Here is a 46,567-nt window from a genome sequence, read left to right on the forward strand (position 1 = left end):
AAAGGCTTCAGATGTAGCTTTGGCGTAACTATTACCTGCGCTCATAAATTGCTTTACGAGACGATTAAAAGTCGCTTCTTCGTTTTTTTGTACAGAGATGGTATTATAAAAATTTTCGATTTGTCCATCTTCACTGCCAAAACAAATTTCAGAAACGCGTAAGGCATTTAAGATGGAAATAGCACCATTTGCAAAAGTTTCAGCTTTTTGTGTTGCAAATGCGTATGGAAGCTCTACAATAAGGTCTACACCGCCTGCTAAGGCCATTTTAGTGCGATACCATTTGGAAATGAGTGCGGGCTCACCACGCTGCAAAAAAGGGCCACTCATAACGGCAATTATAATATCGGAGTGTGTTAACTTTTTTGTTTGTTGCACATGATAATCATGACCGTTATGAAAGGGGTTATATTCAACGACAATACCACTGGCTTTTATGATAATCTCTCCTTTCGATGTAGCATCTTTTTGGAAAACATGATACTCTATATATTATTTACTATGATGACTTCATTATAGTGTAAAGAAAAAACATTGACAAATATAAAATGGCTAGCTATAATTTTGTTTGTTGCCTTGAGGTGATATGATATGAAATGGTCCATCCATCAATTGAATAAATTGAGAAATAAAGGATTGACATTGGATGAGATGGTAGATGTAAGTGAGCTAAAAGAGGTCGAGAAAGATATTCGTGAAATTAATCCTGTTCATGTAACAGGAAGAGTTGATTTTGGCTCCGGGAAGTTTACGTTCCATCTACATATAACTGGAAGCATGGTTTTACCATGTTCTCGCTCTTTAGTAGATGTGACATTACCATTTGACATTAAAACAACTGAGGTGTTCCAAACTTCAGAAGAAGAGTTTGAAACAGAAGCTGAAATTCATTGTTTAGAAGGAGAAGTACTTGACTTACTGCCCGTAATCAAGGAAAATATACTTTTGGAGATTCCAATGCAAATTTTCAGTGATGATGTTTCTGGTGGAGCACCGATGCAAGGTCAAGACTGGCAAGTGATTTCGGAAGAAAACAAAGAAAAGGCTGTTGATCCAAGATTGGCAGGACTTGCAAAGTTTTTTGACAAATAATCGGAAGACTGGTTTAGGCCTTCATATGAAAATAATTATTTCTTTTAAGGAGGTGGGAAGAATGGCTGTACCTTTTAGAAGAACTTCTAAAACAGTAAAAAGAAAGCGTCGTACGCATTTCAAATTATCAGTACCTGGTATGGTAGAGTGCCCAAGCTGTGGTGAAGCGAAATTAGCTCACCGTGTATGTAAAGCATGCGGTACTTACAAAGGTAAAGAAGTAATCAGCAAGTAATTGCGGGAAAATAAACGTAGAAGATATCTTCTACGTTTATTTTTTTTGTCTTATTCTTTAGTTGTTGTATTCTATCTTTTCTAGTAACTGCATATGCTTAATAAAAAATGCATAGGGAGGACTAGAGAGATGGCGACAACAAGACAAGATGCTTGGACTGATGATGAAGATTTGCTTCTGGCAGAAGTAGTACTCCGGCATATTCAAGAAGGTGGAACGCAACTTTCTGCCTTTAAAGAAGTGGGAAGACATTTGTCTCGTACACCAGCAGCATGTGGATTTAGGTGGAATTCTTACGTGAGAAAGCAATATAAAGAACGTATTGAAGAAGCGAAACAACTTCGTAAAGTAGAAAATTATGAAGTGAAAGAGACGGAGGTATTAGAGCCTACGTCAATTACACTGAATGATGTTATTGATTTCTTGCAAAATTATAAAGATGCAAACTCTTTAATGGTGTTGCAAAAACAAGTTGAATCGCTACAAACAGAGAGAGAACGACTTCTAGAGCGATTATCAGTATATGAGGAAGAGTATAGAACATTACTTGATTATATCGATCAAAAAAGAAGTGTAATGGTAGCGGAAAGAAATAGTGTTCGTTCGAATGGAAAGTTAGAGAAGTTAAAGAAATAAAAACAGCTGTTACGCAGCTGTTTTTTTATTTCTTATGCAGATTCCTCGTTTGTAATCGCATTCATATTTGTTTCTGGATGCCAAATATAAAAATCACCATTAGTTACTGATACAGGTTGGAAATTTAATTTATCCCAAAAACCAGCTGAATGGATACGTGCTATCGTTTTAACTGGGAACTGTAGTTGTTTTGCATAATTCACAAGCATTTGTCCAAATCCTTGTTTTTGAAAAGTTGGTAACACTTCAAGTTTATAAAGTTCTAGGTAAGGGCCAGTAATTTCAAATGGTTCGCCACCATCCCTTTTCATATATAGACTCATACGTGCGATTAGTGATCCGCCATAATAAATACCATAAAATGGTGATTCGCTATTGTTTTCAATAATGTTTGCTTGTAACTCTTCCAACATAGATAGTTCTAGAGCTCCGCAACCTTTAAATTTTTTAAATTCATCTAATGTTTTATAATTGATGAGCAAGCGCTCAACTTTTGGGAATCCCATTACATCACATCCTTTTCTTATCTTGTTGAATCCAGAAAAGTAAAAATATTTATAATAATATTATAACTTATTTTTTTATTTTTATGAAGAAGATAGTATATTTCTTTTATTATTTTTTTGAGGATTTGCTAAACTAAGAATAGAAGCACGTTAATAAGTAGTATATACATAGTGAAAGAAGAGGTTGCGTTTATCTGTTAGGAGTCAGTGCAAGCGTAGGATGTATGCATGTGAATTAGAAAGATATAAAGGGAGGGAAGGCAAGGAAATTTAATATGAATTCCTTGGGTGAAAATGAAAATTGGAATTGTAGGATCAGGTGCTATTGGTCTATTATATACATTTTATTTACAAAAAAGTAATCAAGATGTCACGTTGTTTACAAGGACGGCTAAGCAGGCTGAAGAATTGAATAAAACAGGTGTAACTTGTATTAGAGATGGGAAACGTGAAACGGTATTTCCATCCATTTTACCGATAGAATATATGTTAGATCAGAAGTTAGATTATACATTTATTGCTGTGAAGCAATACCATATAAATGACATATTACCGTTTGTGCAAGGAGAATCATCATTAATCTTTTTGCAAAACGGAATGTCGCATCTTCATGCTATACAGAAAATAAGGAATGAGAATATAGCTGTTGGTATTGTAGAACACGGTGCGAAAAAAGAAGAAAGGTATACGGTCCATCATACTGGAATAGGTATAACGAAGTTTGGGGTAGTGCGCGGTCCATCTTTATATTTTAAAAAAGTATTCGATTATTTTCCTTTTGCTCATTTTCCAATTCAAATAGAGGCTGATTGGAAAGGTATTATGTACAAAAAATTAGTAGTAAATGTATGTATTAATCCATTGACAGCGTTATTGCGGGTTCAGAACGGTGAGTTAATTACGAATCCTTTTTTTTATCAAATGATGGAGCAAGTATTTAGGGAAGTTGCATTTCTTGTTAGTGAAGAACAAGAAATGGTATGGGAAATGGTACGAGGTATATGTGAAAGAACGTCTCATAATACATCATCTATGCTAGCAGATGTAAGAGCGAATAGACAAACGGAAATCGATGCGATTGTTGGATATGTGTTAGAGGAAGCTAAGAAACAGCAACGACCAGTTCCGACACTTCAATTTTTGTTCGATGCAATAAAAGGATTAGAAGTAAAAGAATAAGTGTTATTCTTTGCTTTTACGTGAAACATTGACTACAATGTGGATTGGTGAGAGAACTGGATACGAAAGGAAGAATTATATGGAGATAAACGAAATCTCTGTTCCGCAACAAGGTATTGTAGCGGACTATATGAACGGTAAAAAAGAGATACAGTCGTGTTTTGATTATATGTTAACAGAAGTTGCTTTTAAACAACGTTTACATGATTTGCGTGAAAGGAAGTTTTTCCGCCAAGAGTTAGTAGCGCATTTATTAGAATATAATACAAAATTGCAAGCGGGAGAATCTACAATTCAAAATGTAAAAGCGCTTGGAGATGAAAATACATATGTTGTTATAGCTGGACAACAAGCGGGGTTATTAACTGGACCGCTTTATACAATTCATAAAGTTATTTCAATTTTACAGCTTGCAAAGGAAAAGGAAGAAAGTTTAGGTGTTAAAGTCGTTCCTGTATTCTGGATTGCTGGTGAAGATCATGATATGGATGAGATTAATCATACTTTTGTAACGAAAAATAAAAAAATAAAAAAGACTATTTTTCATGACCGTAATCCGAAAAAGGCGAGTGCTTCTGAGTCTGAACTGTCTGTTGAAGATTGTAGAAAATGGATGGAAGAGATTTTTAAAACATACCCAGAAACGAATTTTACAAAGGATGTATTACGATTTGTAGATGATGCTTTGAATAAATCCAATACGTATGTAGATTTCTTTGCTTACCTTATTACAAAAATGTTTGCTAATTCTGGTTTAATTCTTGTTGATTCGCATCATCCTGAATTAAGGAAGTTAGAGGTTCCATTCTTCAAACGTATTATAAGCAAGTATAAAGAAGTGCAAGAGGGGCTTCACAATCAGCAGGAAGTAATTAAAGAATTAGGGTATAAACCAATTATTGAAACAAAGTCTAATGCAGTGCATATATTCATGGAAATCGATAATGAGCGAGTGCTGCTTGAAGACAATCAAGGAAAGTTTGTCGGAAAAGATGGGACACATTCTTTTTCATATGAAGAATTGATTGAAGAGTTGGAGAGAAGTCCAGAGCGTTTTAGTAATAATGTTGTAACACGTCCTCTTATGCAAGAGTATGTATTTCCTACGCTAGCGTTTATTGGAGGTCCAGGGGAGATAGCTTATTGGAGTGAACTGCAACAAGTATTCCATACTGCTGGTTTCCAAATGCCGCCTGTCGTTCCTCGTCTTACAATGACTTATATAGAGAGAGATATAGCGACAGATTTAAATGATTTACAGTTGCAAGAAAATGATCCGTTTTTACATGATGTAGATAAATTACGTGAAAACTGGTTGTCTGATCAAATAGAGGAACCAATCGACGATCGATTTGTAGAGGCGAAAAAAGAAATTATTGATATTCATACATCATTACAACAGTTTGTGAAAAAAATAGATCCAGGATTAAGTGAATTCGCAGGGAAGAATGAGTTGAAAATTAATGAACAAATTGAACTGTTAGAAAGAATGTTGAAAAGAAATGTTGAGAAAAAACATGAAGTTCAACTAAATAAATTCCGCCGTATACAATGTGCAATTCGTCCATTAGGAGCTCCGCAAGAGCGCGTGTGGAATGTATGTTATTATTTAAATCAGTTCGGTTTGGATTTCGTTGATCGAGTGATGGAGAATTCATTTTCTTGGGATGGAAAACATCATGTTATAAAACTATAGAATCTTGCTCTTTGGAGCAGGATTTTATTTTTATTCTGTTGAATTTACTGTGAAGTGAAATTTTTCTGAATTATCATTTTATAACTGGTAGAGATTGTATATATGTAGGATACTTAAATATATGACAAAATCACACAAAATGTAAACGTATTATTCTCTTTTTCGACAGTTTTTTATTTAAATTCCCGCAAAAAATGATAAAATTTAGTATATAATAAAAGAAAATAGCGATTTGTATAGTATGCTGCCTTTGTTGGTAAGTTAACTGAGTCGTTCTTTAGTAGTATTTCGTTCTCTGATCGTGAGAAATACGTTTAGAGGAAGAAATACATTTAACATAAATTAATTGGAAAAAGAGTAGGTGCAACAATGTTTAAACACGTAACAGTACTTTTGAAAGAAACAGTAGACGGCTTAGATATAAAGCCAGATGGTACATATGTAGATTGTACACTGGGGGGAGGAGGACATAGTTCTTATTTATTATCCCAATTGACTGATGGGGGAAAATTAATTGCTTTTGATCAAGATGAGATAGCGATTCAAAATGCAAAAGAAAAATTTTCTTCATACGGTGAGCAGTTTATAACGGTAAAGAGCAATTTCCGTTACTTATCTGAAAAACTACAGGAATTAGGCATCACAGAGGTAGACGGTATTTTATTCGATTTAGGTGTTTCATCCCCACAATTAGATACACCAGAGCGAGGCTTTAGTTATCATCATGATGCACCGTTAGATATGCGGATGGATCAAGATGCCCCATTAACAGCATATGATGTTATAAATAGCTGGTCATATGAACAACTCGTAAGAATTTTCTTCCAGTATGGTGAAGAGAAATTTTCAAAGCAAATAGCAAGAAAAATTGAAGCGTATCGTGAAAATAAAGCTATTGAAACGACAGGAGAATTAGTGGAACTAATAAAAGAAGGTATTCCGGCTCCTGCGCGTAGAACTGGTGGACATCCTGCGAAGCGAGTTTTCCAGGCAATCCGTATTGCTGTAAATGATGAATTGAAAGTATTTGAAGAAGCGTTGGAATCTGCTATTGAGATGGTCAAGCCTGGTGGAAGAGTTAGTGTTATAACATTCCATTCATTAGAAGACCGTATTTGTAAAACAACATTTAAGCGAAATAGTACAACGCCGCAATTGCCGCCAGGGTTACCAATTATCCCAGATGAATTTAAGCCGAAATTAAAGCTTATTACAAGAAAACCGATTTTACCTTCTGATATAGAGCTGGAAGAAAATAATCGAGCGCGTTCTGCGAAGTTGAGAATCGCTGAAAAACGATAAAAAGGAGAGAGAGGTATGACTAATTTAGCTGTAAAGTACAAACAACAAGCGCAAGAAGAGGTACAAATTCAAACGCCCCCACAGCAGATGGTTAAGCCGAAGGTTAAAGCAAAGATTACAAGGGTCGAAAAACTGATGTATGTAGCGTTTATTGGCTTTTTATTGTATGCCTGTGTAGCGTTTATTGGGAATAAAGCAGGGCTTTATCAAGTTAATGTAGAAGCAGCGACGATTGAAGAAAAAATTGTACAGCAGCAAAAAGAAAATCAAGAATTGCAGGCTGAAGTAGAGAAGCTAAGTCGCTATGAACGAATCGCTGAAGTTGCAAAAAAACATGGGCTAGAAATTAATGCGAATAATGTGAAAGGCCTCAAGTAAGGCAATAGGTGTGAAGGAAAGATGAAGAAAAATATGACTAAATTTCATACCAATAAAGGAGCAGGTTATTTTATGATATTTTTCCTCCTGCTCTTTTTGCTGTTATTAGCCCGATTTTTTTACATACAAGCGACAGGAACAGTGCATAATCAGGATTTGGATGAACTTGCTAGGCAAAAACATAGTAAAACAGGAGTTCTCGAAGCGAATCGAGGAACGATTTATGACCAAAATGGTCATGTGTTAGCGCAAGATGCAAACTCTTATAAACTTGTAGCTGAATTAAAAGGTGCGAAACCTGTTGAGAATAAAGAGGATACTGCAAAGAAAATTGCGGGAGTACTAGGAAAAGGCGAAGAGGATATTTTAGCTGCATTAAATAAGGAAGGCAGAAGTCAAGTCGAATTTGGAACACTAGGCAAGGATTTGACGAGAGAACAGAAGAAACAAATAGAGGCACTGAATTTGCCGGGAATATCTTTTATTACAGAAAATGCAAGAGTGTATCCAAACGGTGATTTTGCGTCTTACGTCATAGGTCATGCGAAACCAAATGAAAAGGGAACTTCGGTAGGACAATTTGGCTTAGAAAAAAGTTTGGATAAATATTTAAGCGCTTCTAACGGAAAGGTAGCATATACAGGCGATCGTAAAGGTGTATCTCTTGATGGTGGCAAAGTGAACGTAGAGGCACCAAAAAATGGAGATAACGTGTATTTAACAATGGATCAACGGGTTCAAAGTTATTTAGAAGATGCGATGAAAGCGGCGAGTAAACAATATGATCCAGAAAGTTTAATAGGGATTGTTGCGGATCCGAAAACTGGAAAAATATTAGCGATGTCTACTAAACCTAGTTATGATCCTAATGATCGTCAAATTAAATATTTCTTCAATGATGCGATTTCAAATGCATTTGAACCGGGGTCAACAATGAAAATTTTCACATTAGCGGCAGCTATTAATGAAGGTGTGTACAAAGGACAAGATTATTATCAGTCTGGTACATATCAAGTTGGAAACCGGAAAATAAAAGATCATAATGGCGGTGCTGGCTGGGGCTCTATTACCTTCGATGAAGGGGTAGAGAGATCTTCAAACGTAGCGTTTGCTATTTTAGGTGATCAAAAACTTGGTCCAGAACGTTTCCGTAAATATATTAATGCTTTTGGGCTAGATGAGAAAACAAATATTGATTTACCTGGTGAAGGTTCTAATACAATTTTATTTGATCAGCAAATACAGCAAGTAACAACGGCTTTTGGACAAGGTTCTACTGTAACGCCAATTCAGCTTGTACAAGCTGCAACGTCAATTGCAAATGATGGGAAAATGATGAAACCATATGCGATTGACAAAATTGTAGATCCGATAACAGGGGAAGTAAAATTAGAGCATAAACCAGAAGAAGTAGGAAAGCCTGTTACAAAAGAAACAGCAGCGCAAGTAAGACAGTTGTTAGAACGTGTTGTTACATCTCCGAAAGGAACAGGAACTGCTTATAAAGTCGATGGATATTCAGTTGGTGGTAAAACAGGGACAGCGCAAATTCCGGATGGAAAAGGTGGCTATATGACAGGGAGAGAGAATTATATATTCTCATTCTTAGGGATGGCGCCGATGGACGATCCGCAACTTGTTGTGTATGTAGCTGTTAAACAGCCGAAATTGAAAGATGATGAGAACGGTGCACAGCCGTTAGCTGATATTTTTAAATATGTAACAAAAAATAGTTTAGAGTATTTAAAGATAAAGCCAAATGAAGTGAAAGATCCGAAGAAACATTTAAAAGAGCAACAAACTGCTGTTCCGGATGTAACTGGTAAAACGATGGCTGAAGCGGGGAAAGCAATTGAAAAAGCAAAACTCCGTCCAATCATACTTGGTGAAGGAAAAGTGCAGCAACAAGTACCGAAAGCAACTGAACAAACATTAAAAGGCGATCGAGTCTTCTTAGTGGGAGATAAGCCAACAATGCCAAATATACAAGGGTGGGCACTGCGTGATGTTATGAATTTGGCGAAAACATTACAGCTTAACTTAAAACCTTCTGGTACCGGATACGTAACTGAACAAAGTGTAGCAGAAGGAACGTTACTGCAACCGGGTACAGAATTAGGTGTAACACTAGTGCCACCACTTGAACCGCAACAAGAAGCAGAAAAACCATAATGGTAAGAAGCAAGGAGTTCTAATTAAATAAGTACAAGCATATATTGGAACAAGCTAGGCGTAAGGGAGGCTTGTTCCAATATGCGTGTATCAAATGTAACGGTTAGAAAAAGACTTATTTTTATACTTATATCAGGTATACTTATTTTCACTATCATCGATATTCGTCTTGGATATGTACAGTTTTTTCTTGGGAATATGTTAACGGATCGCGCGAAAGATTCGTGGAGTCGTAATATTACTTTTGAGCCTGAAAGAGGGAAAATTTTAGACCGAAACGGTGTGGAACTTGCCACAAATAAAAGTGCCCCAACGGTATTTGTAGTACCGAGGCAAATTGAAAAACCAGCAGAGACTGCAGAGAAGTTAGCTGCAGTATTAGGTGTGGAAAAAGACGAGATTTATAAGAGGGTTACAAAAAAGGAATCAATTGTAAGATTAGATAAGGGTGGCAGGAAAATATCGCATGACAAAGCGAAAGAGGTACGAGGATTAAGTTTAAAGGGAGTTTATATTGCAGAGGATTCTATCCGGTACTATCCATTTGGGAATTTTTTATCACATGTATTAGGGTTTGCAGGTAGTGATAATCAAGGTCTTATGGGGTTAGAAAAATATTATGATAAAGAGCTGAATGGTGATAAAGGTCATGTCCGTTTTTTTGCAGATGCGAAAGGACAAAGAATGCCTAATATTGGTGATGATTTCAAAAAACCAGAAGCTGGATTGAACTTAGGCTTAACAATTGATGCGCGTATTACGAGAATTATGGAAAGAGAAATGAATATCGCAGAGTCAACGTATAATCCCGACGGTATGATTGCAATTGCAATGAATCCAAAAAATGGTGAAATTTTAGGCATGTCGAGTCGACCGAGTTTTGATCCAGCAGATTTTCAAAGTGTTTCTCCAGAAGTGTATAATAGAAATTTACCTGTATGGAGTACGTATGAGCCTGGTTCAACATTTAAGATCATTACGTTAGCGGCCGCTTTGAATGAAAATTTAGTAGACTTAGAGAAAGATACGTTTTATGATGATGGAGCAGCTGAAGTTGGTGGGGCCAGATTAAAATGTTGGAAAGCTGGAGGTCATGGTAGCCAGACGTTTTTAGAAGTCGTTCAAAACTCGTGTAACCCAGGGTTTATTGAACTTGGTGATCGTCTTGGTAAAGACAGATTGTTTAAATACATTCGCAACTTCGGCTTTGGACAGAAGACTGGAATCGACTTGCAAGGTGAAGGTAGTGGGATTTTATTTAATTTAGATAAAGTTGGTCCAGTTGAGCAAGCAACAACCTCATTTGGGCAGGGTGTTTCAGTTACACCAATTCAACAAGTAGCAGCTGTAGCAGCGGCTGTAAATGGTGGAACGTTATACCAACCATATATAGCTAAGGAATTTATTGATCCGAAAAATAATCAAGTTGTTAGTAAAAAAACACCTGTTGATAAAAGGAAAGTTATTTCCGAGGAAACTTCAGAAAAAGTTCGTTATGCATTAGAGAATGTTGTAGCGAAGGGATCTGGTAAAGGTGCGTTTATTGACGGATATCGTGTAGGTGGAAAAACAGGTACTGCTCAAAAGGTGAAAGATGGTAAATATTTAGAGAATAACTATATAGTATCTTTTATTGGTTTTGCTCCAGCGGATGATCCGCAAATTGTTGTTTATGTAGCTGTCGATAATCCAAAAGGAGTCACTCAATTTGGTGGAGTAGTAGCGGCTCCAATTGTTGGGAATATTCTTCGGGATGCACTTCCTGTTATGGGAGTGAAACCTAGAAAAGAACAAGTTGAGAAAGAATATAAATGGGGCGACACACCAACTGTTGAAGTTCCAAATTTAATTGGCATGAAAAAGAAAGATTTACAAACTCAACTTGTTGATTTGAAGCTAGATATAAGCGGAGATGGAGAGAAAGTAATTAAACAATCACCAGAAGCTGGGGCCAAGGTAAAAGAAGGCTCAAAAATTAGAATTTACTTCGGGAATTAAAGGTAACATAATGTGTTTTATGGTACAATTGGTGGAAGTGAGTTCTTTATAGAAGAGTTACTTAATTTGAGACAGCAAGTGTCTCATTAATAAATAGGTCTATGTATTAGACGATAGCAGCACGTACCTCCTATTTAAATTAACTAGGAGGTAATGTGTTGCTTACTAAAAAAGAGATAAATAAACAATGTAGAGAGGGTTTAGTGAAATGAAGTTGCATACACTTGTATCATGTTTGCATGATTTTCCAGTTGTTCCAAAAGAAAATCCAGAAATCACATCTATTGAAGCTGATTCACGTAAAGTGAAAGAAGGAAGCTTATTTGTATGTATGAAAGGGTATACGGTTGATAGCCATAATTTTGCTAAGCAAGCAGCGGCACAAGGAGCGGCTGCTATTGTTGCGGAAAGACCAATTGATGTTGACGTTCCAGTTGTACTTGTGAAAAATACTTTTCGTTCGTTAGCGGTTTTAGCTGATTATTTTTATGGTCAACCAACACACAAGTTACATTTAATCGGTATTACAGGTACAAATGGAAAGACAACAACATCGCATATTATGGATGAAATTATGCGCGCACATGGTCACAAAACAGGGCTAATTGGAACGATTAATATGAAAATCGGTGATGAAACATTTGAGGTGAAAAATACAACACCAGATGCACTAACACTTCAACAGACGTTTTCAAAAATGGTTGAACAAGGTGTAGATAGCACAGTAATGGAAGTTTCGTCTCATGCTTTAGATCTTGGGCGTGTACACGGATGCGATTATGATGTTGCAGTATTTACGAATTTAACACAAGATCATTTAGACTATCATAAAACGATGGAAGAATATAAACATGCGAAGGGCTTGCTTTTTGCACAGCTTGGCAATAGTTATAATCATAATCGTAAAAAATACGCTGTATTGAACAGCGATGATCCAGTTACGGAAGAGTATATGAGAAGCACAGCGGCAACTGTTGTAACTTACGGTATAGATGTTTCAAGTGACATTATGGCTAAAGATATCGTTATGACGAGCGGTGGTACGACATTTACACTTGTAACACCGTATGAAAGTGTAGATGTTACGATGAAATTAATTGGTAAGTTTAATGTATACAATGTGTTGGCTGCTACAGCAGCAGGGCTTGTTTCGGGCGTGAGCTTACAAACAATTATTGATGTAATTAAAGAGCTTGCTGGTGTGCCTGGACGTTTTGAAGTTGTTGATGGTGGACAAAATTACACAGTTATTGTGGATTATGCACATACACCCGATAGCTTAGAGAACGTTCTAAAAACAGCGAAACAGTTTGCGAACGGTGACGTGTATTGTATCGTTGGTTGTGGTGGTGATAGAGATCGCACGAAAAGGCCAGTGATGGCAAGTGTCGCGATAGAATATGCAACTCAAGCGATTTATACATCAGACAATCCAAGAAGCGAAGATCCAGTGGCTATTCTAGATGATATGATAAAAGGTGCAAAAGGGAATAATTATGAAGTAATTGTTGATCGAAAAGAAGCGATACGCTATGCTATTTCGAAAGCCAAAGCAGAAGATATTATTATTATTGCTGGTAAAGGGCATGAAACGTATCAAATTATTGGTAAAGAAGTTCATCATTTTGACGATCGTGAAGTTGCTAAAGAAGCAATTACAGGGCGTCTAAACAACGAAGAGTAACAACGTGAGAGGAGGACTACATGTGCTTGAGCAAGGTTTATTAGTAACGGCAGGGGTAGCATTCTTAATTTCTGTTGCCCTTTCGCCACTGTTTATTCCATTTTTAAGAAAATTAAAGTTCGGACAGAGTATTCGTGATGAGGGACCGAAGTCACATCAAAAAAAATCAGGGACACCAACGATGGGCGGTATTGTCATATATGTATCTATGATGGTAACGACCTTAATTATGGCAATTAAGTTTAATCATTTAGGTGCAGAGGTTTCGTTACTATTATTGGTGACATTTGGTTATGGATTAATTGGTTTTTTAGATGACTACATAAAGGTAGTTAAGAAAAGAAATCTTGGTTTAACATCGAAACAAAAATTACTAGGACAGCTTATTATTGCAATTGCGTTCTTTTTAATTGGAAAAGGGCAAGCATTTCACACATACATTATGATTCCAGGGACGGATGTTAAGTTTGAACTAAGCTGGGCGTATTTTGTTCTTGTATTATTTATGCTTATTGGTGGGTCGAATGCAGTTAACTTAACTGACGGTTTAGATGGTTTATTATCGGGAACAGCCGCTATTGCATTTGGAGCGTTTAGTATTATTGCTGTGGCACAAGAGCAATTCGGAGTAGCAATATTCTGTATGGCAGTTGTAGGAGCTGTACTTGGATTTTTAGTATTCAATGCGAATCCAGCGAAAGTATTTATGGGAGATACGGGTTCCTTAGCTTTAGGTGGAGCGATCGCAGCTGTAGCAATTTTACTAAAACAAGAATTGTTACTTGTAATTATTGGTGGAGTATTCGTAATGGAAACTTTATCTGTTATTATTCAAGTCATTTCGTTTAAAACAACCGGAAAGCGTGTCTTTAAAATGAGTCCATTACACCATCATTATGAATTATGTGGTTGGTCAGAATGGCGCGTCGTTGTGACGTTTTGGTCTGTAGGATTTTTATTAGCTATGTTAGGAATTTATATCGGGGTGTGGATGTAATTGAAAACTGTAACTGAATTTCAAAATAAAAATATTCTTGTATTAGGCATTGCAAAAAGTGGTTATGCAGCAGCTACCTTGTTACAAAAATTAGGGGCAAATGTTATTGTAAATGACGGAAAGCCTTTAGCAGAAAATACGCTTGCTGCAGAATTACAAGCAAAAGGAATGGACGTTGTATGCGGGGGGCATCCTTTGGAATTATTAGAGAGAAATATTTCTCTTGTAGTAAAAAATCCAGGGATTCCGTATTCTAACCCAATATTAGTTGCTGCGAAAGAAAAGCAGATTCCAATCGTTACGGAAGTTGAATTAGCATACCGTATTTCAGAAGCGCCATTTGTTGGCATTACGGGGTCTAACGGTAAAACGACGACGACAATGCTTACGTTTGAAATGCTAAAAGAAGGACGAAAGCATCCTATTATTGCAGGGAACATAGGCACTGTAGCTTGTGAAGTAGCACAGGATGCAAAAGAGAATGAAGTTGTAGTTACAGAACTTTCATCGTTCCAACTGATGGGAGTAGAATCGTTCCAGCCTAAAATCGCTGTGTTTTTAAACTTATTTGAGGCCCACTTAGATTATCATGGGACGAAGAAAGAATATGGTTTAGCAAAAGCTAATATTTTTAAAAACCAAACAGAAAACGATTATAGTGTAATAAATGCAGATGATGCAGATGTGATGGCTTTATCTGCTTATAGTAAAGGTCAAAAAATACTATTCTCGACAGCGAAAGAAAATGAAGATGGTGCGTGTATAAAAGATAACGCTCTTTATTTCAAAGGTGAAAAAGTTGTTGAAGTAAGTGATATTGTTTTACCTGGTCAGCATAATTTAGAGAATATTTTAGCTGCGATGAGTATTGCGAAACTATTAGGTGTTTCTAATGAAGCTATTACGGTTGTGTTAAAACGTTTTACAGGTGTAAAACATCGTTTAGAATATGTAACAACTATTAACAACCGTAAGTTTTATAATGACTCAAAAGCGACGAATATGTTAGCGACTGAGAAAGCTTTATCTGCGTTTACACAACCAATTGTGTTATTAGCAGGTGGGCTTGATCGTGGAAATGAATTCGATGATTTAATTCCATATTTCAAAAATGTAAAAGCGCTTGTAACATTTGGACAAACAGCACCAAAATTAGTAAGAGCAGCAGAAAAAGTGGGATTAGATATAATTGAAAGTGTCGACACTTTAGATGAAGCAGTAGTGAAAGCTTACGCTCATTCTACGGAGGGCGATGTAATTCTTCTTTCCCCAGCATGTGCAAGCTGGGATCAATTTAAAACATTTGAAGAAAGAGGAGACATTTTTATACAAGCTGTGCATAAACTTATATAAAGTAAATCAAAACATCAGTAGGCTAACACCTACTGATGTTTTGTTACATAGGGCAAAAGATTCTGCCTAAAGAGGTGGTGTTCATGGCTAATGAAGAAGACGCCTGATTATATTCTTATTATCGTTACACTTGCGTTGTTAACAATCGGAATGATTATGGTTTATAGTGCGAGTGCGGTTTGGGCCTCTTATAAAATGGGGGATTCATTCTTTTTTGCAAAAAGACAATTGTTGTTTGCGAGTATTGGTGTAGTGGCTATGTTTTTTATCATGAAAATTGATTATTGGGTGTGGCGGACATATTCAAAAGTAATTTTGCTAGTTTGTTTCGTTCTTCTTATTCTCGTTCTAATTCCAGGAGTAGGTCTTGTCCGTGGGGGAGCACGAAGTTGGATTGGAATCGGTGCATTTTCCATTCAACCGTCAGAGTTTATGAAATTCGCGATGATTATTTTTTTAGCAAAATTTTTAGCGGAACGACAAAAGTTAATTACATCGTTTAAACGTGGATTACTACCTGCTCTTAGTTTTGTATTTCTTGCTTTTGGGATGATTATGTTACAGCCAGATCTTGGTACGGGAACGGTAATGGTTGGGACATGTATTATTATGATATTTATCTCGGGAGCAAGGGTCTTTCATTTTGCAATGTTTGGTTTGCTTGGTGTAGCAGGATTTGTAGGGTTAATTGCATCAGCACCATATCGAATGAAACGCATCACATCATATTTAGATCCGTGGTCGGATCCGCTCGGAAGTGGATTTCAAATTATTCAATCGTTACTCGCAATTGGACCTGGTGGTTTATTTGGGCTTGGACTTGGGCAAAGTAGACAAAAATTTCTTTATTTACCTGAACCACAAACAGACTTTATATTTGCAATTTTATCCGAGGAATTAGGTTTTATTGGCGGTTCATTTGTGTTATTATTATTTAGTCTATTACTATGGCGCGGGATTCGTATAGCATTAGGAGCGCCAGATTTATATGGTACGTTTTTAGCAGTAGGTATTGTGGCGATGATTGCGATTCAAGTAATGATTAATGTTGGTGTTGTAACGGGACTAATGCCTGTTACGGGTATTACTTTGCCATTTTTAAGTTATGGTGGATCAAGTTTGACCTTAATGTTAATGGCAGTAGGTGTATTATTGAATATAAGTCGCCATTCTCGCTATTAAACCCTGTTTAAAAGACAGGGTTTTTCGTATGTGTGGAAAATACAATATGTATATGGAAATAAATACGATTGAATAAGAACAGGGAAGTGGAGGAATTAGTAGTGCGAGTATTAGTAAGTGGTGGGGGTACTGGAGGCCATATTTATCCAGCTCTTGCTTTAATTAGAGAAATAAAAAAATTAAATCCGGAAGCAAGATTTTTATACATCGGTACAGAAAATGGATTAGAGAGTACCATCGTTCCAAAAGCTGGTATTCCGTTCCAATCTATTGTTATAAGTGGATTTAAACGAAAAATATCGTTAGATAATGTGAAAACGGTTATGCGTTTTCTAAAGGGTGTACAAGATAGTAAACGATATATTCGTCGTTTTAATCCGGATATAGTGATTGGAACGGGTGGATACGTATGTGGACCTGTTGTATATGCGGCAGCAAAACTGGGTATTCCAACTATTGTACATGAACAAAATAGTGTACCAGGTGTAACGAATAAATTTTTAAGTCGTTACGTTGATAAAGTTGCGGTTTGTTTTGAAGCAGCTACAGAACATTTTCCACAGTCAAAAGTGGTAATGACAGGTAATCCGCGAGCATCAGAGGTAATGGATCAAAACGGAATGAAAGGGAAACGTTCAGTTGGTCTATCTCTTCCTAAAAAGTCCGTACTTATTTTTGGGGGAAGTCGCGGAGCTAGACCGATTAACGATGCTTTCGTAGAAGCGATTGAACAGTTTGGAAATAAAAGTTACGAAGTATTGTACGTAACAGGTGAAGTGCATTATGACAAAGTGATGGATGCTGTGAAGGAAAAAGGCAATCCGAATAATGTTATTATTAAACCTTTCATTCATAATATGCCAGAGGTACTAACTGGCGTTGATCTTGTTGTTTCAAGAGCCGGAGCAACAACACTTGCAGAATTAACAGCATTAGGTAAGCCGAGTGTGTTAATTCCGAGTCCGTACGTAACAAATAACCATCAGGAGAAGAATGCACTTTCAGTTGTTGATAAAGGAGCGGCGAAAATGTTACTTGAAAAAGAATTAACAGCTGAAACGCTTATTCGTGATATTGATGAGATTTTATTAGATACACAAACATTACAAAATATGAAGCTAGCTGCTAAGCAACTAGGTATTCCTGATGCAGCAAATAAGTTGTATGGAGTAATGAATAAGCTTGTGAAAAAATAACGTTAGGTGAACGCCCTGCATATTACTGTAATAAGGAAACTTAATATTGGGGGAGAGCGTCTATGGAACAATTAGTAAATGAGCTTATAGAAGCAAATGTTGGTCGCGTGTTAGTTAACGAGCCGTTAGCACGTTATACAACTATGAAGATAGGTGGACCAGCTGATATTTTAATTGTGCCAAAGCATGTTGCCGGTATTGAGAAAATATTGCAGTTAGTAAAGAAATATAAAATAAAGTGGACTGTAATTGGTCGAGGTTCAAACCTTCTTGTATCTGATAAAGGAATAGAAGGCGTTGTTATTCGTTTAGGAGAAGGATTAGACCACTTAGAGGTCGAAAAACATAGGGTAAGAGTGGGTGGCGGATATCCCCTTATTAAATTGTCAACATTACTTAGTCGCCAAGGGTTGGCTGGATTGGAATTTGCAAGTGGTATTCCAGGGAGTGTCGGTGGTGCAGTGTATATGAATGCTGGAGCACATAAATCAGACATATCAAACATATTGTCAAAGGCTCTAATTCTATTTGAAAACGGAACAATTGAATGGTTAACGAATAGAGGAATGGAGTTTTCATATCGTACATCTGTATTGCAAACGAAACGTCCTGGTATTGTTTTGGAGGCGGAGTTTCAATTACAGGTAGGAGAGCGTGAGGAGATCGTAAGAAACATGCAAAAGAATAAAGATTACCGCCGTGAAACACAACCGTGGAATCATCCTTGTGCTGGAAGTGTGTTTCGGAATCCAATCCCGTATTTTGCAGGAGATTTAGTAGAGAAAGCTGGGCTTCGTGGCTATCAAATAGGTGGAGCTCAAATTTCTGAAATGCATGGGAATTTTATTATTAATACTGGGGGAGCCTCAGCGCAAGATGTATTAGATTTGATTTCATTAATAAAGCATACAATTAAGGATAAATTTGGTGTAGAAATGCACACAGAAGTAGAAATCATTGGAAGATAACGGTTATTCATTCCGCTCATTATCATTTATGTTATAATAAGAAGATAAGAACGGCATGAGGAACATGCCGTTCTTTATGTTACATAGGGGGATCGTACATGAAAAATAGTAAAGTGATTAAACTACAAGATCGTGTACCAAAATTAAAAAATCAAAAGAAAAAAAACAAAAAAAATGTTAATCATCGGTTGATTTTATACATATCAATTTTATTTTTATTAGTACTCTTTTTAATTTATTTTCGGTCTCCGCTTAGTAATATAAAAAAGATAAGTGTGTATGGAAATCATTATATGACAGATGACCAAGTAATGAAGGAATCAGGTGTGACATATGATACAAGTTATTTCCGAGTGACAGCACATAAAGCGGAAAAAAATTTAACGAAACGAAAAGAAATTAAAGCAGTAAATGTAAAAAAGCGTTTTCCAAACAAAATTGATGTTCATATTAAAGAATATGTAACGATTGGTTATATAAACCAAGATGGAAAATTACAACCGTTATTAGAAAATGGGAAAACACTTGATGTACTCCCGAATGGAAAACTTCCTGTTGCAGCACCAATTTTTGAACCTTTTAAAGAGGAGAAAATGAAGGGACTAATTGCTGAACTAGAAAAGTTAACTCCGACTATTTTAAGGTCTATTTCTGAAATTCGTTATTCACCGACGAATGCGAATGAAGACCATCTTACTTTATATATGAATGAAGGATATGAAGTGAGCACTACGATTCAAAATTTCGCAAAGCGTATGGAAACTTATCCACTTATTTTAAAAACAATTGAGCCAGGTAAGAAGGTGTTAATTGACTTAGAAGTAGGTGCATATACGAAAGAGTTAGGTGTAGAAGAAAAAAAAGAATAGAACGGTAGTATTCACTGCATTAATATAGAAAAAAGAGAAACGAATGTTCTATCATATGCATACGAATTTACTAGAATGGTTCATTTGATGAAAAATATGTAAAAATTCTTAGATTCATACTAGGATTGGTACAAGTTTCACTTTTCTATGAGTACATCTTAGTGTAGACTTATACTTGGCGGTAATTTTTACACTTGAAATAAAATTATTTCAAGATAAGCAGTTCTTCACAGGTTACTGCGATATTCTTAAATGAATGTTAAATAAAAATAAGAAAAATATAGGGTTAAAAAAGGGAAACGTATAAAGACGTTGAATATTTTTCTTATAAATAGTAAAGTTGCGATTGTTGTTCCATATATTGAGTTGTATGGTATAAATAAAGAAGGAGGTGCCAAAGAATGAACAGCAATGAAATATATGTTAGTCTTGACATCGGTACATCCAATGTTAAAGTCATCATTGGTGAAATGGTTAATGACAGCTTAAACATTATTGGTGTTGGAAATGTAAAATCGAATGGTTTAAAGAAGGGATCGATAGTCGATATAGATGAGACTGTTCGATCAATTAAAAAAGCAATTGAACAAGCTGAGCGCATGGTGGGAATCCACATTGAGCAAGTTGTAGTAGGTGTCAATGCAAACCAGGTACAGCTACTTCCTTGTCATGGAGTAGTCGCTGTTTCAAATGAAGATCGTGAAATCGGGAATGAAGATGTCTTACGCGTTCTAGATGCAGCACAAGTTGTGTCAATTGCTCCAGAACGTGAGTTTATTGATGTGGTACCTCGACAGTTCATCGTAGACGGTCTTGACGAGATTAACGATCCACGTGGAATGATCGGTGTAAGATTAGAAATGGAAGGTACACTTATTACAGGATCGAGAACCTTACTACATAACTTACTTCGTTGTGTGGAAAAAGCAGGTCTTGAAATTGTTGATATTTGTCTTCAACCTTTAGCGGCTGCAACAGTTGCTATATCTTCGGATGAAAAAAATAGAGGAGTAGCCCTTGTTGATATGGGGGGAGGATCTACGACTTTATCTATTTTTAAAGATGGAGAGTTACAAGCGACAAGCGTATTACCATTAGGTGGAGACCATATAACGAAGGATATTGCGATTGGGTTGAAAACTTCAACAGAAAATGCAGATCAAATTAAGTTGAAATATGGACATGCTTTTTATGATACAGCATCGGAAGAAGAAATGTTTACGGTTCCTATTATGGGAAGCGATCAAACAGAACAATATTCTCAGTTGGAGTTATCGGATATTATCGAGGCTCGTGTAGAGGAAATTTTAATGTTTGTTCAAGATGAAGTACGTAAGTTAGGAGTAAAGCAAGTAGCTTCTGGGTATGTACTAACTGGTGGAATAGCTTCTATGCCAGGTGTTCTTGATCTTGCATATGATATTTTACATGAAAATGTTCGTGTAGCAACTCCTGACTATATTGGTGTGCGTGAGCCCCAATATACTAGTGGAGTTGGATTAATTAAACATTCATATCAAAAAGCTAAATTGCGTGGGAAAAATGTGCAGGAAAAGCAAGAACATTTTGAACCAGTACCAGCACCAGCACCAATGCCGGTACAACAACAACCTGCGAAACAAAAAACCCGTAATCAAAACAATAATAATCAAAATGATGACCGTATGATGTCAAAAGTAAAACGTGTATTCCGTTATTTATGGGATTAAAATTGGACACGAAAAATGAGGTTCTAGGGGGATTTCGACATGTTAGAGTTTGATACTACTCAAGATCAATTAGCGAATATAAAAGTTATCGGTGTCGGCGGTGGCGGAAACAATGCTGTAAACCGTATGATTGAGCACGGTGTACAAGGTGTTGACTTTATCGCTGTGAATACTGATGCACAAGCGTTAAATCTATCAAAAGCTGAAACAAAAATGCAAATTGGTGGAAAATTAACGCGTGGACTTGGTGCAGGCGCAAACCCTGAAGTAGGGAAAAAAGCGGCAGAAGAAAGTAAAGAACAGATCCAAGAAGCACTTCGTGGTGCAGATATGGTATTCGTAACTGCTGGTATGGGCGGCGGAACTGGAACTGGTGCAGCTCCAGTTGTTGCTCAAGTTGCAAAAGAACTAGGTGCATTAACAGTTGGTGTTGTAACACGTCCATTTACGTTTGAAGGACGTAAGCGTGCAACACAAGCTGCATCTGGTATTGCGGCATTTAAAGAAAATGTAGATACACTTATTGTAATTCCAAACGATCGCTTATTAGAGATTGTTGATAAAAATACGCCAATGTTAGAAGCGTTCCGTGAAGCAGATAACGTATTACGTCAAGGTGTACAAGGTATTTCTGATTTAATTGCTACACCAGGTCTAATTAACTTAGACTTCGCAGACGTAAAAACAATTATGTCTAATAGAGGTTCTGCTTTAATGGGTATCGGTTCTGGTAATGGGGAAAATCGTGCTGCTGAAGCTGCGAAAAAAGCGATTTCTAGTCCATTACTAGAAACATCTATTGATGGAGCTCAAGGTGTTATTATGAATATTACGGGTGGAGCTAACTTAAGCTTATACGAAGTACAAGAAGCAGCAGACATTGTAGCTTCAGCTTCGGATCCAGAAGTAAATATGATCTTCGGTTCTGTTATTAATGAAGGATTAAAAGATGATATCATTGTAACTGTAATTGCAACTGGTTTTGATGATAGTATTGCAACTCAACCACCAAAACCAATGATTCGTCCGAATGCGAATCACACGCAACAACAGCAACAACCAGTAGCTCAGCCTTCAAAACAACGTGAAGTAAAACGTGAAATAAAGCGTGAAGAGCCGGTTGTACATGAGCGTCATTCAGATTCAGATGATATCGATATTCCAGCATTTTTACGTAACCGTCGTAGACGATAAAAAAAGGGGCATTCATGCTCCTTTTTTGTTTCTGAATGGAAAAGACCTGCTAAGCAGGTCTTTTTTTATTTTGTATATTTAAATTTATCTCGCATTAACGGCCCGTAAAAGCTCGGTTTATGTGGGTTAAAAGGAACCGATTCTACTGATTAAAATTGCGCGTTAAAGTTGTAGTACAGGATTTTTAATTTTCGTTACATATAGTTCAGCCCATCTGTCGGTAAAAAATAAAAACATATCATTCTATGAAACTATACTTTTATTTTTTACCGACAGATTATGTCTAGAAATCACAAAATAACAAAAAAACACCTCCGCAAATTGACACACTTTCCCATTGGATATGCATTATACTAGTCTCAACTTAAAAAAAGAGGTGAATTGTTTGGTTGTTTACGCCGACGTTGTTTGGTTGTTAAACGCCTGCATTGATTTTCTTTTACTTTTATTAACAGCTACCGTGTTAAAAAAGAAGATCAAAAGATGGAGGCTTGTGTTAGGGGCATTTATAGGTTCCACCATTGTTATTTTTGCCTTTACTCCTTTTGCTTCTATGATGACACATCCGATTATGAAACTACTGTACTCGTTACTTATTGTGTATACAGCCTTTGGGTTTACAACGTTTAGAAATTATACACAAACTGTTTTTACTTTTTACTTTGTCACTTTTATGGTTGGTGGAGGATTAATGGGAACTCATTTCTTTTTGCAAACGAATGAGATGGTAAATGGATTGGTTCAATCTCAATCGATTTCTTACGGTGATCCAATTAGTTGGTTGTTTGTTATTTTAGGTTTTCCAGTAATTTATTATTTTTCTAAAAAGCGTATTGAAAGCGTAGAAATCACGAAAATACACTATGACCAAATCGTGAAAGTGAAAATTCAATTAGCTGAAGAAGAATTGGAACTAGCAGGTTTAATTGACAGTGGGAATCAACTTTACGACCCGTTAACAAAAACACCCGTAATGATTATGCATATTTCATCGTTAGAACATTGTTTGCCATCTTGGTTAACAGAACAAATTTATTCCAAAACAGAAATTCCTCAAATACCAGAAAAAGATTCTGGATGGGCGACAAAATTACGCTTAATTCCTTTCCGAGCAGTAGGAGTAGAGAGTCAATTTTTGTGGGCAATTAAGCCTGATAGTGTGCAAGTTGATTATGAAGGTAGTTCAATCGTTGTAAACAAAGTATTGATTGGGTTAAATACACAACAACTGTCTACCAATGGAGAGTATCAATGCATTGTACATCCAAAAATGTTGATTTCGCAAAAAATGGTAATTGCTTAATTATGAGAGGCGGGATAATATGATGAAATTAAAATTTTATTTAGTATACCTTTGGTATAAAGTATTGCTGAAACTAGGAATTAAGACCGATGAAATTTATTATATTGGTGGAAGTGAAGCGTTGCCACCGCCGTTAACGAAAGAAGAAGAAGAAGTTCTTTTGAATAAATTGCCAAAAGGTGATCAAGCGGCAAGGTCATTACTTATTGAACGCAACTTACGGCTAGTTGTATATATAGCAAGGAAATTTGAAAATACAGGGATAAATATTGAAGATTTAATTAGTATAGGAACAATTGGCCTTATTAAAGCGGTAAATACATTTAATCCAGAAAAGAAAATAAAATTAGCAACATATGCATCTCGTTGTATAGAAAATGAGATTTTAATGCATTTGCGCCGAAATAATAAAAATCGTTCGGAAGTGTCTTTTGATGAACCGCTTAACATTGATTGGGATGGGAATGAACTGTTGTTATCAGATGTATTAGGTACAGATGATGATATTATTACAAAAGATTTAGAGGCTACTGTAGATCGTCATCTTCTAATGAAAGCATTGCACCAATTAAATGATCGGGAAAAACAAATTATGGAGCTTCGATTTGGGCTTGCTGGAGAAGAGGAAAAGACGCAAAAAGATGTGGCGGATATGCTTGGGATTTCACAGTCATACATTTCACGTTTAGAAAAAAGAATCATAAAAAGGTTACGAAAAGAATTTAATAAAATGGTGTAAAGAATAAGACCAGCCTTTATGTAGGCTGGTCTTATTCTGTTTAGTTGTAGAAGAAGGGGTAATTAAAATGAAAAATGAAGAGAAAACCACATGCATAAAATCCCCTTCAAAGGAAATACTTTACACTGTACAGCAACTCCCGATAGGAGGGAACACTTTGACGAGAAACAAAGTAGAAATTTGCGGTGTTGATACAGCAAAACTTCCAGTACTAAAAAATGAAGAAATGCGTAAATTATTTCGTGAAATGCAAAGTGGAGAGATAAGCGCAAGAGAGAAATTAGTGAATGGAAACTTACGTCTTGTATTGAGCGTCATCCAAAGATTTAATAACAGAGGAGAATATGTTGACGATTTATTTCAAGTTGGTTGCATCGGACTTATGAAATCCATTGATAACTTTGATTTAGGCCAAAATGTAAAATTTTCAACGTATGCTGTGCCGATGATTATTGGAGAAATACGCAGATATTTGCGTGACAACAATCCGATTCGCGTATCTCGCTCGTTACGAGATATTGCGTATAAAGCTTTGCAAGTAAGAGAAAAATTGATCGCAGAAAATTCAAAAGAACCAACAGCAATGGATATTGCAAAAGTGCTAGAAGTGACTCACGAAGAGATTGTATTTGCTTTAGATGCGATTCAAGATCCAGTGTCATTATTTGAGCCGATTTATAACGATGGGGGAGATCCTATCTTTGTTATGGATCAATTAAGTGATGAAAAACAAAAGGACGAGCAGTGGGTTGAAGAGTTAGCGCTGAAAGAAGGCATGAAGCGTTTAAATGATCGTGAAAAGATGATTATTCGAAAACGGTTCTTTCAAGGAAAAACACAAATGGAAGTTGCAGAAGAAATCGGGATTTCTCAAGCTCAAGTATCACGCTTAGAGAAATCGGCTATTAAACAAATGAATAAAACGATTCAAGGATAAGGTCTCACCATTTATGGTGAGGCCTTTTTATATGTACTATAGTTTGCGTTCATAGCAATGAGGTCGTGTTCATATAATGAAAATAATATGAACCTTAGTAGCGGTTACTTCCTGTTAATATGAAATACAGTAGTCTGTGTACTTCCAATTCGCCATATAAGGGAGAGGATGAGAGTGATACGGTTTTCAGAGTTACAGATGAAGGATGTTATAAATATTTCAGATGGGAAAAGGCTTGGAAATATTGGAGATATTGAGATTGATATCGATACAGGGAAGATTTGCTCTATTATTATTTCCAAACAGGCACGTATGCTTGGGATTTTTGGGAAAGACATAGAAATTATAGTTCCTTGGGAGGAAGTTATGAAAATCGGGGAAGATGTCATACTTGTAAGAGTAAATCCTGTTAATTCTGTAACAGAATCAATACAAACACCGACAATTTCATAAAGAATATTACAAATTCCTCTTTTTTTTCTGTTGGTATTATGAAAAAATAAAAGTATGGTAAAATAGACAGGAAGTACCATGCTTTTTTCTGTTATTTTAATTAAAAAGGAGCCGCTTTATGAGAGAACCATTTAAATATGTGGACGGTATACTGTATTTACAAGCGTGGAAAGAACTTGGAAACATTACTGCTGGATTTACGACAAAAGATGGTGGGATAAGTACGGGCTCCTTTCATGCGATGAATTTAGGATTACATGTGAATGATATCGTGGAGAACGTTCATGAAAACAGACGCATTTTAGCAAATAAGTTACAAAAACCATTGGAAAACTGGATTTGCTCTGAACAAGTTCATGATCACCATGTTGAAAAAGTAGGACAACAAGAAAAAGGAAGTGGCGTCTATTCATATGAGGATGGCATTTCAAAAACAGATGGCATTTATACGACTAATAACGATGTTCTTTTAACGTCTTGTTACGCGGATTGTGTCCCACTCTATTTTTATGCACCATCACATGGTATGATAGGACTTGCGCATGCCGGGTGGAAAGGGACTGTAAAAGAGATTGCAAATGAAATGATTCAAAAATGGAGTGCAGAAGGGATTTCAAGTGATGAAATTCATGTTGCAATTGGACCGGCAATCGGATCTTGTTGTTATGTTGTTGATGATAGAGTGTTAACAGCGGCACAGCAAGTAGTAAACGGTTCTGTCCCATATAAAAAAATTTCTGATGGACAGTACGCAATTAATTTAAAAGAAATTAATCGTATATTATGTGTACAAGCAGGCATAAAAGAAGAGCATATTGTAATGTCATCTCTTTGTACAAGCTGTGAAGAACAACTATTTTTCTCTCATCGCCGTGATCAAGGGAAGACAGGGAGAATGTTGAGTTTCATAGGTTTTAAGGAGGAAGAAAACAAGTGACAGTACAAGAAAATTTAATAATTGTAAACGAAGCTATTAAAGAATCTTGCACACGAGCTGGACGTTCGTTGCAAAATATTAAACTTGTTGCAGTTACAAAAACTGTAGGGATTGAAAAAACAAACGAAGTAATGGAAGCTGGAATTATCGATTTAGGTGAAAATAGAAATGAAGGTTTCTTACAGAAATACGAGCATTTTGGCTCAAAAGTTAATTGGCACTTTATTGGCTCATTACAAACGAGAAAAGTAAAAGAAATCATTAATGAAATTGATTATTTACATTCGTTAGATCGTCTTTCTCTGGCGAAAGAAATTCAGAAACGTGCTGATAAGAAAGTGAAATGCTTTATTCAAGTGAAAACCTCATCTGAAGAATCAAAGCAAGGATTGGCAATAGAAGAAACAGTTTCTTTTATTCAAAGTTTGCAAGAATTGGATAAGATTGAAGTGGTTGGACTAATGACGATGGCGCCATTTACAGAAGAAGAGGAAGAAGTTCGTCGCTGCTTTAAGGACTTGCGCAAGCTACAAATAGAGGTGCAGGAGCTAAATCTATTACATGCGCCATGTAAAGAATTATCAATGGGAATGTCCAATGATTACACGATTGCAATTGAAGAAGGTGCTACATATATTCGTTTGGGAACGATTTTAGTAGGAAAAGCGTAAAAGGAAGGAGAATCTTATTATGAGTTGGTCAAAAGTAAAATACTTCTTTTTTGATACACCAGAAGAAAAAGAAGCAGCTCAATATAGCTATGAAAAGGAGCAAACGGACATGAAGAAGCAGCAAGATCCGCCGGAACAACAAGATGTTACGTTTCCGAAAGCACAACCGAAACAAAATGTTGTGAGCATTGAAACGGCAAAGCAATCTTCAAAAGTTGTTTTATTAGAACCACGCACGTATTCGGAAGCGCAAGGTATTGCGGACCATTTGAAAGGTAGACGAGCTGTTGTAATTAATTTGCAAAGAATGTCTACTGATCAAGCAGTACGTATCGTTGACTTTTTAAGTGGTACTGTATACGCTATAGGCGGGGACATTCAAAAAATAGGACCGAAAACATTTATGTGTACACCTGAAAATGTAGATATTGTTGGTGCAATTTCAGAATTATTCGGCGAAGAAGAAGAAACAAATATAAAGAGGTGGTAATACGCCATGACAACCGTTTTAAATGTTTTACTTACTGCTATCGAGATTTACTCGTGGGCACTTATCATTTACATCCTCCTATCATGGTTTCCTGGTGCAAAGGAATCAACTTTTGGAGATTTTCTTGCACGTATTTGTGAACCGTATTTAGAACCATTTCGCAGATTTATTCCGCCGTTTGGTATGATTGATATCTCTCCACTCGTTGCGATTTTTGCGTTAAAACTTGCTAAAAGTGGTTTGTTCAGTTTGTTCAGCTATTTCTTGTAATAAGAGGCTAAATACATGAGCATTTACGAACATTTCAGACCTGATGAAGAGGTCTTTGTAGATAAAGTGCTAGAGTGGAAGCGAGCAGCAGAGTACCATCAAGTGAAACTAACAGATTTCCTTGATCCAAGACAGCAACAAATTGTTTCTATGGTAATTGGACAAGGAGATGTTGCTGTGCAATTTGATGGTGCAACGCCTTACGCAGAGCGTAGAAGAGCACTTATTTATCCAGACTATCTAGAATTAAATGAAGAAGAATTTCAAGTAGAAGTATTAGAAATTGACTATCCTTCCAAGTTTTATACGCTAGAACATAGGCAAATATTAGGTACATTTATGTCACTTGGTTTAACGAGAGAAAAATGTGGTGATATTTTGCTTCAAGAAAATCGTGCCCAAATTGTAGTTGCGAAAGAAATCGTATCTTACATTGAGATGAACTTACAAGCAATAGGGAAAGTAAAAGTCTCCTTATCAGCAGTACAAGGAGAACAAATTCTACAGACTCATGAAACGTGGGGAGAGAAATCTGGAACGGTTTCTTCACTTCGCTTAGATGTTATGTTGGCTGAAATGTTACATATATCCAGACAGAAAGTGCAACCTCTCATAAAAAATGGTTTAGTAAAAGTCAATTGGAAAACAGTAGAGCAAACTTCTTATGAATGTTATCCAGGAGATGTGTTTTCGGTGAGAGGATATGGGCGAAGTAAATTGTTTTCTGTAGAAGGTAGAACAAAACGCGACAAATGGAGAATTTTGTATGGTATACTAAAATGATTGGTTTTTTAGAAGGAAATCCTCCTATTTTGTCGAAGAAAAGATATAATTGAAAGAGGAAATTTAGATAACTACTTGGAGGTGGCGTTGTGCCGTTAACACCATTAGATATTCATAACAAAGAATTTGGTCGCGGATTCCGTGGCTATGATGAAGATCAAGTAAATGAGTTTCTTGATCAAATTATCAAAGATTATGAATTAGTCATTCGTGAGAAAAAAGCTTTAGAAGAAAAAGTTGCGCAATTAGAAGGAAAGTTAGATCATTTTTCTAACATTGAAGATACGTTAAACAAATCTATCGTTGTTGCACAAGAAGCAGCGGAAGAAGTAAAACGTAATGCGCAAAAAGAAGCGAAATTAATCGTACGTGAAGCTGAAAAAAATGCAGATCGTATCATTAACGAAGCTTTAGTAAAATCAAGAAAAGTTGCTTTTGATATTGAAGAGCTAAAGAAACAAGCGAAAGTATTCCGAACTCGTTTCCGTATGTTATTAGAGACACAGCTTGAAATGCTAAACAACGATGATTGGGATAAACTAATTGAGTTAGAAGACGAAGTAGATGAGCTGTTGAAAAAAGAAGAAACAGTGTAAGCTTGACGTTTTTCTCATTATTACATATAATTTTAAACAACATATTTATTAAGAAAAACGAAGATAGGGATAAGTACCTTTTCAAACCTTATATAGCGAACTGAGGACGGTGTAAGCTCAGGATAAGGAGATTAGTGGGAATATCACCCTGGAGTTCCGCGCTGAACAAATAGAGTAAGCGTAGGCGTGTATTCGCGTTAAGAATATAAAGAGGGTTTTATACATATGTATAGAATCTACTAGGGTGGTACCGCGGGAGACTTTCTCGTCCCTTTTTGGGATGAGAAGGTCTCTTTTTTATTCCGTTTTTTAAGTATTTCTTTTATACATGTAAGGAGGAATTGATCATGGAGTACAAAAATACATTACTGATGCCAAAAACAGAGTTCCCAATGCGTGGGAATTTACCAAAACGTGAGCCTGCAATGCAAGAAAAATGGGCTGAAATGAATATTTATGAAAAAGTACAAGAACATACAAAAGGCCGTCCTTTATTTGTGTTGCATGATGGACCTCCATATGCGAATGGTGACATTCATATGGGACATGCATTAAATAAAGTGTTAAAAGACTTTATTGTTCGCTATAAGTCAATGACTGGTTTCAGTGCACCATATGTTCCAGGTTGGGATACGCACGGTTTACCAATCGAACAAGCGTTAACGAATAAAGGTGTAAAACGTAAAGAAATGACAGTTGCTGAGTTCCGTAAGTTATGTGCAGAGTATGCATATGAACAAGTAGAACGTCAACGTGAACAATTTAAGCGACTAGGTGTACGTGCGGATTGGGATAATCCATATATTACTTTAGAGCCAGCTTATGAAGCACAACAAATTAAAGTGTTTGGTGATATGGCGAAAAAAGGTTACATCTATAAAGGGCAAAAACCAGTTTACTGGTCTCCAACAAGTGAGTCTGCTTTAGCAGAAGCTGAAATTGAATACCAAGATAAAAAATCAGCATCTATTTATGTAGCGTTCCCTGTAAAAGACGGAAAGAACGTATTAGAAGGTGATGAGAAATTTATCATTTGGACAACAACTCCTTGGACATTACCTGCAAACTTAGGTATTTCTGTTCATCCAGAGCTTGAATATAGCATTGTAAAAGTAAATGACGAGAAATATATTATCGCTTCTGAATTATTTGAGACGGTTGCAAAAACGTTAGAGTGGGAAAATGCTGAAGTTGTGAAAACGGTAAAAGGTAGCGAACTTGAGTATACAGTTGCAAAACACCCATTCTACGAGCGTGATTCATTAGTTATGCTAGGAGATCATGTAACAACAGATGCAGGTACAGGTTGTGTTCATACAGCACCAGGACATGGGGAAGATGACTTCGTTGTTGGTAAAAAGTATGGATTAGAAGTACTTTGCCCAGTTGATGATAAAGGTGTATTAACAAATGAAGCACCTGGATTTGAAGGCTTATTCTATGATAAAGCTAACAAGCCAATTACAGAAAAATTAGAAGAAGTAGGCGCGTTGCTGAAACTAACATTCATTACGCATTCATACCCACATGATTGGAGAACGAAAAAACCAATTATTTTCCGTGCGACAGCACAGTGGTTTGCATCTATTGAAGCATTCCGTAAAGAGTTATTAGAAGCTGTTGCGGAAACGAAATGGGTACCAGCATGGGGCGAAACTCGTCTTCATAACATGGTTCGTGACCGTGGTGACTGGTGTATTTCTCGTCAACGTGCATGGGGTGTGCCAATTCCTGTATTCTATGCTGAGAATGGTGATCCAATTATTACAGATGAAACAATTAACCATGTAGCAGATTTATTCCGTGAACACGGTTCTAACGTATGGTTTGAGCGTGAAGCGAAAGATTTATTACCAGAAGGATTTACACATCCAGGTAGCCCAAATGGTGAATTCCGTAAAGAAACAGATATCATGGATGTATGGTTCGACTCAGGTTCATCTCACCAAGCGGTATTAGAAGAGCGCGATGACTTACAACGTCCAGCTGATTTATATTTAGAAGGATCTGACCAATATCGTGGTTGGTTTAACTCTTCATTATCAACAGCAGTTGCTGTAACAGGTAAAGCTCCATATAAAGGCGTACTAAGCCATGGTTTCGTACTAGATGGTGAAGGACGTAAAATGAGTAAGTCGATTGGAAACATCGTCGTACCGAAGAAAATTATGGATCAATTAGGCGGAGATATTTTACGTTTATGGGTATCATCTGTTGACTATCAATCTGACGTACGTATTTCAGATGATATTTTAAAACAAGTAGCAGAAGTGTATCGTAAAATCCGTAACACATTCCGTTTCTTATTAGGCAACTTAGATGACTTTAAGCCAAGTGAAAACACAGTAGCGGTAGCTGAACTTCGTGAAGTAGATCGTTACATGTTAGTGAAGTTAAATGACTTAATTACAAAAGTAAAAGAAGCATATGAAACATATGACTTTGCTGCTGTATATCATGCTATTCACAACTTCTGTACAATTGATCTAAGTTCATTCTACTTAGACTTTGCAAAAGACATTTTATACATTGAAGGTGCAAATCACGCGGATCGTCGTGCAATTCAAACTGTATTATATGACGTTCTTGTTGCATTAACGAAACTTGTAACACCAATCTTACCTCATACAGCTGATGAAGTATGGCCATATGTTCCAGGTGTAACAGAAGAAAGCGTACAGTTAACTAACATGCCGGAAGCTACAGAAGTAGAGGGTTCGGAAGCGTTAAAAGCGAAATGGGATGCATTTATGACATTACGTGATGACGTATTAAAAGCGTTAGAAGTAGCTCGTAATGAGAAAGTAATTGGTAAGTCATTAAATGCGAGCATTACTCTTTATCCAACTGCAGAAATGAAAGTAATGTTAGAGTCTATTAGCGAAGACTTGAAGCAATTATTCATCGTTTCTGAATATAAACTTGGTGGTATGATGGAAGAAGCTCCAGCAGATGCGCCTAAGTATGAGCATACAGCGGTTGTCGTTTCTCAAGCAACTGGTGAAACATGCGAACGTTGTTGGGTAGTTTCACAAACAATTGGTAAAGATGCTGAACATGAAACATTATGTGAGCGTTGTACATCAGTTGTTAAAGAAAACTATGTAAAATAATAAAAAAACTGACTGCTATTGATGCAGTCAGTTTTTTTATTGATGGTATATCGAAATAACTTTCAGGCTCTTTCCTGTGAAGGAAAAATGTGTGTGAGGTAAGCAAATAAATTTCGGACACACTAACTGTACATTACAGCTAGGAGGAATGTACACGTGAATGAAATTTACATGGAAATAAAAGAAGAATTGCAATTGATGAGAAAAGAGTTGCAAGAGAGACTAGCTAAAGAAGTAATGCACAAATATGATGCTGAGTTCAGCCAAGAGCTTGGATATGAAATTAAGGAAGAGATAAAGAAAAAATTGCTATTACATGATATAAAAGAGGACTTAAAGGATGTAGAACGCGCATTATTTAAAATGGAAATAGATATGTACGGTATTTGTGAAGAGACGGGGAGAGTAATTTCGACAAAGCAAATGAAAACAATGCCGACTGCCCGTACGATTCATGAATTTTTCTATGAAAAGGTAAATGTATGAATACGCACAACGATATTATATTACCTTTTTTTAATTTATTTTATTCTTCTATAAAGGTTCATTGTGAAAAGGTAGCAGCTATGCTAAAATTTTGAGGTACACTGTCTTTGTGGGGGAAATGAAAATGATATATTATGTAATAGCGTTATTTGTCATTGCCATCGATCAAATATCGAAGTGGCTAATTGTAAAGAACATGGAATTGGGTATGAGCATTCCGATAATCGATAATGTATTATACATAACATCACATCGAAATAGAGGAGCTGCCTGGGGGATTTTAGAAAATAAAATGTGGTTTTTCTACATTATTACGGTTGTCTTTGTAGTATTTATCGTAATGTATATGAAAAAATATGCAAAAACAGACAAGCTTCTAGGAATTTCATTAGGTCTAATTTTAGGTGGAGCAATTGGTAACTTTATTGATCGTGTATTTAGACAAGAAGTAGTGGATTTCATTCACGTGTATATTTTCTCGTACAACTATCCAGTATTCAATGTAGCTGATTCAGCGTTATGTATTGGTGTTGTATTAATTATTATTCAAACATTATTAGAAGGCAAGAAAACGAAGGAGTAATTGAATGAGTGAAGTAGTACAGGTAACAGTTGCAGAAGAACAAAAAAGTGAGCGAATCGATAAATTCGTTGCAGAAATTAACAGTGAATGGTCACGTTCACAAGTACAGCAATGGATTAAAGATGATGTTGTAACAGTGAATGGGAAATCGGTAAAAGTAAATTATAAAGTTAAAGAAAATGATGAAATTACAGTAACGATTCCTGATCCGGAAGAGTTAGATATTCAAGCGGAAGATATGAACTTAGAAATTTATTATGAAGATGCAGATGTACTTGTTGTAAATAAGCCACGTGGTATGGTTGTACATCCAGCACCAGGTCATACAAGTGGCACACTTGTGAATGGTCTTATGCATCATTGTACAGATTTATCAGGCATTAACGGTGTAATGCGTCCTGGTATCGTGCATCGTATTGATAAAGATACATCTGGCCTATTAATGGTTGCTAAAAATGATATGGCACACGAATCACTTGTAAATCAACTTGTAGCAAAAACAGTAACAAGACGTTACAAAGCGATTGTACACGGTGTTATTCCGCATGATAAGGGAACGATTGATGCTCCGATTGCTCGTGATAAGAAAGAACGTCAAAGTATGACAGTTGATGAAAATGGTAAGCATGCTGTTACGCATTTCCAAGTGTTAGAGCGTTTCAAAGATTTCACACTTGTAGAATGTCGCTTAGAAACAGGACGTACACACCAAATTCGTGTTCATATGAAATATATTGGCTATCCACTTGCAGGAGATCCAAAGTATGGACCAAAGAAAACATTAGACATGAATGGACAGGCACTTCATGCAGGTATTTTAGGATTTGACCACCCTCGTACTGGTGAATATATTCAGTTTGAGGCACCGATTCCAGAAGTGTTTGAAGAGACTTTAAATATTTTACGGAAATAGTATTGACAAATCATGAGAAAACTGAGATACTGACAACAGTTAAATAATGATCCTTTAACACAGCCCCGTGAGGTTGAGAAGGTAACGGTTTGAAATACTTAGGGTATGTTGTACCCTTTTTTTCAAAAGTCCTCTCGCACACGCTGAGAGGACTTTTTTTATACCATTACTCTCACGCAAGAAAAATAGCTTGGAGGTGTAGAGCATGCAGGAAAAAGCTGTCGTTTTAGATGACCAAATGATTCGCCGCGCTTTAACACGAATTAGTCATGAAATCGTGGAACGAAATAAAGGTGTCGATAATTGTGTTCTTGTCGGAATTAAAACACGTGGAATTTTTATTGCACAACGTTTGGCAGAACGAATTGGTCAAATTGAAGGAAAAGAGATGGAAGTAGGAGAGTTAGATATAACTTTATATCGTGATGACTTAACACTTCAATCAAAGAATAAAGAACCACTAGTAAAAGGTTCAGATATTCCAGTAGATATTACGAAGAAAAAAGTAATCCTTGTAGATGATGTATTGTATACAGGAAGAACAGTTCGAGCTGCGATGGATGCTCTTATGGATTTAGGAAGACCATCACAAATTCAATTAGCTGTTCTTGTAGATAGAGGACATCGTGAATTACCAATTCGCGCTGATTATGTAGGAAAGAACATTCCAACATCAAGTGAAGAGCGTATCGAAGTTGATTTGCAAGAGACAGATCAACAAGATCGAGTAAGTATATACGATAAGTAAAGCCCTTTTAAATGTAGTCCTGTGAGGCTGCCAAAGGGTCTTGGCTTTCATATGTCGAATTTGGCATACGAAAGTATAGGACTCTTTGTGCACAGGCACAAAGAGTTTTTTTATTGCAAAGATTTAAACTGAAGGAGGATGTAACAATGGAACAAAAGCCAGTGTTAGACGTTAATGAAGTACCGAAACCGGGAAAATGGTTATTTTTAAGTATACAACATTTGTTCGCGATGTTTGGATCAACAGTGCTTGTTCCATTTTTAACAGGATTGAATCCGTCAGTAGCGTTAATATCAAGTGGATTAGGAACGCTAGCGTTTCTTCTTATAACGAAAGGTCAAGTACCTGCGTATTTAGGATCATCATTCGCCTTTATCGCACCGATTATTGCAGCAAAAACAGCAGGTGGCCCCGGAGCAGCGATGCTTGGTGGTTTACTTGCAGGACTGGTGTACATCTTAATTTCAATCGGAATTAAGAAATCTGGATCAGCGTGGATTATGAAATTACTTCCGCCAATCGTAGTTGGTCCGGTAGTAATGGTAATCGGTTTAGCTTTAGCACATACAGCAGTGAACATGGCGATGAACGGTACGGATGGTAAGTATAGCATTACACACTTTTCAGTAGCACTAGTAACATTAGCAATTACAATCATTTGCTCCATATTTGGAAGAGGATTTTTCAGCATCATACCGGTGTTACTTGGAATCATCGGCGGATATATCTTCGCTTACTTCCAAGGGCTAGTAGATTTAAAACCGGTAGCTGAGGCGAAATGGTTTGTCGTACCTGATTTCACAGTACCGTTTGTAACATACACACCAGAGTTTTCGTGGAAGATTGTACTCTTAATGGTGCCAGTAGCACTAGTAACAATTTCAGAACATATCGGACATCAAATTGTACTTGGAAATGTTATTAAAAGAGATTTAATTGAAAAACCAGGTTTACACCGTTCAATCTTTGGGGATGGGGTAGCAACATTAATCGCATCACTAATCGGTGGACCACCGAATACAACATACGGTGAAAACATCGGTGTGCTAGCAATTACGAGAGCGTACAGTGTATACTTATTCATCGGTTCAGCAGTATTCGCAATCATGTTTGGATTTATCGGGAAGATTTCAGCACTGATCCACTCGATTCCAACACCAGTTATGGGTGGTGTATCAATCTTACTATTCGGTGTAATCGCATCAAGTGGTTTACGCATGATGGTAGATGATAGAACAGATTTAAGTGACAAACGAAACTTAATGATTGCATCAGTTATACTAGTAATTGGTATTGGCGGAGCGGTACTTCACGTAGGAGAATCGTTCCAAGTAGAAGGAATGGCACTAGCAGCAATTGTAGGTGTACTGTTAAATCTACTACTACCAGAAACGAAACAAATAAAACAATCTAAGCAGATTGCTTCATAAAAACAACCTTTTAATTCAGTCCTGTGAGACAGAAAAGGGTGGCTTCTTCGTTGCACCCTAGTCTCACACGACTAGGGTATTTTTATACAAATGTTGTTATAAATATCCATAAATGCTATGATAAAAATCAGAAAGATGAGGGATGACGATGAGCCATTTGTTAACGATGAGTGAATTATCGGAACTAGAAATTTCAGAAATCCTAAAAGACGCAGAAGATTTCGCGAATGGGAAAGAGAGCAAAACAACAGAGCAAACTTTTGTTGCGAACTTGTTCTTTGAGAATAGTACGAGAACGAGATTTAGCTTCGAAGTTGCTGAGAAGAGATTGGGACTTGACGTATTAAACTTTTCAGCAGATTCATCTAGCGTACAAAAAGGAGAAACGTTATACGACACGATAAAAACACTGGAATCAATCGGAACAAAAGCGGTAGTCATCCGCCACGAGCAAGATCGTTACTTTGATGAGCTAAAAGATCAAGTAAACATTCCAATCTTAAATGCTGGAGATGGATGCGGAAATCATCCAACGCAATGTCTGCTCGACCTTCTAACAATTAAACAAGAGTTTGGAAGTTTTGAAGGTTTAAAGATTGCAATTGTTGGAGATATTCGCCATAGCCGAGTAGCACGATCCAATGCTGAAACATTAACGAAGCTTGGGGCAACGATTTATTTTGCAAGCCCAGAAGAGTGGAAAGATGAAAAAAACACATTTGGAACGTACAAAAACTTAGATGAGCTAGTTCCAGAAGTTGATGTAATGATGTTACTTCGTGTACAGCATGAGCGTCATGATCATTATGAAACAGACATTATGAAAGAGTATCATGAAAAACACGGATTAACGCTTGAAAGAGAAAAACGTATGAAAGAAGGAAGCATTATTATGCATCCAGCTCCTTTCAACCGGGATGTGGAAATTGCAAGTGAACTTGTTGAGTGTGAGCGTTCACGCATATTTAAACAAATGGAAAATGGAGTTTACGTAAGAATGGCTGTACTAAAACGCGCCTTACCAAATGTATTAGGAGGAATGAAACATGAATTATTTGTTTAAAAATGGTCGTTATATGAATGAAGAAGGAATAATTGTAGCAACAGATCTTCTCGTACAAGACGGTAAAATTGCGAAAGTAGCAGAAAATATTACGGCAGATAATGCTGAAGTAATCGATGTGAACGGAAAGTTAATTGCACCTGGATTAGTAGATGTACATGTACATCTTCGTGAGCCAGGTGGTGAACATAAAGAAACAATTGCAACAGGCACACTAGCAGCGGCAAAAGGTGGATTCACTACAATTTGCGCAATGCCAAATACACGTCCAGTACCAGATTGCAGGGAACATATGGAAGACTTACAAAAACGTATTAAAGAAAAAGCACACGTAAATGTATTACCATATGGAGCAATTACAGTACGTCAAGCAGGTTCTGAAATGACAGATTTCGAAACGTTAAAAGAGCTTGGAGCATTCGCTTTCACTGATGATGGAGTAGGCGTACAAGATGCTAGCATGATGCTAGCTGCTATGAAGCGTGCAGCGAAGTTGAATATGGCAGTAGTTGCACACTGTGAAGAAAATACACTTATTAATAAAGGTTGTGTACATGAAGGGAAGTTTTCTGAGAAACACGGATTAAACGGTATCCCATCAGTATGTGAATCTGTACATATTGCAAGGGATATACTGCTTGCTGAAGCGGCAGATTGTCACTATCACGTATGTCACGTAAGTACGAAAGGGTCTGTACGTGTAATCCGTGATGCAAAACGTGCTGGAATTAAAGTAACAGCAGAAGTAACACCGCATCACTTAGTGTTATGTGAAGATGATATCCCATCAGCTGATCCTAACTTTAAAATGAACCCACCGCTTCGTGGAAAAGAAGACCACGCAGCGTTAATTGAAGGGCTATTAGATGGAACGATCGATATGATCGCAACTGACCATGCACCGCATACAGCGGAAGAGAAAGCACAAGGAATTGAAAGAGCACCATTCGGAATTACTGGTTTTGAAACAGCATTCCCACTTCTATACACAAACCTTGTGAAAAAAGGAATTATTACATTAGAACAGTTAATTCAATTCTTAACAGAAAAACCAGCTGATACATTCGGGTTAGAAGCAGGTCGCCTGAAAGAAGGTAGAGTAGCTGATATTACAATCATTGATTTAGAACAAGAAGAAGAGATTGATCCAACAACATTCTTATCAAAAGGAAAAAATACACCATTCGCAGGTTGGAAATGCCAAGGATGGCCGGTAATGACAATCGTTGGCGGTAAGATCGCATGGCAAAAGGAGAGTGCATTAGTATGAAAAGACAACTTATCTTAGAAGATGGAACAGTATTAATTGGAAAAGGTTTCGGAGGCGAAATCGAAAAGTCAGGTGAGGTTGTATTTACAACAGGAATGACTGGATATCAAGAAACATTATCTGATCCATCATATTGCGGTCAAATCGTAACATTTACGTACCCATTAATCGGAAACTACGGCATTAACCGTGACGATTTTGAATCCATTCACCCATCTGTAAATGGTTTAATCGTAAATGAAATTTGTGATCATCCATCAAACTTCCGTAATGAAATTTCGTTAAATGATTACTTAAAAGAAAGAAACATTCCAGGATTAGCAGGAATTGATACGAGAAAATTAACGAGAAAAATTCGTCAATACGGTACATTACGCGGACGACTTTGTAACATGGATGCAGATGTCGAGTACATTGTGGGCCAATTAAAAGCGACAGTATTTACAGATCATGTAAAACGCGTATCAACGAAAGACCCATACCCAAGCCCAGGCCGTGGTCATCGAGTTGTACTTGTAGACTTCGGAATGAAACATGGTATTTTAAGAGAATTAAATAAGCGTGACTGTGATGTAATTGTAGTACCTTACAATACAACAGCAGAAGAGATTTTACGCCTTAGCCCAGATGGAATTATGTTAAGTAATGGACCTGGGGATCCAAAAGATGTACCAGAAGCAATTGAAATGTTAAAAGACATTATCGGTAAAGTTCCTTTATTCGGGATTTGCTTAGGACATCAGTTATTCGCATTAGCATCTGGTGCAAATACAAGTAAGTTGAAGTTCGGTCATCGTGGTTTAAATCATCCAGTAAAAAATCTTGCAACTGGAAAAGTAGCAATTACTTCTCAAAACCATGGATACGCAGTAGAAGAAGAGTCAGTTGAAAATACAAATCTTGAAATTACACATGTTGCTTTAAATGATGGAACAGTAGAAGGTCTTCGTCATACGAAGTTTCCAGCATTTACAGTACAATACCATCCAGAAGCTTCAGCGGGACCAGAAGATGCAAATGATTTATTCGAAGATTTCTTAGAAATGATTGAAAACTTCAAGAAAGAAGGGGAAGAGTTATGCCAAAACGCCTAGACATTAACACAATTTTAGTAATCGGATCAGGACCAATTGTAATTGGGCAAGCAGCAGAGTTTGATTACTCTGGTACACAAGCTTGTCAATCTCTTAGAGAAGAAGGTTACAAAGTAATCCTTGTTAACTCTAACCCAGCAACAATTATGACAGATACTGCAACAGCAGATAAAGTATATATAGAACCATTAACATTAGAATTCGTAAGCCGTATCATTCGTAAAGAACGTCCAGATGCAATCCTACCAACATTAGGTGGTCAAACAGGCCTAAATATGGCTGTTGAACTTGCGAAATCAGGCATACTTGAAGAATGCGGAGTTGAAATTTTAGGAACAAAATTATCAGCAATTGAGCAAGCGGAAGATCGTGATTTATTCCGTACATTAATGCAGGAATTAAATGAACCAATTCCATCTAGTACCATTATTCATACGCTAGAAGAAGCACATGAATTTGTAAAAGAAATTGGTTATCCAGTTATTGTTCGCCCAGCATTTACAATGGGGGGAACAGGTGGCGGAATCTGCAGTAATGAAGAAGAACTAATTGAAATCGTATCAGGTGGATTAAAACATAGTCCAGTAACACAATGTTTATTAGAAAAGAGCATTGCTGGTTGTAAGGAAATTGAATATGAAGTAATGCGTGATTCGAATGATAACGCGATTGTAGTATGTAACATGGAAAATATCGATCCAGTTGGGGTTCACACAGGTGATTCAATCGTTGTAGCGCCGAGTCAAACATTAAGTGACCGTGAGTATCAAATGTTACGAAACACTTCATTACGAATTATTCGTGCATTAGGAATCGAAGGTGGCTGTAACGTTCAGCTTGCACTAGATCCGCATAGCTTCCAATACTATGTAATCGAAGTAAATCCGCGTGTGAGTCGTTCATCTGCACTAGCATCTAAAGCAACTGGATATCCAATTGCGAAGTTAGCAGCGAAAATTGCAGTCGGTTTAACATTAGATGAAATTGTAAATCCAGTAACACAAAAAACATACGCTTGTTTCGAACCAGCATTAGACTATGTTGTTTCAAAAATTCCGCGCTGGCCATTTGATAAGTTTGAATCAGCAAACAGAACGCTTGGAACGCAGATGAAAGCAACTGGTGAAGTTATGTCAATCGGACGTAACTTAGAGCAATCATTATTAAAAGCGGTTCGTTCTTTAGAGCTAGGGATTTATCACTTAGAATTAGACCATTTAAAAGAACTTGATAAAGAAACAATGAAAAAACGTATTATAAAAGCTGACGATGAGCGTCTGTTCGTTGTAGCAGAAGCAATCCGTCAAGGTGTAACGAAAGAAGAAATTAATTCATGGTGTGAAATGGACTTCTTCTTCTTACAAAAAATTGAAAACATCGTAAACATGGAACACGAAGTAAAAGAAAATGCAGGAAATATGGAAGTGTTACAATCTGCAAAAGAAATGGGATTCAGTGATCATTACATCGCCAATGCTTGGAACAAAACAGAGCGTGAAATTTACGATATGCGTAAAGAAAGTAATATGACTCCTGTTTATAAAATGGTAGATACTTGTGCGGCAGAGTTTGAATCTGCAACACCTTACTACTACAGCACATACGGTGACGAGAATGAATCGGTTATAACAGATCGTAAGAGTGTGGTTGTACTAGGGTCTGGTCCAATCCGTATCGGTCAAGGTGTTGAGTTTGACTACGCAACAGTTCACTCTGTATGGGCAATTAAAGAAGCTGGATATGAGGCAATCATTGTAAATAACAACCCAGAAACAGTTTCAACAGACTTTAGTATTTCTGACAAATTATACTTTGAACCATTAACGATTGAAGATGTAATGCACATTATCGATTTAGAAAAGCCAGAAGGTGTTATCGTTCAGTTCGGTGGACAAACGGCAATTAACTTAGCGGCGAAATTAGAAGAACACGGTGTGAAAATTTTAGGAACATCACTTGAAGATTTAGACCGCGCAGAAGATCGAGATAAATTCGAAGCTGCATTAACAAAATTAGGCATCCCGCAACCAGTTGGTAAAACAGCAACAACTGTAGAACAAGCGGTAGCAATCGCTGAAGAAATTGGTTACCCAGTATTAGTAAGGCCATCTTACGTACTAGGTGGACGTGCGATGGAAATCGTATATCGTCAAGAAGAACTACTGCACTACATGAAAAATGCAGTTAAAGTTCATGCAGAGCATCCGGTATTAATCGACCGTTACATGGTTGGTAAAGAAATTGAAGTAGATGCAATTTCAGACGGTGAGAATGTGTTCATTCCAGGTATTATGGAACATATTGAACGCGCTGGAGTTCACTCTGGGGATTCAATTGGAGTATATCCACCACAAAGCTTATCTGACGAACTAAAAGAACAAATTATTGAACATACAATTGCACTTGGAAAAGGATTAAACATTGTTGGATTACTAAATATCCAGTTTGTAGTATTCAAAGATCAAGTGTATGTAATTGAAGTAAACCCACGTGCGAGCCGTACAGTACCATTCTTAAGTAAAATTACAGGCGTACCGATGGCGAATGTTGCAACGAAAGTTATTTTAGGTCAAAACCTAATAGAGCAAGGATACGGAACGGGCTATCACCCAGAAGAGAAAGAAGTGTATGTAAAAGCACCAGTATTCTCATTTGCGAAACTACGCTCAGTTGATACAACATTAGGACCTGAAATGAAATCAACAGGGGAAGTAATGGGGAAAGACTTAACGCTTGAAAAAGCATTATACAAAGGGCTAGTTGCCTCAGGAATTAACATCCCAACGCACGGATCCGTAATCATCACTGTAGCGGATAAAGATAAAGAAGAGGCGATGGAAATTGCAAAACGTTTCCATGAAATCGGCTATAACTTATTAGCAACAGCTGGAACGGCACAAACATTAGCAGAGCAAAATATCCCAGTACAAGTTGTAAACAAAATTGATTCTGAAGACTACAACTTACTAGATATTATCCGCCAAGGAAAAGCACAGTTTGTAATCAATACATTAACAAAAGGAAAACAACCAGCGCGTGATGGTTTCCGCATTCGCCGTGAATCAGTAGAAAACGGTGTGGCTTGCTTAACATCACTTGATACAACGAGAGCAATCTTACGAGTATTAGAATCTATGACATTCTCAGCTCATTCAATGAAAGAAATTACGCAAACAAAGCGTCACGAGGTGGTACATGCATGATGCAAAAGCAAAATATGATTGTCGTTAACCAAAAAGAAATCGCAAAAAACATTTACGAATTAGTGCTTCAAGGAACGTTAGTACAGCAAATGAACGAACCAGGGCAGTTTGTACACATTAAGGTAGCAGAGGGCATTGCGCCCCTTCTGCGCCGCCCGATTAGTATTTGTAATGTAGATCAAGAGAAGAACGAGTTTACAATGCTATATCGTGCGGAAGGACAAGGGACAAAAACATTAGCAACTAGAAAACAAGGTGAAATGGTAGATGTACTAGGACCACTAGGACACGGTTTTCCTGTAGAAGAAGCAGAAACAGGACAAACGGCTTTATTAGTAGGCGGGGGAATTGGGGTACCACCACTTTATGAATTATCACAGCGCCTCGTTGCAAAAGGTGTACGTGTGATTCACATCTTAGGTTTTCAAACTAAAGATGTTGTTTTCTATGAAGAAAAATTTGCAGAACTTGGTGATACGTACGTTGCAACAGTAGACGGCACATACGGTACAAAGGGATTTGTTACAGATGTAATTGATAATTACGGAATCGACTTTGACATTCTTTATTCATGTGGCCCGTTAGCGATGCTTCGTGCATTAGAAGGACGTTACAAAGAGAAAAAAGCCTATATTTCATTAGAAGAACGTATGGGTTGTGGTATTGGAGCTTGTTTCGCATGTGTATGCCACTTACAAGAAGATCCAAGTGGACATTCTTACAAGAAGGTGTGTAGCGACGGACCAGTATTTCCAATTGGGGAGGTTGTACTATGAACAGATTGCAAGTTGAATTACCAGGATTGTCATTAAAAAATCCAATTATACCGGCATCTGGATGCTTTGGATTTGGTCGTGAATATGCACAGTTTTACGATTTAAGTGTACTAGGATCAATCATGATTAAAGCGACGACAGAACAACCACGTTATGGAAATCCGACGCCGCGTGTTGCTGAAACACCAGGCGGCATGTTAAATGCAATCGGACTTCAAAACCCAGGTTTAGAAAAAGTAATGAATTCTGAATTACCATGGTTAGAACAATTTGATCTTCCAATCATTGCGAATGTTGCGGGCTCACAAGCTGAGGATTACGTAGCAGTTGCAAAGGAAATTTCTAAAGCGCCTAATGTCCATGCACTAGAATTAAATATTTCTTGTCCGAACGTAAAAACAGGTGGTATCGCTTTTGGTACAAATCCTGAAATTGCTGCTGATTTAACGAAGCGAGTAAAAGAGGTTTCTGAAGTACCTGTATACGTGAAATTGTCACCGAACGTGGCAAACATTGTGGAAATTGCAAAAGCGATTGAAAATGCAGGTGCAGATGGTTTAACGATGATTAATACATTGCTTGGTATGCGTCTAGATTTAAAAACAGCTCAACCAATTTTAGCAAACCGTACGGGCGGACTATCAGGTCCTGCGATTAAGCCAGTAGCAATTCGTATGGTACATGAAGTAAGCCAAGCGGTTAACATTCCAATTATCGGAATGGGTGGTATTGAGTCAGCAGAAGATGTAATTGAGTTCTTCTACGCTGGTGCAAGCGCAGTTGCAGTAGGTACAGCGAACTTCATAGATCCGTTCGTATGTCCGACAATTATTGAAGAGTTACCAGCATTACTAGATGAATTAGGATTTGATCACATTTCGGAATGTCAAGGAAGGAGCTGGAAGCAAACATGTCACAGTCGTTAATCGTTGCACTAGATTTTCCGGGGAAACAAGATGTAGAACAATTCTTGCGCCACTTTGAAGGGGAAGAGTTATTTGTCAAAGTTGGTATGGAGTTATTTTACAAAGAAGGCCCTGCGATTATTACGTACTTAAAAGAAAAAGGACATAAAATCTTTCTAGATTTAAAACTTCATGATATTCCGAATACAGTAAAAAGCGCTATGCGTAGCCTAGCTAGTCTAGATGTTGATATGGTAAATGTTCATGCTGCTGGGGGAAGCAGTATGATGAAAGCTGCGATTGAGGGATTAGAGGAAGGTAAGCAAGCAGGAAAAGAGAGACCGATTTGTATTGCAGTTACACAACTAACAAGCACTTCGGAAGCTATGATGAAAAAAGAGATCGGCATTGAGAAAACGTTAGAAGAAGCGGTTGCTCATTATGCAAAATTAACGAAAGAAAGTGGACTTGATGGAGTTGTTTGTTCAACACTTGAAGTTCCAAAATTACGTGAAGTATGCGGGAATGAATTTGTAACAGTAACACCGGGGATTCGTCTTGCAAGCGATGATGTGAATGATCAGGTGCGCGTAGCAACACCGAAACGTGCGAGGGAACTTGGCTCGAGCTATATCGTAGTTGGACGTAGTATTACAAAAGCAGAAAATCCGTTTGAAGCGTATAAAACAGTAAAACAACAGTGGGAAGGTGTAACAGTATGAAAAAAGAAATCGCATCGCATTTATTAGAAATTGGAGCAGTATTTTTACAACCGAATGATCCATTCACATGGTCTTCTGGTATGAAATCACCAATTTATTGTGATAACCGCTTAACTTTATCTTATCCAAAAGTACGTCAAGCGATTGCAGCTGGATTAGAAGAGTTAATTAAAGAGCACTTCCCAGCTGTAGAAGTTATTGCAGGAACAGCAACTGCTGGTATTGCGCACGCTGCATGGGTAAGCGATCGTATGGATTTACCAATGTGCTACGTACGTAGTAAAGCAAAAGGTCACGGTAAAGGGAATCAAATCGAAGGAAAAGCTGAAAAAGGTCAGAAAGTAGTAGTAGTAGAAGACTTAATTTCAACTGGCGGCAGTGCAATTACATGTGTAGAAGCACTTCGCGAAGCTGGTTGTGAAGTATTAGGAATCGTATCAATCTTCACATACGAGCTTGAGTCAGGAAAAGAGAAACTAGAAGCAGCAAACGTAGCATCATATTCTTTAAGTGATTACAGTGCATTAACTGAAGTTGCAGCAGAAAAAGGTATGATCGGACAAGCTGAAACGAAAAAATTACAAGAGTGGCGTAAAAATCCAGCTAATGAGGCTTGGATCACAGCGTAATATGAAAAAAGACGACTGCGGGGGAACGCGTGGTCTTATCCCTGTCAAGTAGACAGTATTAAAAAGACTAAGCAGCCATCGAGATTCGATATTCTATCGGAGCTCGA

General features: G+C 37.0%; 44 protein-coding genes and 1 other annotated feature (1 of these 45 only partly in view). Of the genes, 42 read left to right on the plus strand and 2 right to left on the minus strand.

The genetic code is table 11. The features are described from left to right. Window positions 1–438: the 5' portion of a nucleotidyltransferase gene (locus JDS81_RS04050; protein ID WP_179864516.1), read on the minus strand. 804 nt of this gene lie to the left of the window's left edge; only the first 438 of its 1,242 coding nucleotides appear in the window; its start codon is at window positions 436–438; the stop codon falls past the left edge of the window. 153 nt (window positions 439–591) lie between these two features. On the opposite strand from JDS81_RS04050, the gene JDS81_RS04055 reads away from it, so the two are divergent. The 3 genes from JDS81_RS04055 (at window position 592) to JDS81_RS04065 (ending at window position 1,963) form a co-directional block, all read left to right on the plus strand. After that, window positions 592–1,092, plus strand: coding sequence for a YceD family protein (locus JDS81_RS04055; RefSeq protein ID WP_000872142.1), 501 nt, complete (start codon window positions 592–594; stop codon window positions 1,090–1,092). Window positions 1,093–1,153: 61 nt separating this feature from the next. After that, window positions 1,154–1,327 (plus strand): 50S ribosomal protein L32, encoded by a 174-nt coding sequence (gene rpmF, locus JDS81_RS04060; RefSeq protein ID WP_001984764.1) that lies wholly within the window; start codon window positions 1,154–1,156, stop codon window positions 1,325–1,327. Window positions 1,328–1,456: 129 nt separating this feature from the next. Continuing rightward, window positions 1,457–1,963, plus strand: coding sequence for an RsfA family transcriptional regulator (locus tag JDS81_RS04065; protein ID WP_097954276.1), 507 nt, complete (start codon window positions 1,457–1,459; stop codon window positions 1,961–1,963). 32 nt (window positions 1,964–1,995) lie between these two features. Here JDS81_RS04065 and JDS81_RS04070 read toward each other — a convergent pair whose 3' ends face one another. Further along, a complete protein-coding gene (locus JDS81_RS04070) occupies window positions 1,996–2,469 on the minus strand; it encodes an N-acetyltransferase (protein ID WP_000506686.1) in 474 nt (157 codons plus the stop codon). 294 nt (window positions 2,470–2,763) lie between these two features. Between JDS81_RS04070 and panE the strand changes: the two genes are divergently transcribed. The 39 genes from panE to pyrE all read left to right on the plus strand — a co-directional run bounded on the left by panE (window position 2,764) and on the right by pyrE (window position 46,460). Next, on the plus strand, window positions 2,764–3,648 hold the full coding sequence (gene panE / locus JDS81_RS04075) for a 2-dehydropantoate 2-reductase (RefSeq protein WP_033661358.1): 885 nt from the start codon (window positions 2,764–2,766) through the stop codon (window positions 3,646–3,648). Between the two features lie 79 nt (window positions 3,649–3,727). After that, complete coding sequence (gene bshC, locus JDS81_RS04080; RefSeq protein ID WP_097954275.1) at window positions 3,728–5,344, plus strand: bacillithiol biosynthesis cysteine-adding enzyme BshC; 1,617 nt, start codon at window positions 3,728–3,730, stop codon at window positions 5,342–5,344. A gap of 369 nt (window positions 5,345–5,713) precedes the next feature. After that, complete coding sequence (gene rsmH / locus JDS81_RS04085) at window positions 5,714–6,646, plus strand: 16S rRNA (cytosine(1402)-N(4))-methyltransferase RsmH (protein WP_000472506.1); 933 nt, start codon at window positions 5,714–5,716, stop codon at window positions 6,644–6,646. Between the two features lie 15 nt (window positions 6,647–6,661). Next, on the plus strand, window positions 6,662–7,024 hold the full coding sequence (ftsL, locus tag JDS81_RS04090; RefSeq protein ID WP_000182809.1) for a cell division protein FtsL: 363 nt from the start codon (window positions 6,662–6,664) through the stop codon (window positions 7,022–7,024). 21 nt (window positions 7,025–7,045) lie between these two features. Further along, window positions 7,046–9,196: a penicillin-binding protein gene (locus JDS81_RS04095; protein ID WP_000739951.1), complete on the plus strand. Its 2,151-nt coding sequence runs from the start codon at window positions 7,046–7,048 to the stop codon at window positions 9,194–9,196. A gap of 81 nt (window positions 9,197–9,277) precedes the next feature. After that, entirely contained in the window at window positions 9,278–11,194 is a 1,917-nt protein-coding gene (locus JDS81_RS04100; RefSeq protein ID WP_001266240.1) for a stage V sporulation protein D, read from the plus strand. Window positions 11,195–11,402: 208 nt separating this feature from the next. Further along, entirely contained in the window at window positions 11,403–12,878 is a 1,476-nt protein-coding gene (murE, locus tag JDS81_RS04105; RefSeq protein WP_097954274.1) for a UDP-N-acetylmuramoyl-L-alanyl-D-glutamate--2,6-diaminopimelate ligase, read from the plus strand. Between the two features lie 22 nt (window positions 12,879–12,900). Further along, entirely contained in the window at window positions 12,901–13,875 is a 975-nt protein-coding gene (gene mraY, locus JDS81_RS04110; RefSeq protein ID WP_000893065.1) for a phospho-N-acetylmuramoyl-pentapeptide-transferase, read from the plus strand. After that, the gene (murD, locus tag JDS81_RS04115) at window positions 13,876–15,228 is read left to right on the plus strand and encodes a UDP-N-acetylmuramoyl-L-alanine--D-glutamate ligase (protein ID WP_000860109.1); all 1,353 of its coding nucleotides are present in this window, start codon (window positions 13,876–13,878) and stop codon (window positions 15,226–15,228) included. A 90-nt stretch (window positions 15,229–15,318) separates the two neighbouring features. Continuing rightward, window positions 15,319–16,410: a stage V sporulation protein E gene (spoVE, locus tag JDS81_RS04120; RefSeq protein ID WP_000753526.1), complete on the plus strand. Its 1,092-nt coding sequence runs from the start codon at window positions 15,319–15,321 to the stop codon at window positions 16,408–16,410. Between the two features lie 101 nt (window positions 16,411–16,511). Further along, on the plus strand, window positions 16,512–17,606 hold the full coding sequence (gene murG / locus JDS81_RS04125; RefSeq protein WP_001265419.1) for an undecaprenyldiphospho-muramoylpentapeptide beta-N-acetylglucosaminyltransferase: 1,095 nt from the start codon (window positions 16,512–16,514) through the stop codon (window positions 17,604–17,606). Between the two features lie 62 nt (window positions 17,607–17,668). After that, a complete protein-coding gene (gene murB, locus JDS81_RS04130; RefSeq protein ID WP_000437053.1) occupies window positions 17,669–18,574 on the plus strand; it encodes a UDP-N-acetylmuramate dehydrogenase in 906 nt (301 codons plus the stop codon). A gap of 98 nt (window positions 18,575–18,672) precedes the next feature. After that, window positions 18,673–19,443: a cell division protein DivIB gene (gene divIB, locus JDS81_RS04135; protein WP_097954273.1), complete on the plus strand. Its 771-nt coding sequence runs from the start codon at window positions 18,673–18,675 to the stop codon at window positions 19,441–19,443. A gap of 401 nt (window positions 19,444–19,844) precedes the next feature. Then, the gene (ftsA, locus tag JDS81_RS04140; protein WP_001087556.1) at window positions 19,845–21,152 is read left to right on the plus strand and encodes a cell division protein FtsA; all 1,308 of its coding nucleotides are present in this window, start codon (window positions 19,845–19,847) and stop codon (window positions 21,150–21,152) included. 39 nt (window positions 21,153–21,191) lie between these two features. Then, on the plus strand, window positions 21,192–22,346 hold the full coding sequence (gene ftsZ, locus JDS81_RS04145; protein ID WP_097954272.1) for a cell division protein FtsZ: 1,155 nt from the start codon (window positions 21,192–21,194) through the stop codon (window positions 22,344–22,346). A gap of 385 nt (window positions 22,347–22,731) precedes the next feature. Further along, window positions 22,732–23,649: a sigma-E processing peptidase SpoIIGA gene (spoIIGA, locus tag JDS81_RS04150; protein ID WP_141499494.1), complete on the plus strand. Its 918-nt coding sequence runs from the start codon at window positions 22,732–22,734 to the stop codon at window positions 23,647–23,649. 19 nt (window positions 23,650–23,668) lie between these two features. Then, window positions 23,669–24,388 carry an RNA polymerase sporulation sigma factor SigE gene (gene sigE, locus JDS81_RS04155; RefSeq protein ID WP_000976947.1) on the plus strand — a complete coding sequence of 240 codons (720 nt, stop codon included), beginning with the start codon at window positions 23,669–23,671 and terminating at the stop codon, window positions 24,386–24,388. A 157-nt stretch (window positions 24,389–24,545) separates the two neighbouring features. Next, the gene (sigG, locus tag JDS81_RS04160) at window positions 24,546–25,325 is read left to right on the plus strand and encodes an RNA polymerase sporulation sigma factor SigG (protein WP_000197755.1); all 780 of its coding nucleotides are present in this window, start codon (window positions 24,546–24,548) and stop codon (window positions 25,323–25,325) included. Window positions 25,326–25,493: 168 nt separating this feature from the next. Next, entirely contained in the window at window positions 25,494–25,778 is a 285-nt protein-coding gene (locus JDS81_RS04165) for a YlmC/YmxH family sporulation protein (protein ID WP_199688497.1), read from the plus strand. 118 nt (window positions 25,779–25,896) lie between these two features. After that, window positions 25,897–26,715 (plus strand): peptidoglycan editing factor PgeF, encoded by an 819-nt coding sequence (pgeF, locus tag JDS81_RS04170; RefSeq protein WP_001209013.1) that lies wholly within the window; start codon window positions 25,897–25,899, stop codon window positions 26,713–26,715. Further along, complete coding sequence (locus tag JDS81_RS04175; protein WP_097954269.1) at window positions 26,712–27,386, plus strand: YggS family pyridoxal phosphate-dependent enzyme; 675 nt, start codon at window positions 26,712–26,714, stop codon at window positions 27,384–27,386. The genes pgeF and JDS81_RS04175 overlap by 4 nt, the downstream gene beginning before the upstream one ends. 19 nt (window positions 27,387–27,405) lie before the next feature. Then, complete coding sequence (locus JDS81_RS04180; protein WP_000119137.1) at window positions 27,406–27,876, plus strand: cell division protein SepF; 471 nt, start codon at window positions 27,406–27,408, stop codon at window positions 27,874–27,876. 6 nt (window positions 27,877–27,882) lie between these two features. Beyond that, complete coding sequence (locus tag JDS81_RS04185; RefSeq protein ID WP_000214326.1) at window positions 27,883–28,146, plus strand: YggT family protein; 264 nt, start codon at window positions 27,883–27,885, stop codon at window positions 28,144–28,146. Between the two features lie 15 nt (window positions 28,147–28,161). Further along, window positions 28,162–28,929 carry a YlmH family RNA-binding protein gene (locus JDS81_RS04190; RefSeq protein WP_097954268.1) on the plus strand — a complete coding sequence of 256 codons (768 nt, stop codon included), beginning with the start codon at window positions 28,162–28,164 and terminating at the stop codon, window positions 28,927–28,929. 89 nt (window positions 28,930–29,018) lie between these two features. Continuing rightward, window positions 29,019–29,525 carry a septum site-determining protein DivIVA gene (divIVA, locus tag JDS81_RS04195; protein ID WP_001131611.1) on the plus strand — a complete coding sequence of 169 codons (507 nt, stop codon included), beginning with the start codon at window positions 29,019–29,021 and terminating at the stop codon, window positions 29,523–29,525. Window positions 29,526–29,576: 51 nt separating this feature from the next. Next, window positions 29,577–29,801, plus strand: a binding site (T-box leader). 71 nt (window positions 29,802–29,872) lie between these two features. Beyond that, window positions 29,873–32,638 (plus strand): isoleucine--tRNA ligase, encoded by a 2,766-nt coding sequence (ileS2, locus tag JDS81_RS04200; RefSeq protein ID WP_097954267.1) that lies wholly within the window; start codon window positions 29,873–29,875, stop codon window positions 32,636–32,638. A gap of 156 nt (window positions 32,639–32,794) precedes the next feature. Continuing rightward, entirely contained in the window at window positions 32,795–33,124 is a 330-nt protein-coding gene (locus JDS81_RS04205; protein ID WP_001002952.1) for a TraR/DksA C4-type zinc finger protein, read from the plus strand. A gap of 124 nt (window positions 33,125–33,248) precedes the next feature. Then, complete coding sequence (gene lspA, locus JDS81_RS04210; RefSeq protein WP_000642175.1) at window positions 33,249–33,707, plus strand: lipoprotein signal peptidase LspA; 459 nt, start codon at window positions 33,249–33,251, stop codon at window positions 33,705–33,707. 4 nt (window positions 33,708–33,711) lie between these two features. Beyond that, window positions 33,712–34,620, plus strand: a complete 909-nt coding sequence (locus tag JDS81_RS04215; protein WP_000005848.1) for an RluA family pseudouridine synthase — start codon at window positions 33,712–33,714, stop codon at window positions 34,618–34,620. A 205-nt stretch (window positions 34,621–34,825) separates the two neighbouring features. Further along, on the plus strand, window positions 34,826–35,368 hold the full coding sequence (pyrR, locus tag JDS81_RS04220) for a bifunctional pyrimidine operon transcriptional regulator/uracil phosphoribosyltransferase (protein ID WP_001156491.1): 543 nt from the start codon (window positions 34,826–34,828) through the stop codon (window positions 35,366–35,368). A gap of 146 nt (window positions 35,369–35,514) precedes the next feature. After that, entirely contained in the window at window positions 35,515–36,798 is a 1,284-nt protein-coding gene (gene uraA, locus JDS81_RS04225) for a uracil permease (protein ID WP_140158506.1), read from the plus strand. Between the two features lie 148 nt (window positions 36,799–36,946). Then, the gene (pyrB, locus tag JDS81_RS04230; protein ID WP_000018838.1) at window positions 36,947–37,861 is read left to right on the plus strand and encodes an aspartate carbamoyltransferase; all 915 of its coding nucleotides are present in this window, start codon (window positions 36,947–36,949) and stop codon (window positions 37,859–37,861) included. Next, window positions 37,845–39,131 carry a dihydroorotase gene (gene pyrC / locus JDS81_RS04235; protein ID WP_001108362.1) on the plus strand — a complete coding sequence of 429 codons (1,287 nt, stop codon included), beginning with the start codon at window positions 37,845–37,847 and terminating at the stop codon, window positions 39,129–39,131. Before pyrB ends, pyrC begins: the two co-directional genes overlap by 17 nt. Then, window positions 39,128–40,225, plus strand: coding sequence for a carbamoyl phosphate synthase small subunit (locus JDS81_RS04240; RefSeq protein WP_000828665.1), 1,098 nt, complete (start codon window positions 39,128–39,130; stop codon window positions 40,223–40,225). Before pyrC ends, JDS81_RS04240 begins: the two co-directional genes overlap by 4 nt. Continuing rightward, the gene (carB, locus tag JDS81_RS04245) at window positions 40,210–43,428 is read left to right on the plus strand and encodes a carbamoyl-phosphate synthase large subunit (protein ID WP_001126140.1); all 3,219 of its coding nucleotides are present in this window, start codon (window positions 40,210–40,212) and stop codon (window positions 43,426–43,428) included. Before JDS81_RS04240 ends, carB begins: the two co-directional genes overlap by 16 nt. After that, window positions 43,425–44,204 (plus strand): dihydroorotate oxidase B electron transfer subunit, encoded by a 780-nt coding sequence (pyrK, locus tag JDS81_RS04250; protein WP_097954266.1) that lies wholly within the window; start codon window positions 43,425–43,427, stop codon window positions 44,202–44,204. Before carB ends, pyrK begins: the two co-directional genes overlap by 4 nt. Continuing rightward, window positions 44,201–45,130, plus strand: coding sequence for a dihydroorotate oxidase B catalytic subunit (pyrD, locus tag JDS81_RS04255; protein WP_001081058.1), 930 nt, complete (start codon window positions 44,201–44,203; stop codon window positions 45,128–45,130). The genes pyrK and pyrD overlap by 4 nt, the downstream gene beginning before the upstream one ends. Beyond that, window positions 45,115–45,831 carry an orotidine-5'-phosphate decarboxylase gene (gene pyrF / locus JDS81_RS04260; RefSeq protein WP_097954265.1) on the plus strand — a complete coding sequence of 239 codons (717 nt, stop codon included), beginning with the start codon at window positions 45,115–45,117 and terminating at the stop codon, window positions 45,829–45,831. Before pyrD ends, pyrF begins: the two co-directional genes overlap by 16 nt. Continuing rightward, window positions 45,828–46,460 (plus strand): orotate phosphoribosyltransferase, encoded by a 633-nt coding sequence (pyrE, locus tag JDS81_RS04265; RefSeq protein ID WP_000711439.1) that lies wholly within the window; start codon window positions 45,828–45,830, stop codon window positions 46,458–46,460. Before pyrF ends, pyrE begins: the two co-directional genes overlap by 4 nt. Window positions 46,461–46,567: the final 107 nt, after the last annotated feature.

The sequence above is a fragment of the Bacillus cereus group sp. N31 genome, assembly GCF_016483245.1.
GTDB classification, from domain to species: Bacteria; Bacillota; Bacilli; order Bacillales; family Bacillaceae_G; genus Bacillus_A; species Bacillus_A toyonensis.

What these genes read in the sequence shown, in the direction of transcription:
- JDS81_RS04065 (WP_097954276.1), top strand. Translation starts at nt 1,457, where the DNA reads ATGGCGACAACAAGACAAGATGCTTGGACTGATGATGAAGATTTGCTT.
- JDS81_RS04215 (WP_000005848.1), top strand. Translation starts at nt 33,712, where the DNA reads ATGAGTGAAGTAGTACAGGTAACAGTTGCAGAAGAACAAAAAAGTGAG.
- pgeF (WP_001209013.1), top strand. Translation starts at nt 25,897, where the DNA reads ATGAGAGAACCATTTAAATATGTGGACGGTATACTGTATTTACAAGCG.
- spoVE (WP_000753526.1), top strand. Translation starts at nt 15,319, where the DNA reads ATGAAGAAGACGCCTGATTATATTCTTATTATCGTTACACTTGCGTTG.
- rpmF (WP_001984764.1), top strand. Translation starts at nt 1,154, where the DNA reads ATGGCTGTACCTTTTAGAAGAACTTCTAAAACAGTAAAAAGAAAGCGT.
- ftsL (WP_000182809.1), top strand. Translation starts at nt 6,662, where the DNA reads ATGACTAATTTAGCTGTAAAGTACAAACAACAAGCGCAAGAAGAGGTA.
- pyrB (WP_000018838.1), top strand. Translation starts at nt 36,947, where the DNA reads ATGAGCCATTTGTTAACGATGAGTGAATTATCGGAACTAGAAATTTCA.
- pyrD (WP_001081058.1), top strand. Translation starts at nt 44,201, where the DNA reads ATGAACAGATTGCAAGTTGAATTACCAGGATTGTCATTAAAAAATCCA.
- JDS81_RS04095 (WP_000739951.1), top strand. Translation starts at nt 7,046, where the DNA reads ATGAAGAAAAATATGACTAAATTTCATACCAATAAAGGAGCAGGTTAT.
- pyrF (WP_097954265.1), top strand. Translation starts at nt 45,115, where the DNA reads ATGTCACAGTCGTTAATCGTTGCACTAGATTTTCCGGGGAAACAAGAT.
- pyrC (WP_001108362.1), top strand. Translation starts at nt 37,845, where the DNA reads ATGAATTATTTGTTTAAAAATGGTCGTTATATGAATGAAGAAGGAATA.
- ileS2 (WP_097954267.1), top strand. Translation starts at nt 29,873, where the DNA reads ATGGAGTACAAAAATACATTACTGATGCCAAAAACAGAGTTCCCAATG.
- bshC (WP_097954275.1), top strand. Translation starts at nt 3,728, where the DNA reads ATGGAGATAAACGAAATCTCTGTTCCGCAACAAGGTATTGTAGCGGAC.
- JDS81_RS04180 (WP_000119137.1), top strand. Translation starts at nt 27,406, where the DNA reads ATGAGTTGGTCAAAAGTAAAATACTTCTTTTTTGATACACCAGAAGAA.
- ftsZ (WP_097954272.1), top strand. Translation starts at nt 21,192, where the DNA reads ATGTTAGAGTTTGATACTACTCAAGATCAATTAGCGAATATAAAAGTT.
- JDS81_RS04190 (WP_097954268.1), top strand. Translation starts at nt 28,162, where the DNA reads ATGAGCATTTACGAACATTTCAGACCTGATGAAGAGGTCTTTGTAGAT.
- pyrK (WP_097954266.1), top strand. Translation starts at nt 43,425, where the DNA reads ATGATGCAAAAGCAAAATATGATTGTCGTTAACCAAAAAGAAATCGCA.
- ftsA (WP_001087556.1), top strand. Translation starts at nt 19,845, where the DNA reads ATGAACAGCAATGAAATATATGTTAGTCTTGACATCGGTACATCCAAT.
- JDS81_RS04070 (WP_000506686.1), bottom strand. Translation starts at nt 2,469, where the DNA reads ATGGGATTCCCAAAAGTTGAGCGCTTGCTCATCAATTATAAAACATTA.
- JDS81_RS04100 (WP_001266240.1), top strand. Translation starts at nt 9,278, where the DNA reads ATGCGTGTATCAAATGTAACGGTTAGAAAAAGACTTATTTTTATACTT.
- divIB (WP_097954273.1), top strand. Translation starts at nt 18,673, where the DNA reads ATGAAAAATAGTAAAGTGATTAAACTACAAGATCGTGTACCAAAATTA.
- murB (WP_000437053.1), top strand. Translation starts at nt 17,669, where the DNA reads ATGGAACAATTAGTAAATGAGCTTATAGAAGCAAATGTTGGTCGCGTG.
- rsmH (WP_000472506.1), top strand. Translation starts at nt 5,714, where the DNA reads ATGTTTAAACACGTAACAGTACTTTTGAAAGAAACAGTAGACGGCTTA.
- carB (WP_001126140.1), top strand. Translation starts at nt 40,210, where the DNA reads ATGCCAAAACGCCTAGACATTAACACAATTTTAGTAATCGGATCAGGA.
- JDS81_RS04055 (WP_000872142.1), top strand. Translation starts at nt 592, where the DNA reads ATGAAATGGTCCATCCATCAATTGAATAAATTGAGAAATAAAGGATTG.
- pyrR (WP_001156491.1), top strand. Translation starts at nt 34,826, where the DNA reads ATGCAGGAAAAAGCTGTCGTTTTAGATGACCAAATGATTCGCCGCGCT.
- JDS81_RS04240 (WP_000828665.1), top strand. Translation starts at nt 39,128, where the DNA reads ATGAAAAGACAACTTATCTTAGAAGATGGAACAGTATTAATTGGAAAA.
- pyrE (WP_000711439.1), top strand. Translation starts at nt 45,828, where the DNA reads ATGAAAAAAGAAATCGCATCGCATTTATTAGAAATTGGAGCAGTATTT.
- sigE (WP_000976947.1), top strand. Translation starts at nt 23,669, where the DNA reads ATGATGAAATTAAAATTTTATTTAGTATACCTTTGGTATAAAGTATTG.
- lspA (WP_000642175.1), top strand. Translation starts at nt 33,249, where the DNA reads ATGATATATTATGTAATAGCGTTATTTGTCATTGCCATCGATCAAATA.
- panE (WP_033661358.1), top strand. Translation starts at nt 2,764, where the DNA reads ATGAAAATTGGAATTGTAGGATCAGGTGCTATTGGTCTATTATATACA.
- JDS81_RS04165 (WP_199688497.1), top strand. Translation starts at nt 25,494, where the DNA reads ATGAGAGTGATACGGTTTTCAGAGTTACAGATGAAGGATGTTATAAAT.
- murE (WP_097954274.1), top strand. Translation starts at nt 11,403, where the DNA reads ATGAAGTTGCATACACTTGTATCATGTTTGCATGATTTTCCAGTTGTT.
- uraA (WP_140158506.1), top strand. Translation starts at nt 35,515, where the DNA reads ATGGAACAAAAGCCAGTGTTAGACGTTAATGAAGTACCGAAACCGGGA.
- JDS81_RS04185 (WP_000214326.1), top strand. Translation starts at nt 27,883, where the DNA reads ATGACAACCGTTTTAAATGTTTTACTTACTGCTATCGAGATTTACTCG.